The organism is Streptomyces sp. NPDC001270 (genome assembly GCF_042896695.1).
Classification (GTDB): Bacteria; Actinomycetota; Actinomycetes; order Streptomycetales; family Streptomycetaceae; genus Streptomyces.
The window spans coordinates 226,367-280,506 of record NZ_JBIAXM010000001.1 but is presented as its reverse complement, the minus strand read 5'-3'; the positions used below and the strand labels follow the sequence as shown (position 1 = coordinate 280,506).

The 54,140-nt window shown below is 68.6% G+C and carries 64 protein-coding genes and 1 pseudogene (2 of these 65 running past the window's edge); 21 read left to right on the top strand and 44 right to left on the bottom strand.

All coding sequences use genetic code 11. From position 1 onward, the window contains the following. On the top strand, nt 1–623 hold the 3' portion of the coding sequence (locus ACFY2B_RS01385; protein ID WP_390761076.1) for a sugar phosphate nucleotidyltransferase. The gene continues 475 nt to the left of window position 1, outside the view; the window shows 623 of its 1,098 coding nt (coding positions 476–1,098); the start codon falls outside the window, past its left edge; it ends in the stop codon at nt 621–623. A 35-nt stretch (nt 624–658) separates the two neighbouring features. Then, on the top strand, nt 659–2,746 hold the full coding sequence (locus ACFY2B_RS01380; protein ID WP_390761075.1) for an acyltransferase family protein: 2,088 nt from the start codon (nt 659–661) through the stop codon (nt 2,744–2,746). On the opposite strand, the gene truA is transcribed toward ACFY2B_RS01380, so the two are convergent. From truA to ACFY2B_RS01210, 34 genes are all read right to left on the bottom strand, one after another. Then, entirely contained in the window at nt 2,724–3,590 is an 867-nt protein-coding gene (truA, locus tag ACFY2B_RS01375) for a tRNA pseudouridine(38-40) synthase TruA (RefSeq protein ID WP_390761074.1), read from the bottom strand. The two genes, ACFY2B_RS01380 and truA, sit on opposite strands and share 23 nt — an antisense overlap. 126 nt (nt 3,591–3,716) lie before the next feature. Beyond that, a complete protein-coding gene (rplQ, locus tag ACFY2B_RS01370; RefSeq protein ID WP_376533023.1) occupies nt 3,717–4,226 on the bottom strand; it encodes a 50S ribosomal protein L17 in 510 nt (169 codons plus the stop codon). A gap of 204 nt (nt 4,227–4,430) precedes the next feature. Beyond that, the gene (locus tag ACFY2B_RS01365) at nt 4,431–5,453 is read right to left on the bottom strand and encodes a DNA-directed RNA polymerase subunit alpha (RefSeq protein ID WP_003966937.1); all 1,023 of its coding nucleotides are present in this window, start codon (nt 5,451–5,453) and stop codon (nt 4,431–4,433) included. Between the two features lie 146 nt (nt 5,454–5,599). Next, nucleotides 5,600–6,004 (bottom strand): 30S ribosomal protein S11, encoded by a 405-nt coding sequence (gene rpsK / locus ACFY2B_RS01360; RefSeq protein WP_003956432.1) that lies wholly within the window; start codon nt 6,002–6,004, stop codon nt 5,600–5,602. 65 nt (nt 6,005–6,069) lie between these two features. Further along, nucleotides 6,070–6,450: a 30S ribosomal protein S13 gene (gene rpsM / locus ACFY2B_RS01355; RefSeq protein WP_018543922.1), complete on the bottom strand. Its 381-nt coding sequence runs from the start codon at nt 6,448–6,450 to the stop codon at nt 6,070–6,072. Between the two features lie 194 nt (nt 6,451–6,644). Continuing rightward, nucleotides 6,645–6,758, bottom strand: coding sequence for a 50S ribosomal protein L36 (rpmJ, locus tag ACFY2B_RS01350; protein ID WP_003974245.1), 114 nt, complete (start codon nt 6,756–6,758; stop codon nt 6,645–6,647). Nucleotides 6,759–6,819: 61 nt separating this feature from the next. Next, on the bottom strand, nt 6,820–7,041 hold the full coding sequence (gene infA / locus ACFY2B_RS01345) for a translation initiation factor IF-1 (RefSeq protein ID WP_003948620.1): 222 nt from the start codon (nt 7,039–7,041) through the stop codon (nt 6,820–6,822). 152 nt (nt 7,042–7,193) lie between these two features. Beyond that, entirely contained in the window at nt 7,194–8,030 is an 837-nt protein-coding gene (map, locus tag ACFY2B_RS01340; RefSeq protein WP_390761073.1) for a type I methionyl aminopeptidase, read from the bottom strand. A 133-nt stretch (nt 8,031–8,163) separates the two neighbouring features. After that, on the bottom strand, nt 8,164–8,829 hold the full coding sequence (locus ACFY2B_RS01335) for an adenylate kinase (RefSeq protein WP_390761072.1): 666 nt from the start codon (nt 8,827–8,829) through the stop codon (nt 8,164–8,166). Next, nucleotides 8,829–10,142, bottom strand: coding sequence for a preprotein translocase subunit SecY (gene secY / locus ACFY2B_RS01330; RefSeq protein WP_376533026.1), 1,314 nt, complete (start codon nt 10,140–10,142; stop codon nt 8,829–8,831). The genes ACFY2B_RS01335 and secY overlap by 1 nt, the downstream gene beginning before the upstream one ends. A gap of 244 nt (nt 10,143–10,386) precedes the next feature. Continuing rightward, a complete protein-coding gene (gene rplO, locus ACFY2B_RS01325; RefSeq protein WP_376533027.1) occupies nt 10,387–10,842 on the bottom strand; it encodes a 50S ribosomal protein L15 in 456 nt (151 codons plus the stop codon). 2 nt (nt 10,843–10,844) lie between these two features. Beyond that, on the bottom strand, nt 10,845–11,027 hold the full coding sequence (rpmD, locus tag ACFY2B_RS01320) for a 50S ribosomal protein L30 (protein WP_039656212.1): 183 nt from the start codon (nt 11,025–11,027) through the stop codon (nt 10,845–10,847). Further along, the gene (gene rpsE / locus ACFY2B_RS01315) at nt 11,027–11,632 is read right to left on the bottom strand and encodes a 30S ribosomal protein S5 (protein WP_376533028.1); all 606 of its coding nucleotides are present in this window, start codon (nt 11,630–11,632) and stop codon (nt 11,027–11,029) included. Before rpsE ends, rpmD begins: the two co-directional genes overlap by 1 nt. Nucleotides 11,633–11,671: 39 nt before the next feature. Further along, nucleotides 11,672–12,055, bottom strand: coding sequence for a 50S ribosomal protein L18 (gene rplR / locus ACFY2B_RS01310; RefSeq protein ID WP_019980869.1), 384 nt, complete (start codon nt 12,053–12,055; stop codon nt 11,672–11,674). A gap of 3 nt (nt 12,056–12,058) precedes the next feature. Continuing rightward, the gene (gene rplF / locus ACFY2B_RS01305) at nt 12,059–12,598 is read right to left on the bottom strand and encodes a 50S ribosomal protein L6 (RefSeq protein WP_390761071.1); all 540 of its coding nucleotides are present in this window, start codon (nt 12,596–12,598) and stop codon (nt 12,059–12,061) included. A gap of 24 nt (nt 12,599–12,622) precedes the next feature. Next, nucleotides 12,623–13,021 carry a 30S ribosomal protein S8 gene (gene rpsH / locus ACFY2B_RS01300; protein WP_043443042.1) on the bottom strand — a complete coding sequence of 133 codons (399 nt, stop codon included), beginning with the start codon at nt 13,019–13,021 and terminating at the stop codon, nt 12,623–12,625. Between the two features lie 268 nt (nt 13,022–13,289). Then, complete coding sequence (locus ACFY2B_RS01295; protein WP_003956452.1) at nt 13,290–13,475, bottom strand: type Z 30S ribosomal protein S14; 186 nt, start codon at nt 13,473–13,475, stop codon at nt 13,290–13,292. Nucleotides 13,476–13,480: 5 nt separating this feature from the next. Beyond that, entirely contained in the window at nt 13,481–14,038 is a 558-nt protein-coding gene (gene rplE, locus ACFY2B_RS01290; RefSeq protein WP_376533031.1) for a 50S ribosomal protein L5, read from the bottom strand. Then, on the bottom strand, nt 14,038–14,361 hold the full coding sequence (rplX, locus tag ACFY2B_RS01285; protein ID WP_390761070.1) for a 50S ribosomal protein L24: 324 nt from the start codon (nt 14,359–14,361) through the stop codon (nt 14,038–14,040). The genes rplE and rplX overlap by 1 nt, the downstream gene beginning before the upstream one ends. A gap of 2 nt (nt 14,362–14,363) precedes the next feature. Then, nucleotides 14,364–14,732, bottom strand: coding sequence for a 50S ribosomal protein L14 (gene rplN / locus ACFY2B_RS01280; RefSeq protein ID WP_376533033.1), 369 nt, complete (start codon nt 14,730–14,732; stop codon nt 14,364–14,366). A gap of 108 nt (nt 14,733–14,840) precedes the next feature. Next, nucleotides 14,841–15,134 (bottom strand): 30S ribosomal protein S17, encoded by a 294-nt coding sequence (gene rpsQ / locus ACFY2B_RS01275; RefSeq protein ID WP_390761069.1) that lies wholly within the window; start codon nt 15,132–15,134, stop codon nt 14,841–14,843. Then, entirely contained in the window at nt 15,134–15,358 is a 225-nt protein-coding gene (gene rpmC / locus ACFY2B_RS01270; RefSeq protein WP_389012224.1) for a 50S ribosomal protein L29, read from the bottom strand. The genes rpsQ and rpmC overlap by 1 nt, the downstream gene beginning before the upstream one ends. Next, nucleotides 15,358–15,777 carry a 50S ribosomal protein L16 gene (gene rplP, locus ACFY2B_RS01265; protein WP_143627890.1) on the bottom strand — a complete coding sequence of 140 codons (420 nt, stop codon included), beginning with the start codon at nt 15,775–15,777 and terminating at the stop codon, nt 15,358–15,360. The genes rpmC and rplP overlap by 1 nt, the downstream gene beginning before the upstream one ends. Before the next feature lie 5 nt (nt 15,778–15,782). Further along, nucleotides 15,783–16,625 (bottom strand): 30S ribosomal protein S3, encoded by an 843-nt coding sequence (gene rpsC, locus ACFY2B_RS01260; RefSeq protein ID WP_390761068.1) that lies wholly within the window; start codon nt 16,623–16,625, stop codon nt 15,783–15,785. Continuing rightward, nucleotides 16,625–16,972 carry a 50S ribosomal protein L22 gene (gene rplV / locus ACFY2B_RS01255; protein ID WP_390761067.1) on the bottom strand — a complete coding sequence of 116 codons (348 nt, stop codon included), beginning with the start codon at nt 16,970–16,972 and terminating at the stop codon, nt 16,625–16,627. Before rplV ends, rpsC begins: the two co-directional genes overlap by 1 nt. 43 nt (nt 16,973–17,015) lie before the next feature. Further along, nucleotides 17,016–17,297 carry a 30S ribosomal protein S19 gene (gene rpsS / locus ACFY2B_RS01250; protein ID WP_376533036.1) on the bottom strand — a complete coding sequence of 94 codons (282 nt, stop codon included), beginning with the start codon at nt 17,295–17,297 and terminating at the stop codon, nt 17,016–17,018. A 12-nt stretch (nt 17,298–17,309) separates the two neighbouring features. Then, entirely contained in the window at nt 17,310–18,146 is an 837-nt protein-coding gene (gene rplB, locus ACFY2B_RS01245) for a 50S ribosomal protein L2 (RefSeq protein ID WP_390761066.1), read from the bottom strand. Between the two features lie 50 nt (nt 18,147–18,196). Beyond that, entirely contained in the window at nt 18,197–18,616 is a 420-nt protein-coding gene (rplW, locus tag ACFY2B_RS01240) for a 50S ribosomal protein L23 (protein ID WP_376533038.1), read from the bottom strand. Further along, nucleotides 18,616–19,284 (bottom strand): 50S ribosomal protein L4, encoded by a 669-nt coding sequence (gene rplD / locus ACFY2B_RS01235; protein WP_390761065.1) that lies wholly within the window; start codon nt 19,282–19,284, stop codon nt 18,616–18,618. Before rplD ends, rplW begins: the two co-directional genes overlap by 1 nt. Nucleotides 19,285–19,292: 8 nt before the next feature. Then, entirely contained in the window at nt 19,293–19,937 is a 645-nt protein-coding gene (gene rplC, locus ACFY2B_RS01230) for a 50S ribosomal protein L3 (protein WP_031477844.1), read from the bottom strand. A 16-nt stretch (nt 19,938–19,953) separates the two neighbouring features. Next, nucleotides 19,954–20,262: a 30S ribosomal protein S10 gene (rpsJ, locus tag ACFY2B_RS01225; protein ID WP_003948644.1), complete on the bottom strand. Its 309-nt coding sequence runs from the start codon at nt 20,260–20,262 to the stop codon at nt 19,954–19,956. Nucleotides 20,263–20,685: 423 nt separating this feature from the next. Beyond that, nucleotides 20,686–21,198, bottom strand: a complete 513-nt coding sequence (locus ACFY2B_RS01220) for a hypothetical protein (protein ID WP_390761064.1) — start codon at nt 21,196–21,198, stop codon at nt 20,686–20,688. Then, nucleotides 21,186–25,847 (bottom strand): RHS repeat-associated core domain-containing protein, encoded by a 4,662-nt coding sequence (locus ACFY2B_RS01215; protein WP_390761063.1) that lies wholly within the window; start codon nt 25,845–25,847, stop codon nt 21,186–21,188. The genes ACFY2B_RS01220 and ACFY2B_RS01215 overlap by 13 nt, the downstream gene beginning before the upstream one ends. A 174-nt stretch (nt 25,848–26,021) precedes the next feature. After that, nucleotides 26,022–26,501 (bottom strand): hypothetical protein, encoded by a 480-nt coding sequence (locus ACFY2B_RS01210; RefSeq protein ID WP_390761062.1) that lies wholly within the window; start codon nt 26,499–26,501, stop codon nt 26,022–26,024. 609 nt (nt 26,502–27,110) lie between these two features. Between ACFY2B_RS01210 and ACFY2B_RS01205 the strand changes: the two genes are divergently transcribed. Both ACFY2B_RS01205 and ACFY2B_RS01200 read left to right on the top strand, forming a co-directional pair. Further along, nucleotides 27,111–28,034, top strand: coding sequence for a helix-turn-helix domain-containing protein (locus ACFY2B_RS01205; RefSeq protein ID WP_390761061.1), 924 nt, complete (start codon nt 27,111–27,113; stop codon nt 28,032–28,034). Between the two features lie 43 nt (nt 28,035–28,077). Then, nucleotides 28,078–28,974 carry a hypothetical protein gene (locus tag ACFY2B_RS01200; RefSeq protein WP_390761060.1) on the top strand — a complete coding sequence of 299 codons (897 nt, stop codon included), beginning with the start codon at nt 28,078–28,080 and terminating at the stop codon, nt 28,972–28,974. A 134-nt stretch (nt 28,975–29,108) separates the two neighbouring features. Here ACFY2B_RS01200 and ACFY2B_RS01195 read toward each other — a convergent pair whose 3' ends face one another. Together ACFY2B_RS01195 and ACFY2B_RS01190 are read right to left on the bottom strand one after the other, a co-directional pair. Further along, on the bottom strand, nt 29,109–29,993 hold the full coding sequence (locus ACFY2B_RS01195; protein WP_390761059.1) for a carbohydrate-binding protein: 885 nt from the start codon (nt 29,991–29,993) through the stop codon (nt 29,109–29,111). A gap of 38 nt (nt 29,994–30,031) precedes the next feature. Beyond that, nucleotides 30,032–31,159 (bottom strand): AraC family transcriptional regulator, encoded by a 1,128-nt coding sequence (locus tag ACFY2B_RS01190; RefSeq protein ID WP_390761058.1) that lies wholly within the window; start codon nt 31,157–31,159, stop codon nt 30,032–30,034. Between the two features lie 293 nt (nt 31,160–31,452). Here ACFY2B_RS01190 and ACFY2B_RS01185 point away from each other — a divergent pair, with 293 nt between their 5' ends. After that, nucleotides 31,453–32,397: a LysR substrate-binding domain-containing protein gene (locus ACFY2B_RS01185; RefSeq protein WP_390761057.1), complete on the top strand. Its 945-nt coding sequence runs from the start codon at nt 31,453–31,455 to the stop codon at nt 32,395–32,397. Nucleotides 32,398–32,637: 240 nt separating this feature from the next. After that, complete coding sequence (locus tag ACFY2B_RS01180; protein ID WP_390761056.1) at nt 32,638–34,020, top strand: alpha-lytic protease prodomain-containing protein; 1,383 nt, start codon at nt 32,638–32,640, stop codon at nt 34,018–34,020. A gap of 140 nt (nt 34,021–34,160) precedes the next feature. On the opposite strand, the gene ACFY2B_RS01175 is transcribed toward ACFY2B_RS01180, so the two are convergent. Beyond that, entirely contained in the window at nt 34,161–34,808 is a 648-nt protein-coding gene (locus ACFY2B_RS01175) for a hypothetical protein (protein WP_390761511.1), read from the bottom strand. A gap of 111 nt (nt 34,809–34,919) precedes the next feature. On the opposite strand from ACFY2B_RS01175, the gene ACFY2B_RS01170 reads away from it, so the two are divergent. Next, complete coding sequence (locus tag ACFY2B_RS01170) at nt 34,920–35,249, top strand: hypothetical protein (protein ID WP_390761510.1); 330 nt, start codon at nt 34,920–34,922, stop codon at nt 35,247–35,249. A gap of 168 nt (nt 35,250–35,417) precedes the next feature. Here the strand turns inward: ACFY2B_RS01170 and tuf are convergent, their stop codons facing one another. From tuf to ACFY2B_RS01140, 6 genes are all read right to left on the bottom strand, one after another. After that, a complete protein-coding gene (tuf, locus tag ACFY2B_RS01165) occupies nt 35,418–36,611 on the bottom strand; it encodes an elongation factor Tu (protein WP_376533047.1) in 1,194 nt (397 codons plus the stop codon). Nucleotides 36,612–36,767: 156 nt separating this feature from the next. Beyond that, the gene (fusA, locus tag ACFY2B_RS01160; protein ID WP_390761055.1) at nt 36,768–38,894 is read right to left on the bottom strand and encodes an elongation factor G; all 2,127 of its coding nucleotides are present in this window, start codon (nt 38,892–38,894) and stop codon (nt 36,768–36,770) included. A gap of 39 nt (nt 38,895–38,933) precedes the next feature. Then, complete coding sequence (rpsG, locus tag ACFY2B_RS01155) at nt 38,934–39,404, bottom strand: 30S ribosomal protein S7 (RefSeq protein ID WP_010354273.1); 471 nt, start codon at nt 39,402–39,404, stop codon at nt 38,934–38,936. A 2-nt stretch (nt 39,405–39,406) separates the two neighbouring features. Further along, on the bottom strand, nt 39,407–39,778 hold the full coding sequence (gene rpsL / locus ACFY2B_RS01150; protein WP_003948652.1) for a 30S ribosomal protein S12: 372 nt from the start codon (nt 39,776–39,778) through the stop codon (nt 39,407–39,409). Between the two features lie 574 nt (nt 39,779–40,352). After that, complete coding sequence (locus tag ACFY2B_RS01145) at nt 40,353–40,547, bottom strand: hypothetical protein (RefSeq protein WP_390761054.1); 195 nt, start codon at nt 40,545–40,547, stop codon at nt 40,353–40,355. Further along, complete coding sequence (locus ACFY2B_RS01140; protein ID WP_390761053.1) at nt 40,544–41,392, bottom strand: hypothetical protein; 849 nt, start codon at nt 41,390–41,392, stop codon at nt 40,544–40,546. Before ACFY2B_RS01140 ends, ACFY2B_RS01145 begins: the two co-directional genes overlap by 4 nt. Before the next feature lie 265 nt (nt 41,393–41,657). Here ACFY2B_RS01140 and ACFY2B_RS01135 point away from each other — a divergent pair, with 265 nt between their 5' ends. From ACFY2B_RS01135 to ACFY2B_RS01115, 5 genes and pseudogenes are all read left to right on the top strand, one after another. Continuing rightward, on the top strand, nt 41,658–42,149 hold the full coding sequence (locus ACFY2B_RS01135; RefSeq protein WP_376533051.1) for a helix-turn-helix domain-containing protein: 492 nt from the start codon (nt 41,658–41,660) through the stop codon (nt 42,147–42,149). Between the two features lie 330 nt (nt 42,150–42,479). Further along, a complete protein-coding gene (locus ACFY2B_RS01130) occupies nt 42,480–42,893 on the top strand; it encodes a hypothetical protein (RefSeq protein WP_376533052.1) in 414 nt (137 codons plus the stop codon). Nucleotides 42,894–43,129: 236 nt separating this feature from the next. Continuing rightward, nucleotides 43,130–43,735: a phage tail protein gene (locus ACFY2B_RS01125; RefSeq protein ID WP_390761052.1), complete on the top strand. Its 606-nt coding sequence runs from the start codon at nt 43,130–43,132 to the stop codon at nt 43,733–43,735. Between the two features lie 103 nt (nt 43,736–43,838). Further along, nucleotides 43,839–44,129 (top strand): hypothetical protein, encoded by a 291-nt coding sequence (locus ACFY2B_RS01120; protein ID WP_390761051.1) that lies wholly within the window; start codon nt 43,839–43,841, stop codon nt 44,127–44,129. A gap of 65 nt (nt 44,130–44,194) precedes the next feature. Continuing rightward, a pseudogene (locus ACFY2B_RS01115) lies at nt 44,195–44,441 on the top strand (hypothetical protein); the annotation flags it as partial. 296 nt (nt 44,442–44,737) lie between these two features. Here ACFY2B_RS01115 and ACFY2B_RS01110 read toward each other — a convergent pair. Continuing rightward, entirely contained in the window at nt 44,738–45,550 is an 813-nt protein-coding gene (locus ACFY2B_RS01110; protein ID WP_390761050.1) for a hypothetical protein, read from the bottom strand. A gap of 415 nt (nt 45,551–45,965) precedes the next feature. Here ACFY2B_RS01110 and ACFY2B_RS01105 point away from each other — a divergent pair, with 415 nt between their 5' ends. The 9 genes from ACFY2B_RS01105 to ACFY2B_RS01065 form a co-directional block, all read left to right on the top strand. After that, nucleotides 45,966–46,163, top strand: a complete 198-nt coding sequence (locus ACFY2B_RS01105) for a hypothetical protein (protein ID WP_390761049.1) — start codon at nt 45,966–45,968, stop codon at nt 46,161–46,163. A gap of 1,021 nt (nt 46,164–47,184) precedes the next feature. Then, nucleotides 47,185–47,898 carry a hypothetical protein gene (locus ACFY2B_RS01100; RefSeq protein WP_390761048.1) on the top strand — a complete coding sequence of 238 codons (714 nt, stop codon included), beginning with the start codon at nt 47,185–47,187 and terminating at the stop codon, nt 47,896–47,898. A 20-nt stretch (nt 47,899–47,918) separates the two neighbouring features. Beyond that, entirely contained in the window at nt 47,919–49,115 is a 1,197-nt protein-coding gene (locus ACFY2B_RS01095) for a phage tail protein (RefSeq protein ID WP_390761047.1), read from the top strand. Further along, a complete protein-coding gene (locus tag ACFY2B_RS01090; RefSeq protein WP_390761046.1) occupies nt 49,112–50,395 on the top strand; it encodes a tape-measure protein in 1,284 nt (427 codons plus the stop codon). The genes ACFY2B_RS01095 and ACFY2B_RS01090 overlap by 4 nt, the downstream gene beginning before the upstream one ends. Before the next feature lie 103 nt (nt 50,396–50,498). Then, the gene (locus ACFY2B_RS01085; RefSeq protein ID WP_390761045.1) at nt 50,499–51,419 is read left to right on the top strand and encodes a phage distal tail protein; all 921 of its coding nucleotides are present in this window, start codon (nt 50,499–50,501) and stop codon (nt 51,417–51,419) included. 4 nt (nt 51,420–51,423) lie between these two features. Next, the gene (locus ACFY2B_RS01080) at nt 51,424–52,614 is read left to right on the top strand and encodes a hypothetical protein (protein WP_390761044.1); all 1,191 of its coding nucleotides are present in this window, start codon (nt 51,424–51,426) and stop codon (nt 52,612–52,614) included. Continuing rightward, nucleotides 52,599–52,721, top strand: a complete 123-nt coding sequence (locus ACFY2B_RS01075; protein ID WP_390761043.1) for a hypothetical protein — start codon at nt 52,599–52,601, stop codon at nt 52,719–52,721. Before ACFY2B_RS01080 ends, ACFY2B_RS01075 begins: the two co-directional genes overlap by 16 nt. Then, nucleotides 52,718–53,935, top strand: a complete 1,218-nt coding sequence (locus tag ACFY2B_RS01070; protein ID WP_390761042.1) for a hypothetical protein — start codon at nt 52,718–52,720, stop codon at nt 53,933–53,935. The genes ACFY2B_RS01075 and ACFY2B_RS01070 overlap by 4 nt, the downstream gene beginning before the upstream one ends. An 89-nt stretch (nt 53,936–54,024) precedes the next feature. Continuing rightward, nucleotides 54,025–54,140, top strand: partial view of a hypothetical protein gene (locus tag ACFY2B_RS01065; protein ID WP_390761041.1) — the beginning only. 991 nt of this gene lie beyond the right edge of the window; only the first 116 of its 1,107 coding nucleotides appear in the window; its start codon is at nt 54,025–54,027; its stop codon lies off the right edge, out of view.

Genomic DNA, 54,140 nt, shown 5'->3' with positions numbered 1-54,140 from the left:
TGGAGAAGCCGAAGACCGCCGAGGAGTGCGTCACCGACCAGATCAACGCCGGCTGCTACGTCTTCCGCAAGTCCGTCCTGGACACCATTCCCGCGGACCGTGCGGTCTCCGTCGAGCAGGAGACCTTCCCACGGCTCGTCGCCGAAGGGCGCCGCGTGTTCGGCCACACCACCGACGACTACTGGCGGGACCTCGGCACTCCCCTCGCCTTCGTCCACGGCTCCGCCGACCTGGTCACCGGCCGTGCCGCCTCACCCCTCGTGGCCGGGCCCGCCGAGGCGCTGGTCCATCCCACCGCCCGGGTCGACCCGACCGCCCGGGTCACCGGCGGCGCGACGATCGGCCCGCACGCCGTGATCGGCCCGCGCGTGATCGTCGACGGTTCCATCATCGGCGGGAACGTCACCCTCGCCGAGGGCGCCCAGGTCCACCGTTCCGTGGTGGACCACGACTCCTCGATCGGGACCGAATCGATTCTTCGCGAGGCGGTGGTGGGCTGTCACTCGCACGTCGGTGCACAGAACGAACTGCCCGCCCAGCTAAGGCTGTCGTGCGGCATCCGCATTCCCGCCCAGGGCGTACGGGTCAGCGGTACCGCTGCCGCCTGCCCGACGGTCCACTGAAATCGCCGGCCCGACCGAACAGTTACCGGAGCATCGTGACCAGCCATCGTTCCACGGCCGTGCGTACGAGACGCCCGCACCAGCACTCACCGGCCCCGCAGCAGACCGCCACCGACACCGACACCGGACGCCTGCGCAAGTACCGGCCGGACATCCAGGGCCTGCGTGCCGTAGCCATCATGATGGTGGTCAGCATGCACTGCGGCATCCTCGACATCCACGGCGGTGTGGACGTCAGCTTCGTGCTCAGCGGCTTCCTCATCGGCGGCCAGACCCTCGCCGAGATCGACAAGACCGGCAAGGTGTCCCTCAGCAAGTTCTGGGCACGCCGCTTCCGGCGGCTCGCCCCGGGCATGTCCGTCGTCATCCTCGCCACCGCGGTCCTGGCCTGGGTCTACGCCAGCCCGCTCAGATTCCGCGACACCATGAAGGACGGCCTCGCCTCCTCGCTGAGCGTCATGAACTGGCGGCTCGTCGAAACCGGCACCGACTACTTCGCCAACGACGGAACGCAATCCCCGTACCAGCACTTCTGGTCGCTGGGCATCGAGGAGCAGTTCTACGTCGCGGCCCCGATCGCCCTGTTCGTCATCGTCTGGCTCAGCCGCGCGGTCTTCCGCAACCGCGTCCTGGTGGGACTGTTCCTCGCGGCGGTGGTGGGCGGGTCGCTGTACCTGTCCGTGACGCAGACCAGATCGAACCAGCCGCTCGCCTACTTCGGCACCCAGACCCGCATCTGGGAACTCAGCTTCGGCATCCTGCTCGCCCTCGGCGCCCCGCTCCTGTCCCGCATGAACCGCGGGTTCGCGGCGGCCCTGTCCTGGCTGGGACTCGTCACCGCCGTCGGCACCGCACTCCTGATCACGGCGGAGACTCCGCTGCCGGGCTACGCGGTGGGCGGCCCGGTGCTCGGCGCTTCCATGATCATCGCCGGTGGGTGTGCGGCCCCCCGCTTCGGCGCGGAGTGGCTGCTGCACAACCCGGTGCTCAACTCCGTCGCGAACGTCAGCTACGGCTGGTACCTGTGGCACTGGCCGATCCTCATCCTCTGGCCGGACATCACCGGACACGACCTCTCCTACTCGGACCGTTTCCGCGTCGCGTCCCTGTCGCTGATCCTGGCCTACGCCATGTTCTTCGTGTTCGAGTCCCGGTTCAGGAACAACCCCCAGCTGGTGGCCCGCCCCTGGAAGGGCATCTTCGTCGGCACCACCGCCGTCACCACGACGGCCGCGGCCGCCGCCGTCGCCATGACCGTTCTCCCGCTCCACCTCTCGGGCTCCACCGTGACCGCCAGTTCGGACACCCTCGGATACAGCGGTGCGGACTCGGTGCGCACATCCGTGGGCCAGAAACAGCTCTCCGGGGTAGCTCAGGGCGCCCTGGAGAAGTCTCCCGACGACAAGACCCATTTCGGCTGCATCGACGACATCAAGATCAAGGAATTCGTCATGCGCGACAACTGCGTCATCGGAGACCCCGCGGGGAAGCGCACGATCGTCGTCATCGGCGACTCCCACGCCTGGCAGTGGGGCGACGCCTTCAACGAGATCGGCAAGAAGCTCGACGCCAAGGTCGTGACGATGGCCAAGGGCGGCTGCTCCCCCGAGGCGTACGCCATCAAGAACCCCGAGCTGAACCGCGAGTACTCCGAGTGCGACAGCTGGCGTGAATCGGCGTTCAAGCAGCTCAAGCGGCTCAGACCCGCAGTCGTGGTCGTCACCAACCGCATCCGTCAGGAGGCCACCGAAGCCGGTGCCGAGGAGGCGTTCCAGGCCGTCGAGGACTCCGGCGCCAAGATCGTCTACATGACGGACACCCCCCAGCCCGGCAAGAACGTCCCGGACTGCCTCGCCACCCACCTGGACGACATCTCCGCCTGCAACCCGGGCCAGGACGCGGCCATCGAGTTCCCGGACTTCCGGGCCATGGAGCAGAAGGTGGCCGAACGCCACGGTGCCGTGATCATCGACACGCTGCCCGCGTTCTGCGCGGACAAGGTGTGCCCGACCGTGATCGCCGACCAGGTCGTCTACTTCGACTCCAGCCACATCACGGCCGGCTACGCGAAGACGCTGGTGCCGTTCCTCCGGCCGACCCTCAAGAAGGCCCTGACCGGCTGATCCCCACCGGGCCGCGTACCCGCCGCGCCTGCCGCTGCCGCTCCACCAACTGGTCGTCCGCCGGGTAGGCGACCTCCTCCAGGGTCAGCCCGTGCGGTCGTACGACATGCACGGCGCTGTCCCGCACCCCCGCGTCCAGCACCTTCCGCGGCCACTCCACCCCCCGGTGCCCGTCCCCCACGAACAGCAGGGCACCGACCATGGAACGCACCTGGTTGTGGCAGAAGGCATCGGCCCTGACCTCGATCTCGACGATGCCGTCGCCCCGCCGGCGCACCCCGAAGCCGAGGATCTCGCGGATCGTCGTCGCCCCCTCGCGCTTCTTGGCGTACGCCGCGAAGTCGTGCTCCCCGACCAGGGACCGGGCGGCGGCGTCCATCGCGGCGACGTCCAGCTCCCAGTCGTGCCACAGCACGTGGTCGCGCAGCAGCGGGTCCACTCCCCCGGGCCGGTCGCCGACCCGGTAGACGTACCGCCGCCACAGCGCCGCGAACCGCGCGTCGAAGCCGGGGGCCGCCTCCGTGAGCGCCCACACCCGCACGTCCTTGGCCAACCGCCCGGCCAGCCGCTTCAGCAGCTTCTCCCGGTGCTCCGCCCACAGCCCCGCGGGCAGGTCCACGTGCGCCACCTGACCGCGGGCGTGCACGCCCGCGTCCGTGCGCCCGGCCACCGTCAGCTCGTACGTCGTGCCCCCGGACCGCGTGACGGTTCGCAGGGCGTCCTCGATCTCCCCCTGCACGGTCCGTCTGCCGCCGGCCTGCTTCGCCCAGCCGTGGAAGCCCGTGCCGTCGTACGACAGGTCGAGCCGGACCCGGACGAAACCAGGCTCACCTTCGCCACTCACCCCTGGATCCTCTCAAGTACGTGAAAGCGGGCCCGCCCCGGAAAAGGGACGGGCCCGCTCATGCGCCCCGAAAGGGCGCGGGAACTGCGCGAGCAACCACGACGGTGCTCCGGTCGAAGGACGGCCTTACGCCTCCTTCGACTCCTCCGCCTCCGGCTGAGCGTCCTCGACGGCCTCGTCGGACTTGGCCTCGACGGCCTCGTCCTTCTTGAGGGCGTCTTCCTTGACCGCACGCTTGGTGGCGGCCTCGGCCTCACCGGTCGCCTGCTGCGCGACGGTCAGTGCCTCGACCAGCTCGATGACGGCCATGGGCGCGTTGTCGCCACGACGGTTACCGATCTTGGTGATGCGCGTGTAACCGCCGGGACGGTTCTCGTAGCGCGGGCCGATCTCGGTGAACAGCGTGTGGACGATGCCCTTGTCCGTGATGACCTGGAGCACCTGGCGACGGTTGTGCAGGTCGCCCTTCTTCGCCTTGGTGACCAGACGCTCGGCGTACGGCCGCAGCCGACGGGCCTTCGCCTCGGTGGTGGTGATACGGCCGTGCTCGAACAGCTGCTTCGCGAGGTTCGCGAGGAGCAGCTTCTCGTGCGCGGCGCTGCCGCCCAGACGGGCACCCTTGGTGGGCTTCGGCATGGTTCTTCTCCTGTGGTGTCTGCCCCGGCCGTGTCAGGTACCGGGGTCAGTATCCGAGCGGGCGGTTGCCCGTCGGAGATCCGGGGCGTCCCCGAAGGGGCGCCCCGGAAGGGGCGCGGGCGGTGTCACTGTGTGACTCCGTCGCGTGGGCGCGATCAAGCGCAGCGCACCCGCACCCGAGTACGGACCGGAAGGCCCGAACTCTCAGTACTGCTCGGTCTCCACGAAACCGGCGTCGGCGTCGTCGTCCGCGCCGAACGCGTCCGCGGCGGCGGTCGGGTCGAATCCGGGCGGGCTGTCCTTGAGCGCCAGACCCATCCCGGCCAGCTTTGCCTTGACCTCGTCGATCGACTTCGCACCGAAGTTGCGGATGTCGAGGAGGTCCGCCTCGGAGCGCGCGACCAGCTCACCCACGGAGTGGATGCCCTCACGCTTGAGGCAGTTGTACGACCGAACGGTGAGCTCCAGCTCCTCGATCGGCAGGGCGAGGTCCGCGGCCAGGGCGGCGTCCGTCGGGGACGGGCCCATGTCGATGCCCTCGGCGTCGATGTTCAGCTCACGGGCCAGACCGAACAGCTCGACCAGGGTCTTGCCGGCCGACGCCATGGCGTCACGGGGACGCATGGCCTGCTTGGTCTCGACGTCGACGATCAGCTTGTCGAAGTCGGTGCGCTGCTCGACACGGGTGGCCTCGACCTTGTACGTGACCTTGAGCACGGGGCTGTAGATCGAGTCGACCGGGATACGGCCGATCTCCTGGCCCACCTGCTTGTTCTGCACGGCGGAGACATAGCCGCGACCGCGCTCGACGGTCAGCTCCATCTCCAGCTTGCCCTTGCCGTTGAGCGTGGCGAGGACCAGGTCGGGGTTGTGCACCTCGACACCGGCCGGGGGCGCGATGTCGGCGGCGGTGACCAGACCCGGGCCCTGCTTGCGCAGGTACATCACGACCGGCTCGTCGTGCTCCGAGGAGACGACCAGCTGCTTGATGTTGAGGATCAGGTCGGTGACGTCCTCCTTGACGCCCGGCACGGTGGTGAACTCGTGCAGGACGCCGTCGATGCGGATGCTGGTGACAGCGGCACCGGGGATCGACGACAGGAGGGTGCGGCGGAGGGAGTTGCCGAGGGTGTAGCCGAAGCCCGGCTCCAGCGGCTCGATCACGAACCGGGAGCGGAACTCGTCGACGACCTCTTCGGTCAACGAGGGACGCTGAGCGATCAGCATGTGTGGATCAGATCCTTCTTTCGTGGACGCCCGCTATTTGACGCCCGACGGATCCGTGCCGCTCGCGCGGCACGGGGTACTGCAAGGGTACGGGCGGTACGACCCGAAGGGGAGGTACCGCCCGGAACCACAGCCCGCGCGACGCGTCAGACGCGGCGGCGCTTGGGCGGACGGCAGCCGTTGTGCGGGGTCGGGGTGACGTCCTGGATGGAGCCGACCTCAAGACCCGTGGCCTGAAGGGAGCGGATCGCGGTCTCGCGGCCGGAACCCGGGCCCTTCACGAACACGTCGACCTTGCGCATGCCGTGCTCCTGGGCGCGGCGGGCGGCCGACTCGGCGGCCATCTGCGCGGCGAACGGCGTGGACTTCCGGGAGCCCTTGAAGCCGACGTGGCCGGCGGAGGCCCAGGAGATCACGTTGCCGGACGGGTCCGTGATCGAGACGATCGTGTTGTTGAACGTGCTCTTGATGTGCGCGTGGCCGTGAGCGACGTTCTTCTTTTCCTTGCGGCGCACCTTCTTGGCAGCGCCCTGACGACCCTTGGGGGGCATCTACTAACTCCTACGGGAGGTGGTCGGTCCTACAGCGAAGACCGTGGACAGGTGTCCGCTGCGGACTACTTCTTGCCCGGCTTCTTCTTGCCGGCGATGGCGCGACGCGGGCCCTTGCGGGTGCGGGCGTTGGTGCTGGTGCGCTGGCCGCGAACGGGCAGACCGCGACGGTGACGGAGACCCTGGTAGCACCCGATCTCCACCTTGCGGCGGATGTCGGCCTGGATCTCACGACGGAGGTCACCCTCGGTCTTGATGTTGCTGTCGACGTACTCGCGGATCGCGACGAGCTGCTCCTCGGAGAGGTCGCGGACGCGGGTGTTCGGGTCGACGCCGGTCGCAGCCAGCGTCTCCTGCGAGAGAGTCCGGCCGATGCCGAACACGTAGGTCAGGGCGACCTCCACGCGCTTTTCGCGCGGGATGTCAACACCGGAAACGCGTGCCATTCAATGGCTCCAGTTGCTTGTCGGAGGTCTTCCACAGGACCGGATCCCAGCCGCCGTACCAGGTACGAACTGGGTCCCCGGCCTCCGAGCCGGGGGTGTCGGAAACCCGTGCGAGGGGTGTCCGGGTCCTGCGTATGAACATATTCAGCTTGCGTCGCGCGAAGCCCTGCGTGATGCAGAGGTGCGGTCCTGTGTCAGCCCTGGCGCTGCTTGTGGCGCGGGTTGTCGCAGATCACCATGACCCGACCGTGACGGCGGATCACCCTGCACTTGTCGCAGATCTTCTTGACGCTCGGCTTGACCTTCATGGGATGTGAGGTTCTCCGGGTCAGTGCCATCGCCCCGGCATAACCGGGGCGCGGGCAAGATCTACTTGTATCGGTAGACGATCCGGCCACGCGTCAGGTCGTACGGAGACAGCTCCACCACGACCCGGTCGTCAGGGAGGATGCGGATGTAGTGCATGCGCATCTTGCCGCTGATGTGTGCCAGGACCTGGTGGCCGTTCTGGAGCTCGACCTTGAACATGGCGTTCGGAAGAGACTCGACGACAGTGCCCTCGATCTCGATGGCACCCTGCTTCTTGGCCACGCTTCGCCCTTCGAATCGACTACCTTGATCGACTCCCTTGCGTCCCTTCACGGGCGCATGCGGACATGCGGGTGCACGAGAGCCGACGCGTCAGTCTACGCCAGTGCACCCGGAAAGACGAATCGGGAAAGTCTGCCCCGGACCGGAGATCGTTATGCGAGCGGGTCGGGCGCAGCCGTGATGCCGAACTCCGCCAGCTTGGCCCGGCCGCCGTCGGGAGCGGTCAGCACCAGCGGTCCCTGCTCGGTCAGCGCGACGGAGTGCTCCCAGTGGGCGGACCAGGTGCCGTCGGTGGTGATCACCGTCCAGTTGTCCTGGAGCACCTCCGTCTTCGGGGTGCCCAGGGAGACCATCGGCTCGATCGCCAGGCAGAAGCCGGGCACCAGCTTGGGGCCCTTGCCGCGCTTGCGGTCCACGTAGTTCAGCAGGTGCGGGTCCATGTGCATCTCGGTGCCGATGCCGTGGCCGCCGTAGTCCTCGATGATCCCGTACCGGCCGCCGCCGGGCCTCGGCTGGCGGCGGATGTAGGTCTCGATGGCCCGGGAGACGTCGACGAGCCGGCTGCCCGGCTTCATCGCCGCGATCCCGGCCCACATGGACTCCGCGGTCACCCGGGACAGCTCCACCAGCTCCGGAGCGTGACCGGAGCCCACGAAGGCCGTGTACGCGGCGTCGCCGTGCCAGCCGTCCACGATCGCGCCGCAGTCGATGGAGATGATGTCGCCGTCCTTGAGGACGACCTCGTCCGACGGGATGCCGTGGACGACGACCTCGTTCACCGAGGTGCAGATGGTGGCGGGGAAACCGCCGTACCCGAGGAAGTTCGGTGTCGCGTTGTGCTCGGCGAGCACCTTGCGGGCGACCTCGTCCAGGTCCTTGGTGCTGGCGCCGGGGACGGCGGCCTCGCGGGTGGCCGCGTGGATCGCGGCGACGACCAGCCCCGCCGCACGCATCTTGGCGATCTGCTCGGGGGTCTTGATCTGCACCATGGGGGCCTGCGCTCTCCGTCACTCGCTCGGTCGGTCAGTACACGTATCTCAACAACAGTACGGCCGCGGTGCCCTGGGGTCCCCCGGACGGAATCCGGGGGAGGGCAACCGCGGCCGGTTCGACGCCCGAGAACTAGTTCTCGGCGTCCTCGTCACGCTTCAGCGCCTCCAGCGCCCGCTGTGTGATCACGTCCACCGGGCCCAGGGCCGAGATCGTCACGACCAGGCCCTGCGTCTTGTAGTAGTCGATGATCGGCTCGGTCTGCGTGTGGTAGACCTCCAGCCGGGTGCGGACGGTCTCCTCGGAGTCGTCGTCGCGCTGGTACAGCTCGCCGCCGCAGATGTCGCAGACGCCCTCCTGCTTCGGCGGGCTGTAGGTCACGTGGAAGACGTGCTCCGACTTGTTGCGGCAGGTGCGGCGGCCGGCGATGCGCTTGACCACCTCGTCCTCGGGGACTTCGAGGTCGAGCACCGCGTCCAGCTTGACGCCCTCGTTCTCCAGCAGTTCGTCCAGCGCCCCGGCCTGGGAGACGTTCCGCGGGAAGCCGTCCAGCAGGAAGCCGTTCTCGGCGTCCGCCTGCTCCATGCGGTCCTTGGCCATCGCGATGGTCACCTCGTCGGGGACGAGGTTTCCGGCGTCCATGTAGGACTTCGCGAGTTTCCCCAGCTCCGTCTGGCGGCTGATGTTGGCCCGGAACAGGTCGCCCGTGGAGATGTGCGGGACGCCCAGTTTCCCGGCAAGCCGCACGGCCTGCGTTCCCTTACCAGCGCCCGGCGGCCCGACGAGGACGATTCGCATCAGCGGAGGAACCCTTCGTAATTGCGCTGCTGGAGCTGGCTCTCGATCTGCTTCACCGTTTCCAGACCCACACCCACGATGATCAGGATGCTGGTGCCACCGAACGGGAAGTTCTGGCTTGCCCCAAAGCCAACCAACGCCATCGTCGGTACGAGAGCGATCAGACCCAGATACAGCGAACCCGGCCAGGTGATCCGGTTGAGCACGTACGAGAGGTACTCAGCGGTCGGTCGGCCAGCCCGGATGCCCGGGATGAAGCCACCATACTTCTTCATGTTGTCGGCGACTTCCTCGGGGTTGAAGGAGATCGCCACGTAGAAGAACGCGAAGAAAACGATGAGCAAGAAGTAAAGGGTGATGTAGATCGGGTGGTCACCCTTGGTGAGGTTCGTGGTGATCCACTGCTTCCAGCCGGAGTTGCCCCCGGCGAACTGCGCGATCAGGGCCGGGATGTAGAGCAGCGAGGACGCGAAGATGACGGGGATGACACCCGCCTGGTTCACCTTCAACGGGATGTAGGTGGACGTACCGCCGTACGAACGACGGCCGATCATGCGCTTCGCGTACTGCACGGGGATACGGCGCTGGGCCTGCTCGACGAAGACGACGAGCGCGACCATGACCAGGCCGACCAGGATGACGGTCCCGAACTCGATCCAGCCGCCGGCCAGGGTGCCCTGCTTCTTGATCGCCCACAGCGCGGACGGGAAGGTCGCGGCGATCGAGATGAACATCAGGATCGACATGCCGTTGCCGATGCCGCGGTCGGTGATCAGCTCACCGAGCCACATCACGACGGCCGTACCCGCGGTCATGCAGATGACCATGGTGATGGTCGTGAAGATCGCCTGGTCGGGAACGATGCCCGACGCGACGGTGCAGCCGGAGAACAGGGCGCCGCTGCGGGCGGTGGCCACCAGACCGGTGCCCTGGAGGATCGCCAGCGCCACGGTCAGGTACCGGGTGTACTGCGTGATCTTCGCCGTACCGGACTGGCCCTCCTTCTTCAGGGCCTCCAGGCGCGGGATGACCACGGTCAGCAGCTGAAGGATGATGCTCGCCGTGATGTACGGCATGATGCCGAGGGCGAAGACGGTGATCTGCAGCAGCGCGCCGCCGCTGAACATGTTGACGAGACCGAAGAGGCCCTGGTTCCCGGATGCCTCTTTCACGCACTGCTGGACGGCCTGGTAGTTGACGCCGGGGATCGGGATGTGGGTACCGACCCGGTAGACCACGATGATGCCCAGCGTGAAGAGCAGCTTCTTGCGCAGGTCGGGCGTCCTGAACGCCCGGGCGAACGCGGTGAGCACGGTGCCTCCTGCGACCCCCCGCGCGACTGCGTCAAGGGTGACGGTCTTGAAGTTCGACGAATTCGACAAGTACGTAACGGCCAACTGCCGATCAGAGTGCCCCATGAGCAGCACCTGATGTAAGTGGGCAGTGCAGGCCACCTTACCGGCGAGACTGCCCCCCTTGGAACGACCAACCGGGGATACCCCATTTGTGGAGTATCCCCGGTCGGGATCGTTCAGGTCATCGAGACGTCCGAAAGAGTCAGACGAGCTCGGTGACGGTGCCGCCGGCGGCAGTGATCTTCTCCTTGGCGGAGCCGGAGACGGCGTCGACCGTCACCTGCAGCGCCACCGAGATCTCACCCTGGCCCAGCACCTTGACCAGGCTGTTCTTGCGAACGGCGCCCTTGGTCACCAGACCCTCGACCGTGACCTCGCCACCCTCGGGGTAGAGCTCGGCCAGCTTGTCGAGGTTCACGACCTGGTACTCGGTCCTGAACGGGTTCTTGAAGCCCTTCAGCTTCGGGAGGCGCATGTGGAGCGGCATCTGGCCGCCCTCGAAGCGCTCCGGAACCTGGTAGCGGGCCTTCGTGCCCTTCGTACCACGACCGGCCGTCTTGCCCTTCGACGCCTCACCACGACCGACACGGGTCTTGGCGGTCTTGGCGCCCGGGGCCGGACGGAGGTTGTGGATCTTGAGCGGGTTCTGCTCCGCCATGATCAGTCGACCTCCTCGACCGACACGAGGTGGCGGACGGTGTGCACCATGCCGCGGAACTCGGGGCGGTCCTCCTTGACGACCACGGTGTTGATCCCCTTGAGACCAAGCGACCGCAGGGTGTCACGGTGGTTCTGCTTGCTGCCGATGTAGGACTTGACCTGCGTGATCTTCAGCTGAGCCATCACGCACCCGCCCCGGCGCGCGCACGCAGCAGGGCCGCGGGGGCGACGTCCTCCAGGGGCAGACCACGGCGGGCCGCGATCTCCTCGGGACGCTGCAGGCCCTTCAGGGCCTCCACGGTCGCGTGCACGATGTTGATCGCGTTGTCGGAGCCGAGCGACTTCGACAGCACGTCGTGGATGCCGGCGCACTCCAGGACGGCACGCACGGGACCACCGGCGATCACACCGGTACCCGGCGAAGCCGGCTTGAGGAGGACGACACCGGCAGCCTTCTCACCCTGGATCGGGTGCGGGATGGTGCCCTGGATCCGGGGGACCTTGAAGAAGTGCTTCTTGGCCTCCTCCACACCCTTGGCGATGGCGGCCGGCACCTCCTTGGCCTTGCCGTAACCGACACCCACGGTGCCGTCACCGTCGCCCACCACGACCAGCGCGGTGAAGCTGAAGCGACGACCACCCTTCACAACCTTGGCGACGCGGTTGATCGCGACGACGCGCTCGACGTACGCGGTCTTCTCGGCGGCGGCTGCGCCGCCGTCACGGCCCTTGCGCTCCCGCCGCTCGCCGCCACCGGCACCGCCACCGCGGCGCTGGGGTCCAGCCATTGGATTACCTCTCTCTGTTTCCGCTAGCTCGGAAGCGACTCAGAACTTGAGCCCGGCCTCGCGGGCGGCGTCCGCCAGGGCGGCGATGCGCCCGGCGTACTGGTTGCCACCACGGTCGAACACGACAGCCTCGACACCGGCGGCCTTGGCCCGCTCGGCGACCAGGGCGCCGACCTGCTTGGCCTGCGCGGACTTGTCGCCCTCGCCGCCGCGGATCGACGTGTCCAGGGTGGACGCCGAGGCCAGGGTGTGGCCCTTCAGGTCGTCGATCACCTGCGCCACGATGTGACGGTTGGAGCGGGTCACGACCAGACGGGGACGCTCCGCCGTACCCGAGATCCGCTTGCGGATCCGGATGTGACGGCGCTTGATCGCGGCGCGCTTGTAGGCGTCGCCCTTGAGGATCTTCTGCCCGTATGCCATGGCTTACTTACCCGCCTTTCCGACCTTGCGGCGGATGACTTCGCCCTCAAGCTTGATGCCCTTGGCCTTGTACGGGTCCGGCTTGCGCAGCTTGCGGATGTTGGCCGCGACCTCGCCGACCTTCTGCTTGTCGATGCCCTCGACCGAGAAGCGGGTCGGGCTCTCCACCTTGAAGGTGATGCCCTCAGGGGCCTCGACCGTGATCGGGTGGCTGTAACCGAGAGCGAACTCCAGGTTCGAGCCCTTGGCGGTCACGCGGTAACCGACACCGCTGATTTCGAGCTTCTTCACGTAACCCTGGGTCACGCCGGTGATCATGTTCGCCACCAGCGTGCGCGACAGGCCGTGCAGGGCCTTGTTCTGACGCTCGTCGTTGGGGCGGGTCACCCGCAGGGTGCCGTCCTCGCCCTTGACGATGTCGATCGGCGAGGCGACGGTGTGGGTCAGCGAGCCCTTGGGGCCCTTGACCGAAACCATGCGGCCGTCGATGGTGACGTCCACGCCGGCGGGAACCGCGATGGGGAGCTTGCCGATGCGCGACATAGCTGTTTCCTCCGTTCCCTTCTGCTACCAGACGTAGGCGAGGACTTCCCCACCCACGCCCTTCTTGCCGGCCTGCTTGTCGGTGAGGAGCCCGTGCGACGTGGAGATGATCGCCACGCCCAGGCCGCCGAGCACCTTCGGCAGGTTGGTGGACTTCGCGTACACCCGGAGACCGGGCTTGGAGATCCGCTTGATGCCCGCGATGGAGCGCTCACGGTTCGGGCCGAACTTCAGCTCGAGGACGAGGTTCTTGCCGACCTCGGCGTCCTCGACCTTCCAGCCCGTGATGAAGCCCTCCTGCTGGAGGATCTCCGCGATGTGCGACTTGATCTTGGAATGCGGCATCCCCACCGAGTCGTGGTACGCCGAGTTCGCGTTCCGCAGACGCGTCAACATGTCTGCGATCGGATCAGTCATGGTCATGAATTGGCCTTCGGCCTCTCTCGCCGGGGTTTCCTGGTGCGCCGTCCCTCTCCCCGATCCGAGACGGGGCAGGTGCGGTGCGGTGGACCTACGGCGTAGTAAGTCGTCTGGGCGGAAGTCAGGCGCCCAACCCTCCAAGCCTAAGCCATGGAGCGGAGGGCACCTGACACGCCCACTGCTTACCGAGAGCCTGGCGAATTCCGATCCAGCCCGTCGGCCCGGCGAACCGCCCCTGAAGGACGGTGGTCGGGCGACGGGTGAGCCGGAACTACCAGGAGCTCTTGGTCACGCCCGGCAGCTCACCACGGTGGGCCATCTCACGAAGGCACACGCGGCAGAGGCCGAACTTGCGGTACACGGAGTGCGGACGGCCGCAGCGCTGGCAGCGGGTGTACGCACGCACACCGAACTTGGGCTTGCGAGCAGCCTTGGCAATCAGAGCCTTCTTCGCCATCTCGCTCACGCCTCCTTGAACGGGAAGCCGAGGTGACGAAGGAGCGCGCGGCCCTCAGCGTCGTTGGTCGCCGTGGTGACCACGGTGATGTCCATACCCCGGGTGCGGTCGATCTTGTCCTGGTCGATCTCGTGGAACATGACCTGCTCGGTGAGACCGAAGGTGTAGTTGCCACGGCCGTCGAACTGCTTGGGAGACAGACCACGGAAGTCGCGGATGCGCGGCAGCGCGAGCGACAGGGTGCGGTCCAGGAACTCCCACATGCGGTCGCCACGGAGCGTGACGTGGGCACCGATCGGCTGGCCCTCACGCAGCTTGAACTGCGCGATGGACTTACGGGCCTTGGTGACGGCCGGCTTCTGACCGGTGATCGTGGTGAGGTCGCGGATGGCGCCCTCGATCAGCTTGGAGTCGCGGGCGGCGTCGCCCACACCCATGTTGACCACGATCTTGACGAGGCCCGGGATCTGCATGACGTTCTCGTACTTGAACTCGTCACGCAGCTTGCCGGAGATCTCGTCGCGGTACTTCGTCTTCAGACGCGGAGCGGTGGTGGTAGCCATCAGATGTCCTCACCCGTCCGCTTGGCAACGCGGATCTTGTTGCCCTCTTCGTCGAAGCGGTAGCCGACACGCGTGACGACCTTCTTGCCGTCCTTCTCCACGACCAGCTGGACGTTGGAGACGTGGACCGGCGCTTCGGTGGTCACGATGCCGCCGGCCTGCGAGCCGCCGGCCGTCGGACCGGCCTTGGTGTGCTTCTTGACCCGGTTGACACCCTCGACCAGGACGCGGTCCTCGCGCGGGAAAGCGGCAATGACCTTGCCCTGCTTGCCCTTGTCCTTGCCGGTGATGACCTGAACCAGGTCGCCCTTCTTGATCTTCATGCTCACAGCACCTCCGGCGCGAGGGAGATGATCTTCATGAACCTCTTCTCGCGCAGCTCACGGCCCACGGGGCCGAAGATGCGGGTGCCACGAGGGTCGCCGTCGTTCTTCAGAATGACGGCGGCGTTCTCGTCGAAGCGGATGTACGAGCCGTCCGGACGGCGGCGCTCCTTGACGGTGCGAACGATGACCGCCTTGACGACGTCACCCTTCTTCACGTTGCCGCCGGGGATCGCGTCCTTGACGGTGGCGACGATGACGTCACCGATGCCCGCGTAGCGACGGCCGGAGCCACCGAGTACACGGATGCAAAGGATCTCCTTCGCACCCGTGTTGTCGGCGACACGCAGCCGCGACTCCTGCTGGATCACGTCTATCTCCTGTGTGTCTGCCGGTTCCCGGCGAGAGGCGCGAATGCGTCACGCCTCTCGCCGAGCCTGGCGGAACTGTCCTGCGAGGCAGCTGCCCCGCAGGAATAACTACTTGGCCTTTTCGAGGATCTCGACGATGCGCCAGTGCTTGGTGGCGGACAGCTTCCGGGTCTCCATGAGGAGGACGCGGTCGCCGATGCCGGCAGCGTTCTGCTCGTCGTGCGCCTTGAGCTTGTTGGTACGGCGGATGACCTTGCCGTACAGCGCGTGCTTCACGCGGTCCTCGACGGCGACGACGACGGTCTTGTCCATCTTGTCGCTGACGACCAGACCCTCACGGGTCTTGCGGGCGTTGCGCTCGCCGCTGTTGGTTGCAGTCTCAGTCACGTTGCTCTCGCTCATCAGGCGCTCTCCACCGTTTCGATGCCCAGCTCACGCTCGCGCATCAGGGTGTAGATCCGCGCGATGTCCTTGCGGACCGCCTTCAGACGGCCGTGGTTCTCAAGCTGACCGGTCGCCGCCTGGAAACGGAGGTTGAACAGCTCTTCCTTGGCCTCGCGGAGCTTGCCCAGCAGCTCCTCGTTGCCCAGCTCGCGCAGCTCGGACGCCTTGGTGCCGACCGACATCACGCTTCACCTGCCTCGCGCTTGACGATCCGGCACTTCATCGGCAGCTTGTGGGCCGCGCGCAGCAGCGCCTCACGGGCGATCTTCTCGTTGGGGTACGACAGCTCGAACATCACGCGTCCGGGCTTGACGTTGGCGATCCACCACTCCGGAGAACCCTTACCGGAACCCATGCGGGTCTCGGCCGGCTTCTTCGTCAGCGGACGGTCCGGGTAGATGTTGATCCAGACCTTGCCGCCACGCTTGATGTGGCGGGTCATGGCGATACGAGCCGCCTCGATCTGGCGGTTCGTGACGTATGCCGGGGTCAGCGCCTGGATGCCGTACTCGCCGAACGCAACCTGGGTACCGCCCTTGGCAGCGCCGGAGCGCTTCGGGTGGTGCTGCTTGCGGTGCTTGACCCTACGGGGGATCAGCATGTCGGTCAGGCCTCCGTTCCGCCAGAAGAAGAGGACGCAGCCTCAGCCGGAGCAGCCGCCGGGGTCGCCTCAGCCTTGGGAGCCTCGGCACCGCCGGCCTGCTGCGGCTTGCGACCGCGCCGCTCGCCGCCGCGGCCACCACGGGCCGGACGGTCGCCTGCGCCACCGCGGGCCGGGCGGTTGCCCGCACGGGCGGCGGCGTTCTCGGCGCGGACCTCGGCGATGTTCTTGACGTCGCCCTTGTAGATCCAGACCTTCACACCGATGCGGCCGAAGGTCGTCTTGGCCTCGAAGAAGCCGTAGTCCACGTTGGCGCGGAGCGTGTGCAGGGGCACCCGGCCCTCGCGGTAGAACTCCGAGCGGGACATCTCGGCGCCGCCGAGACGGCCACCGCACTGGATCTTGATGCCCTTGGCGCCCGCCTTCATCGCCGACTGCATGCTCTTGCGCATGGCGCGGCGGAAGGAGACGCGGGAGGACAGCTGCTCGGCGACGGCCTGGGCCACCAGCTGAGCGTCCGTCTCCGGGTTCTTGACCTCAAGGATGTTCAGCTGGACCTGCTTGCCGGTCAGCTTCTCCAGGTCACCGCGGATGCGGTCGGCCTCGGCGCCACGGCGGCCGATGACGATGCCCGGACGCGCGGTGTGGATGTCCACGCGGACGCGGTCACGGGTGCGCTCGATCTCGACCTTGGAGATGCCGGCGCGCTCCATGCCGGACGTCATCATCCGACGGATGGCGACGTCTTCCTTGACGTAGTCCTTGTACAGCTTGTCGGCGTACCAGCGCGACTTGAAGTCAGTGGTGACACCGAGTCGGAACCCATGCGGGTTTACCTTCTGACCCATTACCGGGTTCCTTCCTTGCTGCTGACGACCACGGTGATGTGGCTGGTCCGCTTGCGGATCCGGTAGGCACGGCCCTGGGCGCGCGGCCGGAACCGCTTCAGGGTCGGGCCCTCGTCGACGTACGCCTCGGAGATGAACAGCGAGTCGGCGTCGGGGTGGTCGTAGTTGTGCGCGGCGTTGGCGATGGCGCTGTCGAGCACCTTGCCGACCGGCACGGAGGCTGCCTGCGGAGCGAATCGCAGAACAGCCTGGGCCTCCGTGGCGTCCATGCCACGGATGAGGTCCACCACACGGCGGGCCTTCATGGGCGTGACGCGGATGTACCGCGCCTGGGCCCTGGCTTCCATGGTTGTCCCTTCAGTTTCTTACGTGTCTGTTGCGATCCGCGCCCTAGCGGCGCTTCGACTTCCGGTCGTCCTTGACGTGACCCCGGAAGGTGCGGGTCGGCGAGAACTCGCCGAGCTTGTGGCCGACCATCGACTCGGTGACGAACACCGGGATGTGGGTCTTGCCGTTGTGCACCGCGATCGTGTGGCCCAGCATGTCCGGGACGATCATCGAGCGACGGGACCAGGTCTTGATGACGTTCTTGGTGCCGGCTTCGTTCTGGGCATCCACCTTCTTGATCAGGTGGAGGTCGACGAAGGGCCCCTTCTTCAGGCTACGAGGCATCTCAACCCGTCCTTAGCGCTTCTTGTTCGTCTTGCGGCGGCGGACGATGTACTTGTTGCTCGCCTTCTTGGGAGAACGAGTACGGCCTTCCTTCTTGCCCCACGGGGACACAGGGTGGCGACCACCGGAGGTCCGGCCCTCACCACCACCGTGCGGGTGGTCGACCGGGTTCATGACCACACCACGGACGGTCGGACGGACGCCCAGCCACCGCTTGCGGCCGGCCTTGCCCCAGTTGATGTTCGACTGCTCGGCGTTGCCGACCTCGCCGACAGTGGCGCGGCAGCGGGCGTCGACCAGGCGGATCTCACCGGACGGCATGCGCAGGTGGGCCATGGTGCCCTCCTTCGCGAGCAGCTGCACGGAGGCGCCGGCGGAGCGGGCGAACTTCGCGCCGCCGCCCGGACGCAGCTCGATGGCGTGCAGGGTGGTACCGACCGGGATGTTACGCAGGGCGAGGTTGTTGCCCGGCTTGATGTCGGCCCCGGGGCCGTTCTCGACACGGTCGCCCTGGACCAGGCCGCGCGGCGCGAGGATGTAGCGCTTCTCGCCGTCGGCGTAGTGCAGCAGCGCGATGCGCGCGGTGCGGTTGGGGTCGTACTCGATGTGCGCGACCTTCGCCGGCACGCCGTCCTTGTCGTGCCGACGGAAGTCGATCACGCGGTAGGCGCGCTTGTGGCCACCGCCCTGGTGGCGGACGGTCACACGACCGGAGTTGTTACGGCCACCCTTGCTGTGCAGGGGGCGAACCAGCGACTTCTCCGGCGTGGACCGCGTGACCTCGACGAAGTCGGCGACGCTGGCGCCACGACGGCCAGGAGTCGTCGGCTTGTACTTGCGGATTCCCATTGTCTCTCAGTCCTCGGAAGTATTTCCGAAATCTGGACGATCCCGACCGCTTACGCGGTCGGACCGCCGAAGATGTCGATACGGTCGCCCTCGGCAAGGGTCACGATCGCGCGCTTGGTGGCCGCGCGCTGGCCGAAGCCGGTGCGGGTCCGCTTGCGCTTGCCCTGACGGTTGATCGTGTTGACCCCGGTGACCTTGACGTCGAAGACCGCCTGGACGGCCTGCTTGATCTGGGTCTTGTTGGCCCGCGGATCGACGACGAACGTGTACTTGTTCTCGTCGAGCAGCGCGTAGCTCTTCTCCGACACGACCGGCTTCAGCAGCACGTCACGGGGGTCCGTGTACGCCTTGCTGGCCGGGGTGACGACGGTGTTCTTGCCCTCGGCGGCGTGGCGGCGCGCCTTGGCGACGCGCGCGGCCTTGGCGGCCTTGGCCGCCTTCGAGGCGATAGAGGGGTGACGGGTGGCCATCAGACCTCGCTCCCTTCGGTGTCGGTGGCCTTGTTCGGACCGGCGACGAAGGACTCGAAAGCGGCCTGGGTGAAGACCACGTCGTCCGAGACGAGAACGTCGTACGTGTTCAGCTGGCCCGGCTCCAGGATGTGGACCTGGGGCAGGTTGCGGGCGGAGAGCCAGGCGGCCTCGTCGGAGCGGTCGATGACCAGGAGCAGGTTCTTGCGCTCGCTGATCTTGCCGAACAGGCTCTTGGCGGACTTGGTGCTGGGGGTCTCGCCCTCGGTCACGCCGGAGACGACGTGGATGCGGTTGTGGCGGGCCCGGTCGGTGAGGGCGTGGCGCAGGGCCGCGGCCTTCATCTTCTTCGGGGTCCGCTGCGAGTAGTCACGCGGCACGGGACCGTGCACGACGCCACCACCGGCGAACTGCGGCGCGCGGGTCGAACCCTGGCGGGCGCGGCCGGTGCCCTTCTGGCGGTACGGCTTCTTGCCACCACCACGGACCTCGCCACGCGTCTTCGTCTTGTGCGTGCCCTGGCGGGCGGCGGCCAGCTGCGCGACGACGACCTGGTGGATCAGCGGGATGCTGATCTTCTCGACGTCGAAGATCTCCGCGGGGAGCTCGACGGAACCGGCCTTCTCGCCCGCGGGCGAAAGGATGTCAATGTTCATCGGGGTGCTCATGGTTAACCTCAGGCCCCCTTGGCCGCGGTGCGGACCAGGACGAGGCCGCCGTTCGGACCGGGAACCGCGCCCTTGATGAGCAGCAGACCCTTCTCCGCGTCAACGGCGTGGACGGTCAGGTTCTGGGTGGTGACCCGCTCGTTGCCCATGCGACCCGCCATGCGCAGGCCCTTGAACACACGGCCGGGGGTGGCGCAGCCACCGATGGAACCGGGCGAGCGGTGCTTGCGCTGGGTACCGTGCCCGGCGCCGAGGCCACGGAAGTTGTGGCGCTTCATGACGCCGGCGAAGCCCTTGCCCTTGCTCTTGCCGGTGACGTCGACCTTGACGCCGGCCTCGAACACCTCGGCGGTGACTTCCTGGCCCAGCGTGTACTCGGAGGCGTCCGCCGTGCGGATCTCGACGAGGTGACGACGCGGGGTGACATCGGCCTTGGCGAAGTGACCCTTGAGGGGCTTGTTCACCTTGCGCGGGTCGATCTCGCCGAAGGCGAGCTGGACGGACTCGTAGCCGTCGGCGTCATTGGTACGGACCTGGGTCACGACATTGGGCCCGGCCTTGACGACGGTGACCGGGACGACACGGTTGTTCTCGTCCCACACCTGCGTCATGCCGAGCTTCTCGCCCAGGATGCCCTTGATCTGCTTAGCCATTCTCAGATCACCGGCCTCAGAGCTTGATCTCGATGTCGACACCGGCCGGGAGGTCGAGTCGCATCAGAGAGTCAACGGTCTTGGGGGTCGGGTCGAGGATGTCGATCAGGCGCTTGTGCGTGCGCATCTCGAAGTGCTCGCGCGAGTCCTTGTACTTGTGCGGCGACTTGATGACGCAGTACACGTTCTTCTCAGTGGGCAGCGGCACCGGGCCCGCGACCGACGCACCAGTACGGGTCACCGTCTCGACGATCTTCTTCGCCGAGGAGTCGATGACCTCGTGGTCGTAGGCCTTGAGCCGGATGCGGATCTTCTGTCCCGCCATGGCTACTCAGTAGTCCTGTCTCTTCTCACGCTCTGGAACCCGGCGTCCCCTTGCCCCTCTCCGACCCACGCGGTCGGGCGTGTCGCAGCCCCGCTGACACAGATGCCCCTTGTTCGAACATCCCTGCGGGGAATGCACACGGCCCTACCGGAACCGCAGACCGGGGACGGAAGGCCCACCGGGCGCCTGGTCGGTGCCGCGCCGACACTTCCCGGAAGATTCCCGTACGTCCAACCCACATGGGGTTGACGAGTACTGTGGGACTCGCTTCCGGTCCCCCCGGCGGGAGGCGCGCAGCATCAACACTCGACCGAGCAACTCGGACAGTCTGCCATAGGGGGCGGGGGGCTGGCCAATCGGGCGGTAGAGGGTACCCCGGGGGTGGTGGGGGTCAAACAGAGGGCGGGCCACCCGGAGGATGCCTCAGAGCCACTCGTTCTCCTCGCCGTCCTCGTCCTTGGCGTGTTCACGCAGCACGACGACGAGTTGCACCGGTGCGTCGGTGTCGCTCTGCCTGACGCCGGCCAGCAGCACCTTGCCCGAGATCGTCCACGCCGTGTGTTCGATGTAGTCCTCGCCGTCCGTCAGGTCCTCGCCGGATTCCTGGAGGCGTGCTCCCAACCCGCTGGATTCCAGCCGTGCGACCACCGACGGGAGTTCGGCGACGGCAGCGTCGTACAGGTTCTCGATGTACGTCTCGGGGTCCGGCCGCTCGTCCTCGACCTCGCGGTACCAGAGGGTGAACTGCACCTCGACCGGCCCGGCGCCCTGCACCCAGGCGCTGGCGCCCGCGCGTCGCCAAGTGGTGGCCCACGCCTTGGCCGGGTTCCTGCGCTCGCCGTCCCACCCCGCCTCGGTCAGGACCGCTGCCACGGCCGGGCCGGTGAGTTCGTCGAGATCGGACAGCTGACCCAGTTCAGCGGTTACGTCAACCATTTACTCATTCCGCTCATCCCATTGCCCGGCACGTGAAAGACCGCGAGTGTACCATTCGCAATCGCGTCCGGGAAATGCTTTCCGAGCACCTCGCGGAAGTGAGCGGCGCCCGATTCGTTTGAAATGGCGTAGCGAACTCCCTTACCTCCGAGTCCGTCATTGAGATCCAGGAGCTTGCCCGCCTGGCTGGTTATCTTTTCCTCGCTGTAGAATTCACTCTCAGGATTGTAGGCAGACTTGGCCCACTCCTTCTCCTTCCCTCCGGTGAATTTTGCTTCCATGATCCAGCCATGGGCCGGTCCGCCGTCCACGTGCACTTCACGACCGTCGGCGAGCTTCCATATCTGCTCGTAGTCCGTGCCGGAGACGAGGCGCTGGTACCTGAACGAAGGACGCTTCAGCAGTTTGTCGGTCAGCCAGGCGAGCCCCTTGAAGGTCGGGCAGGACTGAAGGCCCAGCGGGTCGGACCAGTCGAGCGGGTTGACGACGTACGCGTAGTGATCGGCTCCGGCCAGCAGCCCGAGCGGGTCGGGCGAGAGATAGCGGGACGTCTGCGGGTCGTAATAGCGGAAGTAGTTGTAGTGGAGGCCGCTCTCGTCATCGAAATACTGCCCTGGGAAACGCAGCCGGCATTCTTCGGAACGACTTTCTGGATCCAGCTGCTCGCCCCACAGCAGGGATCTGCTCTTCCAGGTCAGCTCCCCTTGGGGGGAAACCAGTTCGGTCGGACTTCCGGCCAGATCACCGACGATGAGCCGGAACCGTCGGTCCACCTCTTCCTGGGGAGCATCTCGAAGCCATTCGCGTCGGCTCTGGGCCACTGGCCGATGACTGTCGGGTGAATACTCCCAGGTGATGCTCACCCGCTCAGCACCGGTGTGCCGTATTTCCTCCGCCAGGCGATTTCCGTCCCACACGAAGAAGACCGTCTCTTCGACTGCGCCCGACGCGTCCAGCCGCTCCTTGCTGATCCGGCGCCCGAGCGGGTCGTAGGAGTAGCGCCAGATCGCGCCGTCGGGCGTCTCCAGACGGGTCATCCGGTCGTCCGCGTCCCACGTGTACGTCCAGGTCCTGCGCCGGCCGGAGAGGGTGGCCGCGCTCCTCTTGACCACTCTGCCCTGGGCATCGTAGGAGTAGGTGATCCGGCCGGTCCTGGTGAGCCGGTTGCCGTCATAGGTGAACCGCTGCGGCGGTTCGTCGGCGAGCCCGGTTCGTGAGCCGTGCGCGGAGGCCAGGTTTCCGGAGGAATCGTACGCGTAGCTCTCGCTCCAGGAATCCGCACGGACCGCAGTCACCCGACCCGCCACGTTCAGTGTGTAGCTGCTCCTTCGGCCCCCCGCCTCCACCGTCTCCACCAGACCCGCGGGCGCGTGGAGGTACTCACGGTCGAGTGCCGTCTCCCCGGCCCCGTCCCGTTGCGCGCCGCCGTGTGCCGGAACCACCGTCTGGCGGCGTAGACGGTGCAGCGCGTCCCATGTCTGGAGCAACGACAGTGCACCGTCGAGCCGGATCTCCGTCTGCCTGCCGGCTCTGTCGTGTGCGAAGTGCAGAGCGTGGCCGAAGGCGTGCAGTTCCAGTGGGAGGCCGTCCGCGCCGTACGAGAAGACGCTCCGCGCCCCCGACGGAGTGATCCGGCTGAGACGACGGCCCATGAGGTCGTATGTGAATCTGCTGGTACGCCCGTTGACTGTCTCGGACGTGACCCGCCCGTACGCGTCATGCTCGAACGAGAGGTCCGCGTCGGGCGACCGCACGTCCTTGAGCAGCCCGGCGTCGTCGTAGCGGAACACCGTGATCGAGTGGCCGGTCTGTTTCCGCACGACGTTCCCGTTGAGGTCGCGTACGTATGCGATCTCTTCACCGGCTCCGTTGGCCTGTTTCACGAGCCGTCCCACCTCGTCGTGGACATAGCGCACCCGTCGGCCGTCGAAGTCCTCCTCGGCCATCAGGCGGCCGACCTCGTCATAGGTGTACCGCCAGGTGAGTTCCCGCTCATTGGTGACAGCGATGAGCCGCAACTCCGTGTCGTAATCGAACCGAAGGCTGTCTCCTCCGGGGTGGGTCCGGCTCACGAGGAGATCGAAGTGCGCATACTGCGAGACCGTGGTCGTACCTGCCGCATCCGTGTGGGAGAGAAGGTTTCCCTCCGCATCCCAACTCCAGGTGGCGAGGCTCCCGTCGGCCGCGGTCCGTTCCCTGGGCCTGCCCTCGACGGTCCATGCCATGCGGGTCACACCGCCCAGCGGGTCCACCACGGAGCTGACCCGTCCGAACGCGTCCCGCGTGTACTCCACGACCGCACCATTCGGGCCGGTCACCCGCACGGGCAGCCCCGCCGCGTTCGTCGCGAAGACGACAGCCGAGCCCATGGCGTCGGTCACGCCGGTGAGGTCGCCTGTGGGGCCGTAGGTGAACCGCGTCACCGCTTCCCCTGGTTCGTTCACGGACGTTCGGTTGCCGCGCTCGTCATAGGTGTACGTGCGCACCGCGCCGTCCACTCCCACCGTCACGACGGGCAGGTGGAACGCGTTGTACTCGGCGGTCGCCCGGCGGCCGTCCGGCCCGATGACGGCCGTGACATTGCCTGCCTGGTCGTAGGTGTACGAGGTCTCCCTTCCGACCGGGTCGATCTGCGTGAGCAGGCGCCCGTAGCGGTCCCACTCCAGCGATTCGCTGCGGCCGGCCGCATCGGTCACCCGGACCAGGTGCAGGAGTTCGTCGTAGTGGTATCGCGTGCTGTGCCCGAAGGAGTTCGTGTAGGTCGTTGTGCGGTGCGCCGGGTCGTAGGAGATGACGCAGTCGAGGAAGCCCCCGGCGCCCCGCCCTTCGATGCAACGGTCCTCCTCGTCGTAGGTGAACCGGTACCAGTTGCCGTTGCGATCGGTCCAGGAGGTGATGCGGGCCTGGTCGTCGTAGCTGAGCCGGAAGGGGATGCCGGAGGAGTTCTGGATATCCGTGAGGTCACGGTCGGACGAATAGCCGTAACGCAGGAGCGGCTGCGAACTCCCGTCATCCCTACCGCCGCGCAGAAGCAGACCGGTCACCAGACCGTCCGTCGTCTCGACCACCACGTGATATCCGCCGGAGTGGCGCACAGCGGTCGGGGTTCCGTCAGGCAGCCGGTCGAAATCGACGCGATTGTCATTGCGGTCGGTCATCGCGGAGAGCACCAGCATGTAGGGCATGCCCGGAAGCTGATCGTCCACCACCGAGAAATGGCGGGTGACGCCGAGAGCCGGATCGTATATGCGCAGGGTGCCGCTCTCCGGGCCGTCCCACTCAAGAGGCCATCGCGGCCCTTCGATGGACAGCGTCGGCTGTCCCGGGCGGGGGACCGGATAGGCCAGGATCATCCCGTCTTCCGCGGCGAACAGGACGCCCTGGTCGTCCAGTTCGACCCGCTCGTCGAGCGTGGACGCCCACGACCTTCCGAACCAGCGCCCTTCCCGGTACGTGGAGATGTGCGTACGTCTGAGAGCCAGTGACAGCACACCGGGCAGCTCGATGTCCGTGTCGTACATGAGCATCTCTCCGGTGACCATGTCGATGGGGTCACCGCCCGGGCATCGCCCCGCAAGCGCCTTGGCCCGCTTCGCCAGGTCCCCCGCGCCGCCCCTGAGGGAGGCGAGACCTGCTTTGCCCAGACCGCGCAGCCCTGCCGCCATGCCCTTCAGGCTCTTGAGACCTTTCAGCCCCTTGGCCAGTCCGCCGAGCGTGGTCATGCCCTTCATACCGGGTATGCAGTCCAGCGCCGCGAAGGCCACGTCCCACAGGGACGCCCGGCCTTTCGAGTACTTGTAGAGCGTGTCGGCGAGCACGACGAGTGCCGCCACCAGCACGATCGCGCCCAGGATCGGCCCGCCGATGATCATCGCGACGATCCCGACGACCGTCACGACCACCTTGCAGACCGCGACGATCGAGTCCCAGTTGTTCTCGAACCAGTGGCCGATGTCCTGCCACCACTTACGGTTCTGGATCCCTGCGTCCGACGCCTCGTCGATCTTCGACTTCGCCTCACGGGCCGCCTCGTCACGCATCTTCCGCGCGTCCTCGGCCATCTTCTTCGCCGCGTCCAACGCACTCTGCGCGGCCGTCACGTCCGACTGCGCGTTGTCATGCGCCGACTTCGCGTTCTGGGCGTCCCGGGTCGCCGCGCGGACCTTCGCCTCGTCCGGCTTGCCGGCGTCCGACTTGCTGCCGGTCGGGTCATCCTTGTACTTGTCGGCTTCCTTGTTGGCGCGCGTCACCCACGAATCCGCCGAGGACAGACGCGACTTGGCCGAGGAGAGGTCGTCCTGCGCCTCCTTCGCCTTCGCCAGCGCCCGGTCCGCCAGCGCCTGCGCACGCTCCAGCTTCGGCCAGTAGTCCGCAAGGGCATCGCCGCACATCTCGTACGACGTCTTCAGCTTCTTCAGGTCCTTCGGAACCCCGCCGAACTGCTCCTTGAACGCCTCCGCCGACTTGCCCGCCCATTCCAGGAGCGTGTCCTCGCCCGCCATCCCCTTGACCAGACGCAACGCGTCGGAGACATCGTCCGCGAAGTCGTGCAGCTGCTTCGCCAGCGAACGCACCCGCTGCGGATCACCCGGAGTCGGATCCTTGTCCAGGTCGAGCGGATGCCAGTCCGCAGGCCGATGCCCCACCATCCCGCAACCCCCGTCACGCCCGCATCCTCAACAGCCCGTGCACGCGCGAACCTACAAGGAACAGGCGTACGACAGGAAGCCGGCAATGGCGGCGGACCTCGGCGCGGCAGTGACGTCCGCGCGCCGTAGCTCGGACGCCCGGTTGCCGGCCTCTGTACGGCCTCCGTGATGCCTTCATGCAACACCGTCGAAGGACTCGGCGAAGTCCTTCACCACCTCTGCGGAGAAGGGATCGCTCGCGGGGTCCTCCGGCGTCAACAGGCTGACGGAGTAATACGCGGCCATCAGGAGCCGCGTTCCCTCGGCCGCCGCACCGATGTCCGCGGCTTCGGCACTCACACCGGAGATCGTGGTTGCGTGCAGGGGACCAGGGTGGCGTCGGTAGAAGACGGCGTACGGTCCCTGCCCCGAGACGTCGAGCGCGTAACCGTTCTCATCCCAGAAGTCCTCCATCTCCGACCCGGAGGAGAAGGTGACGATCCCTGAGCAGTCGTCGTCCGGTTCGGGCAGCCACCAGTCCGCTGCCTGGACCGACGGCTCGCCGGACAACAGAAGGTGGGGCCACCGACGCTGGGCGCGCGCCACGAAGCGGCGCATGGCCTCGGGGAAGGACATGTCAGCGGTGAAGTCGGTCGAATGACCGGTGAGGTCCATGGCGGTTCCTCGCAGTGGTACGGATCAGGATCACCTGCCGCGTGCTCAGGTTTCCCAGGCTTCGCGATCTGCATGGTCATGAGGCCGGGGCGGGACTTGGAATCTCGCAGAAGAGGCGACGGATCGCGTCACGGCTGCGTGCCCAGGCGCCCGGTGAGTTTCCGCAGGGCCTCGTCGGATGTATGCGCCAAGAGGTCATCAACTGCCATCAGCTGCCGCGCGTCCAACACGATGTTCCCGACAGCGAATCGGGCCGTGGTCTGGTGCTCGTGGACGTGCTCGCTGACCGCTGGGGAGCGACCGGAGGCCCCGGCCGGCGCAAACCGTATGGGCCGAACCGTGCTTCCCGTGACCAGGCCCGTCTCTGCGCGCTCCGGTGCCGCAGCGGCCTTCTTCAAAGGAACCCGGGAAAAGAACCCCACCGAGCCCCACCCCTTCCGCCCGAACCCACACTCACTCGAGCGAGTGAACATTCCCGGCTCAGCTGGATCTCGCGGCCCCCAACTCCCCTACTCTCAGCGCAAACAACCGCAAACATGTGTCGGCCCCCGGCCGGGACTAGCGATCCCGATCGAGGGCCTGACCACCGAGGAAGGCACAAACTTCCTGATGGATACCGAGAACCCTAGCGTGCTCACGCACGCCCAGTCAGCCGTTACCGGCGACCAGCCCCCCTCCCGGGTGACCACCCCACGTCCCCGTGTTCACCCCGCGGGCGTGACCCACGAGAACACCCGCCACACCTCCCGCTTCACGGTGATCGGCAACCATCTCGCCCAGCACCCGGACCTCTTCCTCCTCGCGATCGGCCTGGCCTGCCACATCCAGTCCCTCCCGACCGGCGCCCGTATCGACATCAAGACGCTCACCGGTCGCTTCCCCGAGGGAGCGACCCGCATCTCCGCCGCCCTGCGCGAGTTGGAGAACCACGGCTACCTGCGCCGTGAACGCCGCCGCACCTCCGCCGGGCGGATCGTTACCCGCACGGTCTCCTGCAATCGGCCTAGGGCACACGAGGCGGCCCGTCGGCACGAACCCGCTCCTGCTCACACTCCCCCGCGTACGGACGGCAAAGACCCGGACACGCGCGGGCTCCGCGAACCCCGCAAGAAGCACCCCCTCCCGCCAGTCCCCCAACCGGCGTATCCCTCCCCCGTACTCCTCGAGACAGCCACAGACCTCCTCGCCGCCCTGCACCGCCAGGACGCGCGCCTACTGCTCAACGCCTGCGACACCGCGCATCTGGCCCCCGACGTCGCCGCCTGGCTCGAACGCGACGTCACGCCCGCCACCGTGGGCCAGGCCCTCATCACCGACCTCCCGCCCGAAGGCCCGCGCCGCCCCGCCGCCCTTCTCGCCCACGGTCTCACCGCCCAACTACCACCCCTGCCCCCGTTCCGCACACCGGCCGACCCACTGGCCATCCAGCATCCCCTCCGCAACTGCGACGGCTGCGATCGCGCCTTCCGCGCGCCCGAGCCGGATGCACGCTGCGGGAACTGCCGTACAGGCCGTACCCCACAGGCTGCCTGAGGGACAACCCGGTCGTGCCAGCAAAAGGACCCGAAAAACGCCCATGGTCAGCTCGTCCCACGAGGCGATGCACCGCATCTTCCAGGACCACCCGGGACTGTTCTCCCAGGTGTCCGAGGTGCTGGGCATCGACTTCGCCCCACCCACCTCGATCACCATCCTGCCCACCGACCTCACTGAGGCCCGACCGCTGGAACGCCGCGTCGACACCCTGCTGCGGTTGGAGACGGAGGACGACGAGCCGTTGCTCCTCGCGGTCGAGGCCCAAGGCAAGAAAGACCCGGACAAGCCCGCGAGCTGGGCGTACTACGCGTCGTACCTGCTCACCAAGTATCGGCTCCAGCCGATACTGCTGGTCGTCTGCCAGGACCGCGCCACCGCAGAATGGGCCGCACGGCCGGTCCGCTTCGGTCCTCCCCAGTGGCCCCTGCTCACCCTGCGCCCGCTCGTCGCGGGGCCACACAACATGCCGGTGATCACCAACCCGGCCAAGGTCCGCAAAGACCTCGCGCTCGCTACTCTGTCTGCCATCACCCATGCCACGCATCCGGACATCGGGGTCATACTCAAAACAATGACATCCGTGCTGCGGGACACACCGCACACGATCGCCGACCCAATCATCGAACTCATCGCACAAGGCATGGGCAAACACCCGGCCGCGGAACTCTGGAGGCAACTGGTGGCCGTGGACCTCTCCTTCTACAAGTCGTACATCTCTGAGGAAATCCGAGACGAAGGCCGAGACGAAGGCCGGGTCGAAGGCGAGACGCGGCGTGGCGCCGAGGATGTTCTCGCCGTTCTGGCGGAGCGCGGCATCGACGTCCCCGGAGAGGTCCACGAACGCATCACCGGCTGTGGTGACCCCGAGATCCTGCGCCGTTGGCTCCGGCGTGCCGTCACCGCCGGCTCCGCGGGCGAGATCTTCGCGGACGAGTAGCCCGCCTACGCCACCATCTCCCTCCAGACCGTTCGGCGGTGCGGCGCCGCGGACGTCCGACGGGGCGTTCGGCGGTGCGGCGCCGCGGACGTCCGACGGGGCGTTCCGCGGCGCCGCCGCTGTCCTGCGGTGCCTCAGGCCGGCAGCCAGAGGGCGGGCACGTTCGGGGGCTCCCAGCCGGGCTGGGCCGTGTGCGGCTGTTGGCACAGGTAGGTGCGGCCCGCGTACGTCACCTGGTCGCCGGCCCGGTACGCGGTACCCACCGCCCAGGTGCCGGACGGAGGCGGGGTGGTGGGCGGCTGCCCCGGGTCCTGGGGTACGTCCAGGACGAAGTCGAACGACGCCTCCCGGCCGCCGCCCGCGTCCCGCACCGTCATCAGCAGGCGCGGGTCGAAGATCGTGTCGGTGGCGTTGCGCGGCTCGTTCGGGAAGTACAGCTGGGTCGTCAGGATCGGGCGGCCCGGCGCCTGCACCTTGACGTGGAGGTGCCGGGTGCGGCCGGGGTAGAGGCCGGGGACGATCGTGGTCAGGGTGAACGCGCCCTGGGCGTTCGTGAACTGGTGGCCGCGCAGGCGGAACCCGGTGTTGTCGTAGGCGCCGTTGGTGTCGGCCTGCCAGAAGTCCAGCAGGACGCCGCTGATCGGGAGGCACGCGCGGCCGAAGACATAGCCCGTGACGGTCAGCGGGGTGCCGGGCATGCCCGGTTCCAGGAGGCTGCTGCGCTGCGGCGAATTGGGCTTGAAGTACGGGCCCTCGATCTGCTCCGGCGTGGGATCGTCGCCGTCGTCGCACGACGGGGTGAGTTCGGGTGCCTTGCCGGAGGCGGCGAAGGTGCGGGCGAGCGCCGGGGCACCGGCGAGGACCAAGGGGACGGCGGCGGTGGCCGCGAGCGCCGCGCGCAGGACCGTCTTGCGGCGGATGAGGCGAGGGGATCCGGGCTCCGCGGACTGCGGAGACTGCGCGGAGCCCGGGTGGTTCGCGGAGTCCGGGTGGTTCGGGGAGTTCTTCTCGCTGTCCATGCCTGCTCCTTGTGGGGGGCGTCGGATCGGAAAAGAACCTAGGCGTGGCTCCCCGGGGCTTCGATGGACTGGTGATGGCGGCTGTGGTGTTTTCGGAAGGTGCCGGGGCTGGTGCCGGTCTCCCGCCGGAAGAAGCGGCAGAAGTAGGCGGGATCGGCGAATCCGGTGCGCGCGGCGATCTGCCGTACGGACAACTGTGTGTGGGCCAGTAGTTGTTGGGCCTGGTAGGTGCGCGCCTCGATCAGCAGCCGGCCGGGGCTGCGGCCGGTGGCGGCGCGTACCGCCTGGGTGAGGTAGCCGGGCGTGACGCCGAGCCGGGCCGCGCACTCCCCGACCGTCCAGCCGACCGCCTCCCGCCCCGCGACGAGCGACGCGAACGCCTCGGCCACCGCCACCACCCGGTCCCCGACGGGCGCCCGGTCCCCGACGGGCGCCCGGTCCGCGACAGGTGCCCGGTCCCCAGCAGTCGTACGATCCCCGACGGGTGCCCGGCCCCCAGCCGTCGTACGGTCCCCGCTGGACGACCGCCCGCCGCCGCGGCCGCCAGACGGCCGGCAGCCGTCCCCCGCGGGCGCCGCGGGCACCGCGTCGCAGATCTCCGCCGCCGCGCCGGGCCGTCCGGGCACCGGCAGCCGGGCCGCCCGGACGACCAGGACGTGCAGCAGGGAGCGCAGGACGCCCTCGTGCCCGGCGGCCCGCTGCCGGTACTCCGCGATCAGTTCGGCCATCAGCCGCCCGGTCCACGCGTCGGCCTCCGCGTCCAGCGCGAACCAGCACCGCTCCCCCAGCCGCCGCAACGTCTCACGGTCGCCGGGATGGTCCAGCAGGAAGTCCTCGGTGAACAGGGCGAGCGTGCCGTCGGGGCCGTGGCCGCCCGGCTCCCAGTGGTGCACCTGGCCGGGCCGGATCACGGCGAGGTGCGGCGGTCGCAGCGGCCAGCGGGCGAAGTCGACGACATGGGCGCCCGTGCCCGCGGTCACGTGGACGATCTCATAGAAGGTGTGCCGGTGCGGCCGGCTCGCCCGCGCCAGCGGCCCCACCGCCTCGAAGGTGCCGACGGCGAACGGCACGGCCCCCGGCCCGGAGACCTCCAGCCGGTGCAGGGGCACGTCCCCGGCGGCGGGCGGGAGACAAGGCGTACCCGGTAAGACGGTGGTGCTGCGCATCGGCTCACCTTTCGCGAGAGGTACGGACCACAGGAGGTCATTGCACAGGTGCGGACCACAGGAGGTCATGCACACGAGCGGGACGCAGGAGGTCATGCACAGGAGCGGGGCACAGGTGCAGACCAATGGGGCGAGGGGTCACCATGCCACGTCCGTACGCTCCCTGGGAACGGCACCTCACCGCGCCTGGCCGTTACCGGCCCCTCGGTCCCGCACCGTTCGGCCCGCGGCACCGTGCCATTGGTCCCCACCAACCCCTTGCCCCCGTCCTGCCCGCGCCGCAAGCTCCCTTCATGGACCTGGAGTTGCGGCATCTGCGGACCATTCGGACGATCGCCGACGCGGGCAGCCTCACCCGGGCGGCGACGCTGCTCGGGCTCGCGCAACCGGCGCTGAGCGCCCAGCTCAGACGGATCGAACGGGCCCTGGGCGGCGCCCTGTTCGAACGCGGCCGGCACGGCGTACGGGCGACCGCACTGGGCGAACTGGTACTGGAACGCACCCGGGTCGTGCTGCCCGCGGTGAGCGAGCTCCAGCGGGAGGCGGCCCGGTTCGCCCGTACCCGGCGCACCTCGCAGCGGTTACGGCTCGGTGGCACCCACGGCCCCCTGCTGGGCGCGCTGGTGGACCGGCTGGCGGACGTGGCACCCGACGCGGCGGTGACCACCTGCGCCTCCTGGTCCGAGCGGGAGCTGGCCGAACAACTGGCGGAGGGCCGGCTGGACTTCGCCCTCGCCGGCACCTGCGGCTCGGCCGCGCCGCCCGGCGCCGCCCACCTGGTGTGGCAGGAGATCGCCGTCGATCCGGTGTTCGTCATGCTCGCCGACGGCCATCCGCTGGCCCGCGGCCCGGAGATCGACCTGGCCGCGCTGGCGGGCGAGGAGTGGGCCTGCGTACCCGGCGACGGCTGCTTCACCGCGGCCTGCGCGCGGGCCGGGTTCAGCCCGCGCCGCATGTACGAGACGGACACCGCGTCCTGCGTCCATCTGGTGCAGGTGGGGCGGGCGGTCGGGCTGTGCCGGGCCACGTTCCCGTCCACGCCCGGCCTCACCACCCGGCCGCTCACCGGCACGCCCCTCGTCTGGCGGCACCTGCTGGGCTGGCATCCGACGGCCCAGCAGCCGGACACGGCCGCCACCGTCCTGGCGCAGGCCCGCAGCGCCCACGCGGGCACGGCGGCGCGCAGCGACAGTTACGCCCACTGGCTGGCGGCGCACGGGGAGACACCCGCCGACTGACCGGGGCACGCCGCCGTTCGGCCGATCCCGCACTCCAGCCCCTGATCCTGGCCCGCGGCACCCGGCACCCTCCACCCGGCAACCGGGCCCTCGGCCCCGACGCCCGGCCCCCGCCCGTTCCCCCGGCAGACCCCCCGCGTTCCATAACACCCGGGCAGGGGGTCAACTGATGTCTTATGAAGACCAGTTGACACTCCTACGGTTTCGGCAGCTCCCCACCGAATCCGAGGAGACCTCCCCATGCTCCAACGACACGCCAGAGCCGCGTGCGCCGCCGCCGTGGCCACGGGTGCCCTGCTCGTGGCCGGGCTCAGCGGCTCCGCGAGCGCGCACCCGGGCCAGGCGGGCGCCCGCTCCAAAGCCGCCGCGACCACCGCCGCCGCGGCCCTCCGAACCGCCGAGGCCCCGCCTGCACTCATCCACGCCATGCAGCGGGACCTCGGCCTTGACCACGACCAGGCCGAGCGCCGCCTGGTCAACGAGGCCGAGGCGGGCGCCACCGCCGGACGACTGCGGGCCGCGCTGGGCGCGGGCTTCGCGGGCGCCTGGGTGCGCGGCCCGGAGTCGGCCGCGCTGACCGTGGCGACGACGGACGCCGCGGACGTACCGGCGATCGAGGCGCGGGGCGCCGACGCGGTCGTCGTGGGCCACTCCCTCACCGCGCTGGACGCCGCGAAGGCGCGGCTCGACCGCACGGCGGCCCACCGCGCCACCACCGACACCCCGGTCTGGTACGTCGACGTCCGCACCAACTCCCTCGTGGTGCAGGCCGTACGCCCCGAGGCCGGACGCGCGCTGCTGACGGCCGCCGGAGTGGACGCGTCCCTGGCCCGGGTCGTGAAGTCGGCCGAGCGACCCCGTCCGCTGTACGACCTGCGGGGCGGTGACGCGTACTACATCAACGGCAGCACCCGCTGTTCCATCGGCTTCCCGGTCACCCGCGGCACCCAGCAGGGCTTCGCCTCCGCGGGCCACTGCGGCCGGGCGGGCAGCAGCACCACCGGTGCCAACCAGGTGGCGCAGGGCACCTTCCAGGCGTCGGTCTTCCCCGGCAACGACATGTCGTGGGTGGCCACGAACTCCAACTGGACGGCGACCCCGAACGTCAACGGCTCCAGCGCCCAGGTCGCCGGGTCCACCGTGGCGACGGTCGGCGCGTCCGTGTGCCGCTCCGGCTCCACGACGGGCTGGCACTGCGGCACCGTCCAGCAGCTGAACACCAGCGTGACCTACCAGGAGGGCACCGTCTCCGGGGTCACCCGCACCTCGGTGTGCGCCGAGCCGGGCGACTCGGGCGGCTCCTTCATCTCCGGCAGCCAGGCGCAGGGCGTCACCTCGGGCGGTTCGGGCGACTGCACCAGCGGCGGGACGACGTTCTTCCAGCCGGTCAACCCGATCCTCCAGTCGTACGGCCTCACCCTGAAGACGACCACGAGCGGCCCCGGGGATCCGGGCGACCCGGGCGACCCCGGAGACCCGGGCGGCACCTGGGCGGTGGGCACCGTCTACCAGCCGGGAGACACGGTGACGTACGGCAGTGCCACCTACCGCTGCCTCCAGGGCCACCAGGCCCAGCCGGGCTGGGAGCCCCCGAACGTACCGGCGCTGTGGGAGCAGGTCTGAACAGGACGCTGTCCCGCTGTGCCATCCCCTCCCAGGGGAACGGGCCCGGACGCACTCTCCGATGCGTCCGGGCCCGTTCCGCGTCCCGATCCCACGTCCCGATCCACGTCTTGTCCCGCGCTCCGTCGGAAAAATCCCCGTCAGTCCGTGAAGCGGAACGTCGACGTGATCGCGTCGAAGATGTCGAAGAAGGAGTCGGCCAGGTCGAGGACCTGGCTGCTGCCGGCGACCAGGGCGACCTTGCCCTCCTGTCCGGGGACCGGGATGTACGTCTGCATCAGCACGGCCCGGACGGTGCGGCCCAGGCTGTCGTCCGGGACCGGGATGTCCTCGACGCCGTGGGTACGGGCGGCCGGGCCGACCCCGGGTATCTCGACGGTGGTCACCTTCCGCCAGGAGTCGCCCGCCTTCCTGGCCTCCTTGACGGCGAGCTGGGAGGCGATGGCCGCGGGGTCGGTGGGCAGCGGCTCGCCCTCGCTCGTGCGTCCGCCGACGAGGGAGACGGTGACCGAGCCGGTGACGGGGGTGTCGCCGCCGAAGCTCTCGGCCATGCAACCGCAGTACAGCGCACCGGACTTCCAGGCGTCGGCCGCGGCCCTCCGCAGGAAGCCGGTGTACGTGTCGCGGTACGGGGCCAGTTCCGGGTGGAGCGCCACCCGCTCGTTCACCATGCGCCGGATCGAGTCGTCACGGGACTCCGGGCGGACGTCGAACTCCCACCACGACTCCGGCACCTTGATGCGGAAGCCGCCGCGCTCGACGGTGAGCGCCTCCATGTAGCGGGCCACGGCTGTCGTATCCCCCGTTTCGTCGGTCACTTGTCCAGGCAGCGTGCTGTTGTACGGTGCGGCTCAGGTGGCCAGACTACGGGCCAGGCCATGAGAACGGGGGACGAGCCCATGGGCAACGGCAAGAGCGACCTCTCGCTCCCGCTGACCGAGCTGGAGGACTACGGTCGGCGGCTGCGCTCGATCAAGACCCGTCTCGACCACACCAAGAAGCTTTTCGAGTCCTACCGGGACGACATCGGCGACGGCAGGGTCAACGACGCCCTCGACGACTTCGAGTCGAACTGGGAGGACGGCCGCGAGGACATCACCCAGCAGCTGGACGCGCTCGCCGACATGTCCGACACGGTGGTGCGCGAGTTCACGAAGCTCGACGACGACCTGGCGAAGAAGGTCAACGACGCGGTGAAGACGGAGGACACCCGCGGCACCCGCAAGTGACACCGCCCGGCGGGCAGCACCGCCCGGGTGACGCCCGCCGGCGGGCAGCACGGCCGGGCGGCGGGGACGGCGGACGCCGAGAGGCCCGCACGACCGAGGTCGTGCGGGCCTCTCAGAGACCTACCGGTGCCAAGACCTACCGGGTCGGGGACCCGGATCGGCCCGAGATCACTTGTTGATCTTGGTGACCTGGCCGGCGCCCACCGTGCGACCACCCTCACGGATGGCGAACTTCAGGCCCTCTTCCATGGCGATGGGCTGGATGAGTTCCACCTTCATCTCGGTGTTGTCACCCGGCATGACCATCTCGGTGCCCTCGGGGAGGGTCACGACGCCGGTCACGTCCGTCGTACGGAAGTAGAACTGCGGACGGTAGTTGTTGAAGAACGGCGTGTGACGGCCACCCTCGTCCTTGGACAGGATGTACGCCTGCGCCTCGAACTCGGTGTGCGGGGTGACCGAGCCCGGCTTGATGATGACCTGGCCGCGCTCGACGTCCTCGCGCTTGATGCCGCGGAGCAGCAGACCGACGTTCTCACCGGCCTGGCCCTCGTCGAGCAGCTTGCGGAACATCTCGATGCCGGTGACCGTGGTGGTGGTCTTCTCGGTCTTGATGCCGATGATGTCGACGGTCTCGTTGACCTTGAGGATGCCACGCTCGATACGGCCGGTGACGACCGTACCGCGGCCCGTGATGGTGAAGACGTCCTCGATCGGCATGAGGAACGGCTTGTCGACGTCGCGCTCCGGCTCCGGGATCGCGCTGTCGACGGCGTCCATCAGGTCCAGGACCGACTGGCCCCACTCCTTGTCGCCTTCGAGGGCCTTCAGAGCCGAGACCTTGACGACCGGAACGTCGTCGCCCGGGAACTCGTACTCGGAGAGCAGCTCGCGAACCTCGAGCTCGACGAGCTCCAGGATCTCCTCGTCGTCCACCATGTCGGCCTTGTTCAGGGCGACGACGATGTACGGAACGCCGACCTGGCGGGCCAGGAGCACGTGCTCCTTGGTCTGCGGCATCGGGCCGTCGGTGGCGGCGACCACCAGGATCGCGCCGTCCATCTGCGCGGCACCGGTGATCATGTTCTTGATGTAGTCCGCGTGACCCGGGCAGTCGACGTGGGCGTAGTGACGCGCCTCCGTCTGGTACTCGACGTGCGCGATGGAGATGGTGATACCGCGCTGACGCTCCTCAGGAGCCTTGTCGATCTGGTCAAAGGCCGAGGCCTCGTTCAGGTCCGGGTACTTGTCGTGCAGCACCTTGGTAATGGCGGCCGTGAGGGTCGTCTTACCGTGGTCGATGTGACCGATGGTGCCGATGTTGACGTGCGGCTTAGTCCGCTCGAACTTCGCCTTCGCCACTGGGGTCCTCCTGTGGAGTGGTTCTGTACGCCTTACTTCATCGGCGCCAGGTGATCTTTGCTGTAAAGGCCCGGAACCCGGGGCATTCCGTCCGCGTTTGCGGAGGAATGCCCTGGAGGCTCCGGAGTCAAGCCTACGGCGTGTGAACGGGGTGTGTTACTCGCCCTTGGCCTTCGCGATGATCTCCTCGGCGACGTTCCGCGGAACCTCGGCGTAGGAGTCGAACTGCATCGAGTAGCTCGCGCGACCCGATGTCTTGCTGCGGAGATCGCCGACGTAGCCGAACATCTCCGACAGGGGCACGAGGCCCTTCACGACGCGGGCACCGGCCCGCTCGTCCATGGCCTGGATCTGGCCACGGCGGGAGTTGATGTCGCCGATGACCTCACCCATGTAGTCCTCGGGCGTGGTGACCTCGACGGCCATCATCGGCTCCAGCAGGACGGGCTTGGCCTGGCGAGCGGCCTCCTTGAACGCCTGCGAACCGGCGATCTTGAACGCCAGCTCGGAGGAGTCGACCTCGTGGTAGGCACCGTCGAGCAGGGTGACGCGCACGCCGGTCATCTCGTAACCGGCGAGGATGCCGAACTGCATGGCCTCCTGCGCACCGGCGTCCACCGAAGGGATGTACTCCTTCGGCACACGGCCACCAGTCACCTTGTTCACGAACTCGTACGACGCGTCGCCGCTCTCGATCGGCTCGATCGCGATGATGACGCGGGCGAACTGGCCGGTACCACCCGTCTGCTTCTTGTGGGTGTACTCGACCTTCTCGACCGCCCGGCGGATCGTCTCGCGGTACGCGACCTGCGGCTTGCCGACGTTGGCCTCGACCTTGAACTCACGCTTCATGCGGTCGACCAGGACCTCGAGGTGAAGCTCGCCCATACCGCCGATGACGGTCTGGCCGGTCTCCTCGTTGGTGTGGACCTGGAAGGACGGGTCCTCCTCGGCCAGGCGCTGGATGGCGACACCCAGCTTCTCCTGGTCGCCCTTGGACTTGGGCTCGATCGCGACCTCGATGACCGGCGCCGGGAAGTCCATGGACTCCAGGATCACCGGCTGCTTGTCGTCGCACAGCGTCTCACCGGTGGTGGTCTGCTTCAGGCCCATGACGGCGACGATGTCGCCGGCGCCCACCGACTCGATCTCCTCACGCTTGTTGGCGTGCATGCGGTAGATCTTGCCGATGCGCTCCTTGCGGCCCTTGACGGAGTTCAGCACGGCGGTGCCGGACTCCAGACGGCCGGAGTACACGCGGACGAAGGTGAGCTTGCCGAGGTGCGGGTCGCTCATGATCTTGAACGCCAGCGCGGACAGCGGCTCCTCGTCGGACGGCTTGCGCCGGACGACCTCCTCCGGGTTCTTCACGTCGTGGCCCTCGATGGCCTCGACGTCGAGCGGGGAGGGGAGGTAGCGCACGACCGCGTCGAGCAGGGGCTGGACGCCCTTGTTCTTGAACGCGGTACCGCAGAACACCGGGGTGACGGTGGTGTCCTCGCTCTTGCCGGACGCGATGGTGATACGACGGACCGCGGCGTACAGCTGCTCCACGGAGGGCTCCTCGCCCTCCAGGTACAGCTCCATGATCTCTTCGTCGTTCTCGGCGACAGCCTCGATCAGCTTGCCGCGCCACTCCTCGGCGGCCTCGGTGTGCGTGGCCGGGATGTCGACGGTGTCGTACATCTCGCCCTTGGTGGCCTCGGCGGACCACACCAGGGCCTTCATCGTCACGAGGTCGACGACGCCCTTGAAGTCGGCCTCGGCGCCGATCGGCAGCTGCATGACCAGCGGCTGCGCGCCCAGACGGTCGGAGATCATGTCGACGCAGCGGTGGAACTCGGCACCGGTGCGGTCGAGCTTGTTCACGAAGCAGATGCGCGGAACGCCGTAGCGGTCCGCCTGACGCCACACGGTCTCGGACTGCGGCTCAACACCGGCGACGCCGTCGAACACCGTCACCGCACCGTCGAGCACGCGCAGGGAGCGCTCCACCTCGACCGTGAAGTCGACGTGACCCGGGGTGTCGATGATGTTGATGGTGTGGTCGACGTCTTCCAGCGGCCAGTGACAGGTGGTGGCAGCAGAGGTGATCGTGATGCCACGCTCCTGCTCCTGCTCCATCCAGTCCATGGTGGCAGCACCGTCGTGGACCTCACCGATCTTGTACGAGACACCGGTGTAGAACAGGATCCGCTCGGTGGTCGTCGTCTTGCCCGCGTCGATGTGGGCCATGATGCCGATGTTGCGCACCCTGGCCAGGTCAAGCGAAGTGGTAGCCATGAGGCTTCAGTCTTCTCTCGGTTCTCGATGGGGTAGCGACTACCAGCGGTAGTGCGCGAAGGCCTTGTTGGACTCGGCCATCTTGTGCGTGTCCTCGCGCTTCTTCACCGCGGCACCGAGGCCGTTGGAGGCGTCGAGGAGCTCGTTCAGCAGGCGCTCGGTCATGGTCTTCTCGCGCCGGGCGCGGGAGTAACCGACCAGCCAGCGCAGCGCCAGGGTGTTGGCACGGCCGGGCTTGACCTCGATCGGGACCTGGTAGGTGGCGCCACCGACACGGCGGGACTTGACCTCAAGGGTCGGCTTGATGTTCTCAAGGGCGCGCTTCAGCGTGATGATCGGGTCGTTGCCCGTCTTCTCGCGCAGGCCCTCCATGGCGCCGTAGACGATGCGCTCGGCGGTGGAGCGCTTGCCGTTCATCAGCACCTTGTTGATCAAGGAGGTCACCAGAGGGGAGGCGTAAACCGGGTCGATGATGACCGGGCGCTTCGGGGCGGGGCCCTTACGAGGCATTCTTACTTCTCCTTCTTGGCGCCGTAACGGCTGCGGGCCTGCTTGCGGTTCTTGACACCCTGGGTGTCGAGGGAGCCTCGGATGATCTTGTACCGAACACCCGGCAGGTCCTTCACACGGCCGCCGCGCACGAGCACGATGGAGTGCTCCTGCAGGTTGTGTCCCTCACCCGGAATGTAAGCGGTGACCTCGATCCCGCTGGTCAGGCGCACACGTGCGACCTTACGCAGGGCCGAGTTCGGCTTCTTCGGGGTGGTCGTGAACACACGCGTGCAGACGCCACGGCGCTGAGGAGAACCCTCAAGTGCGGGCGTCTTGTTCTTCTCGACCTTGTCCTGCCGGCCCTTGCGGACCAGCTGCTGGATCGTAGGCACTACTTCTCCGGTTTCTGTGTGCCGATAGGTACTACTAACCTGGAACATCTCCGACCCACGCGGTCGGGTGTGTCGAATCCCGCAGCTCCCCGCCGCGAGGCGAAAAGGACGCAGATTACGGTGGCCGATGTCGGCTCGCCACGCGGTTGTAGGCACGCAGGAGAGCCAGGGCACACCCCAGGCACAAGGTCTGAGCGTACCCAGCGCTTTCGCTGCGGTCAAAACAAATGCGCGTCACGCGCACCGCGGCGCCGGGCGTGTCAAGCCTCCACCCCGTAGATGATCTACGAATCGGTGATCCGCGCACGTCGCAGACCGTTCCGCAATCGTCGCCCGGCGTTTCACCGTACGACGGGGAACGACCATCGTCGAATGCTCCGGCTGCCGCCGAATACGAGGACGACCCCTATACAGCAGGGCCTCCGTGCAGTAAAGGGCCGAATCCGGAGGGGCGGGGCGGGGAGGAGAGCCGGCGGGGAAGAGAGTCGGCGAGGCCGTAGAGACGAGGCCGTAGGGATGGGGGCGAACGGCCCCGGCCCCTACGACTCCGACGACCCCTACCACCCCTCGAAGATCACCGCGGGGCGCGGCGGGCCGCGGCGCGCTCCGCCGCGAAGACGTCCTCCAGGCGGAACAGCGCCGCACGGCCCGCCTTGCCCGCGGCCTTGAGGTGGCCCAGCTGGACCCATTTGCGGATGGTGGCCGGTGCGACACCGGCCTCCCGGGCGGCGAGGGCTCCGGGAATCAGCGTCGGCTGCTCGGCCCTCACCGGCGGCTCCACTCCCCCTCGCTCCAGGTGTGCCGGTAGGCCGGGTCGTCGTGGCAGCCGCAGTCGGGCACCGGGCAGCGGCAACCGGGGTTGACGCAGAGGACGGCGGCGCGGTCCGGGAAGGCCCGCAGCGAGACGGAGTCGCACCAGGGGCAGCGGCCGGAGACCCGTACGACGGTCTCGGTGTCACCGAGCGCACGGGCGCACCGCCGGGCCATCCGGCGGGTCTCGTCCCGTACGTGCGCGGCGAGTACGGCGTCGGCGCCCACGTCGCCGAGCAGGGCCGCGATCCGGCGCAGCCGTTCGGGCACGGAAGCGCGGCGCGCACGCGGCAGCCCGAGCCGGTCCCGCACGGCTTCCTCCAACTCGACCACGCCGTCGGTGATGTCCCGGATGGTGTCGGAGACGTGCAGGCGCAAGGGGGCCGCGCTGTGGCCGGGGGCGACGAGTCCGTGCCGTTGCTGGAGGAGCAGCGCCTCCGCGCGTTCCTCGCGGAGCCGGTCGGCCGGGGCGGCCGGGGGCGGGGCGGCCGGGCGGTGGGCCGGGGTGGCGCGGCCCGGGGCGAGTTCGGCGGACAGCTCGGGGAACTGCCGGACGAGCAGGGCGATCCAGAGGGCGGCGCGCTCGGTGGCGTCCGGGGAGTCCGAAACGCCCGGCGAATCAGGGAAGTCCGGGGAGTTGAGCGAACGTGAGGGGGCCGCGGGGTCGGGGGAATGGAGCGAGTGCGAGAGGGCCGGGGGGTCCGGGCACGGCCGGCCCTGCGGCTCGTTGCGGGGACGGGTGACCTGGCCCGGCTGGACCGTCGTTCTCGGATGGGGTGGTGGGCACGGGCCGGTGACGGACACGGGACCTCCCTCTCGGTCGTGTGGGGTGAGACGTGCGGCGCGCACGGTGGGACAGGTGTGACGCAGGTGCTTCACTTTTTCAGATTGCGCGCGCGCTCGCAACAAAACGTCACGCAGGAAGCCCCCAACACCCCTCAACCACCGCCCCCTTACACCGAATCACCCTTCAATGCGACGATTTTTTGCACAGCTTCCACGGGACATGCATAATTCCGTGCGCGCAAGCAAGCTAAACTGCCCTCCTCCAAAGGAAGCGAGCACTCAGATGACCAGCCGGGATCTGGACGCGTTCGCCGCTTGGGTCGAGGACCTGGTGCGCGACCGCGGCTACGACATCGACAGCCCGCGCGGCGGCGGCAAGTCGCGCCTCGCGGACGAGGCGGGGGTGCATCGCGCCGCCGTCACCCGCCTGCTCCAGCGGCAGAGCATGCCGGACCTGGAAACCACGCGCCGGCTCGCCCGGGTGCTCGGGGTACCGGTCCGCGAGATGCTCATCCGCTCCGGCCGGCTCACGGCCGAGGAACTGGCCGAGCCGCACGATTACTTGACCTCCCCCGCGTCCGGCGCGGACCTGGGCCGCCGCCCCACCCTGGAGGAGGTCGCCGACCTGCTGGGGGTGCCGGACGACCGGCGGGAGATGTTCGTCCGCGTGGTCGAGCAGTTCCTGCCGAACGGCGAACCGGCCGGCGACCACGCCGCCGAGGACGCGCGGGTACCGGAGGAAGCGGTCACCGGGTCGTCCCACACCGCCGACTGACCGCCGGCCGCCCCGTGCCCGGCTCCACCCCCGCGCCCCTGGGGGCAGCGCCTCCCTGAATCCCCGATTCCCCGGATCCCCGGATCCCCGAAGCGACCTCCCCGCCCCCTCCCGTTCCCTCTCCCCGCTCTCACCTCGCGCCTCCGCCCGTTCGGGCCTCCTGACGCGCCTCTCGGCAGAACTCCGCAGAACTCCTCCGCGATTTTAGTTGCGTGCGCGCACGATCCTCTGTCACAGTTGGTGCAGCGGCGGAGCTGTGCCCGCAGGCCGGCCGCACACTGGCTCGTCGCGTCCTGCACGCCCTCCCGAAGCTGCCACGAGGTGACCGGCATGACCACACCCACCCCACCGAGCACGTTCCCGGACGTCGAGGCCATGGTCGTCGACATCCTGGACGACGATCCGAGGCTTTCCGGCGCGCTCGTCACCGTCCAGGCGCCGCCGGGCTTCGACGGCACGGCCCCCGCCGTGTTCGTCAACCGGCGCGGCGGCGCCTGGGTCGGCGAACGCCACGTCGACCAGCCGCTGATCGAGCTGGAGGTGTACGGCCCGACCAAGCACGCCGCACACGTCCTGGCCAACGACGCCCGCCAGATCCTGCTCTCCGCGGCGGGCAACCGGTACGGCACGAACCTCATCACGGAGGTCGAGGAACAGGACGGCCCGCGCTGGCTGCCCGACTACCTCTACTCCGCGGCCAACCGCTACGTCACCGTGATCAAGGTGTTCGTGGACGTCTACTGACGGCCGTACGCACGTCGTACCCGCCGGCCGCACGGAGCGTCGTACCCGCCCCGCCCGAGCGGCGCGTCCCACGCCCCACGCGCCGCTCCCACAGACCGAAGGCCCCGCCACCCCGGCGGGGCCTTCGCCGTACCCGGGCCACCGCGTACGGCAGCACCACCGCACCACACACAGGCACCACGCACGCACCACCCACACCACACACACCACGAACGACCACAAGGAGAACCACCACCATGGCAGGAACCAACTCGTCCGAGATCCGGATCGCCGGCGTAGGCCGCCTCTACGTGGCCAAGGCCGACACCGACATCCCGACGACCTTCGGCCCCGACACCGCCACCGACTGGGCGCAGTGGACGGACCTGGGCTTCACCTCCGGCGACGGCGTCACCTTCAGCAAGAAGGACAAGCTGGAGCCGGTCGACGTGTGGCAGGCCGTCAGCCCGGTGCACTTCGTGTACTCGGACCGCGACCTGACCCTGAAGTTCTCGCTGATGCAGTTCAACAAGGACACGCTGCCGTTCTTCATGGGCGGCGGTTCGGCGGAGGCGCTGACCACTCCGACGGGTGTCTACAAGTACGACATCGCCGACCGGCCGTACGCCGACGCGCGCGCCCTCGGCCTGGAGTTCACGGACCGGACGGCCGACGGCGCCGACGTCACCTACCGCTTCGGCATCAAGCGCGGCCAGGTCACGGCGGCGGACGACATCAAGCTGGCCCGCAAGGCCGCGGCCCAGCTCGGCGTCACCTTCACCGCGATGGCCAATGCCGACGGCTCGGCGCTGGCCAGCTTCGTGATGAAGGACGCCGCGTACGCCGGTTCCGCCGCGTCCTGACCCGCCGGGGTGGGACGGGCACCCCGCCTGTCCCACCCCTGGCCCCGCACCACCCGACTTCTTCCGTTCCGCACGTCCTTCTTCATGAGGAGTACGCATCACCATGGCCCGTTTCGACGTCAACGCAGCCCGCGCCCAGCGCCTCGAAGCCCTCGGCCGCACCTGGTCGTTCGAGCTGGACGACGAGAGCTTCACCCTGCCCACGGAGCTGAGCCGCGCCACCGCGAAGGCGCTGCGCAGGCTCGACGACAACGACGTGGACGGGCTGCTCGCGCTGCTCCTGGGCGAGAAGCAGTTCACGCGCTTCGAACAGCACGACATCACCATGCAGGACATCGCCGCCATCCTGGAGGCCTACGGCAAGGAGACCGGGCTCGGCCTGGGGGAAGGCTGAGCCTCGTCGGGTTCGTCGACGAACACGCCGAGGCCCTCGAAGCGGACCTGCTCCGCTACTACGGCATCGACCTGCTCGACTGGCACCGCGAGACGCTGTCCGCACGGCGGCTCGCGGTGCTGGTCAAGCATCTTCCGCGGGACAGCGCCCTGAACCGGGAGCTGCACGGGGAGGCCGCCGAGTGGTCGGTGTCCGATCATCTGCTGGCCGCCGCCGTGGACCATCTGGCGGCGGCGAACTGGATGTTCGCGTGCGTCAACTCGGAGGAGGGCGACCAGCCGGAGCCGCCGGCTCCGGTGCCGCGTCCGTCGTACGACGGTCCGTCGGACGACGCCGGGACCGACGAGGCGGACAGGGCGGACGCGGCCGGCACGTCCGGCGTGGCCGAGGTTTCCGGCAGGGCCGGGGCTCGCGGCATGGCCGGGGCGACTCGACCTCCGGTGGCCGAGCCGGGTCCCGGCTCGGACTCGGACTCGCCGGGGTTCGGATCCGCGCCGTCCGCGGCACAGCTGGCCCGGTTCTTCAGCTGAGCACACCGGCCCGTCGCCTCCTTATACGCGAAGCGCGCCGCCCGGCGGACACCGCACGCCCCCATCGGCCCGGCCGGTCTACTCGTCCCGGCGCCGATCGGGGGCCCGGCCCTCCAGTTCGTCCGCGAGCGCACGGGCCTTGTCCGAGAGCCGGGTCCGTTCCTCACTCCGACGACCGGCCGGACCGGTCGGCTCCTGCTCCGGCCGGTCCGGCGGTTCCGCCCTGCGCCCCTTGTCCCGTCCGTTGGCAACGTTGCCGACGTTCCCGACATTGCCGACGCTGCCGGCCGCGTCCTGCGGCCTGGTCAGCGGAGGCACACTGGGCCGCCCGTTGCGCCGTACGACCGTGCGCCGTCCGGCGGCGGGCACCGCACGCTTCTCGCGCACCTCACGGGCGGACAGCAGGAAGTCGGACCCGGGCCCAACGTCCACGGCGGCCACGGCGTCCCCGTCGACCAAGGCGTCCTCGGACGCGGAACCGACTCCGAGAGCGGGCGCGGGCAACGGCGCCCCGTCCGCCACCGACCGCTCCCGCTCCCCGCGCCGCTCTACTCGCGTCACTTCAGGCGGCGGCCGCAGAAGTTGGACATAGGGCAGGGGAATGACCTCGCCGCCGCCATCGGACAGCCGCTCGCTCTCGGGCCCGCGCGACAAGCGCGGTCGGCGACCGCTACGACCGTCCTCCTGCCCCTGCACATAGGCGGCGGTGATCCGCTGCTCGTACGCCCGCCGGACGGCCGGAAGCTGCTCGTCGACCACATCGGCCCAGCCCGCGCTGTAGGCGGCCATCTCCCGCCGGTCGAGTTCACCGCGCGGCATGATGACGAGATCGTCGGGCTCGTAACCGAGACGAAGCACCAGCTCGGAGACACGGGCGATGAGATGCGGCAAGTCAGGGGCTTGTTCAAGCCAGTCGATCACGTGCCTCTGCCGCGCGTTGCTCGCGTCCCCGTCCACCCCATCGGCCTTGCTCTCGTCCCTGCCCCGTCGCGCCCCCACGCGAGGACGGCTGCCCTGCCGCCGCCCACCGTCGTATGACAGGCCCTCAGACTCCCTACCAGGCCGTGTCATTCACCTTTCTACTGACCAACGGCAGAACGGCCGGATCTTACTCCACGGATCTGACACAACCTTCACTGGATCCCGCATCACCGCAGGTCGGGAACGCGAGGCCGAGGAGCGTGCTCGACAAACACGGACCGGCACCACAGGATTACTCGTACACTAGTTCGAACCGACGCTTCGAACGCTCCAGGAGCGCCACCTGCACCACCAGACCAGCGGACAGACCGGAAAGCAGGCCGACATGGCGACAGGCACGAGCAACTCCCCGCACCAGCCGATCGACGCGTACACCCGCCTCGCCCACCTCCTGCGCTCCCCCGCACCCAACCGCGAGGCCCTGCTGGACCGGCTGTACGAGGAAGTGCTCACCCGGGAGTCGCGGGCCTACGCGGCGGGCTGGGCGGACGCCCTGACGGAGGCCCGCCGGAGCCGGCCGTAGCCCGGACCGCTCACACCACGAACGTGCACCACCCCTACCTCTCACCACCCCCGTCCGGTGCCACCCCCCACCGCCGCGACACCGCCTCGACGAGCCGCAGCCCCCGCCCCCCGCCCCCGCCCTCATCAGGTCATCTCCCGCAGGCAGTTCGGGCACCCGCTCGGGCGCGCGGTCGAACACCACCACCCGGAGCAGCGCCGGCACGTATCGCTGCCGCGCCCGCATCGCCAACTCCAGCCCGGCGAGCCCGTCCCCCGTGCCGCACGGCGTTGGCACACAACACTCACCCACGGCAAGTTCGACGGAGTCCGCCGCAACTCAAACTCCGACAGTGCAGAATCCGGCGCCGCGTCCGATCAGGCCGACGATGAAGGGCAACCTCTTCGGCCTGCTCATCGCCTTTGCACCTGACGTGTCACGGAGCCTTTCCGTCGTTGTTCGCACATCGAGCCAGTCTTTTGCCCAGGCGTCGAGAACCTCCGCCCCCGGACTGGTGATCCGGACCGGCAGACGTGTACTCATAAAATTCTGCCCGCACCGCCCCGTCCGGCAGACGCACATCGAAGTACATTCGGTCATTCGGCCCGCTCGCATATTCCGCACGCCCGAAGACCGCTTCTCCTTCGGCACCGCGATTCTTCAGCGCGCTACAGACGCCGGGAAGTCCTCCGCCTCTAGAGCGCAAGAAGGTATACGCAGAGCCCCAAACCCAGCACGCCCAGCCCCGAACATAGCGCGACAAGCTTGGGCCGCGGCGGGTATGTCGAGTCATTCCGACCACGTTCCCACATCGCGAAGGATGCGAAGAAAGAAAGGCCGGAAATCAAAAAGACCCCCACCGAAATAAAGAAGTACCAGACCCTCATGCCTCCCCCTTCCGTTCACATGAGCCGACGCAACCTTACGGGAGGAGCACGATCCAAACAAGAGCGAAATTACCCCATAACGCCACCTAATATCGCTCGCTTTAGGGACATTAGGCGCACTTCAAAGGCACTTGCCCCCGAGAAGGAGACAGCCCATGGGGAAGCACACCACGGATGAGGTGTACGACAAGCTGACAGATGTCGAGCAGCGGCTCGACAACAGCTCCAAGTCCGCCCTCACAACCTCACATTTCGATCAAACGATCAGCGACCTCAAGGTAACGATTCAGAACGGGGTGAAGAAAAAAGAAGAAGATGAAAAGCAGAAATGGGAGGACATCGTCAAAGAAATGTCCCCCGTAAAGGAGTTCCTCGCCGTCGTCAAAGGCGATGACCTTTTCACCAAGATTATCCTCATGGTCACCGCCGGCACAGTAGCTATCGGGGTCATCACCGGCCTCGTGTCGAAGGTCAAGGAACTGACCCTCGCGTTCACGGGACGCACACGAACGTTGGGCATCATCGGGAGCGTGCGACCGGAATCCGCACAGCAACGAAGGTTCTTCGGCCAGGACCCACAAGGGCGTTGGGGAATGCGATCGGAGGAGGAGCAGCCCCAACAACCCAATCTCCCCTCGGTCGAGGAGATCAACGGCGTCAAGGAGGCGATCAGTCACCTCAACGCCGAAGTCGGCACCTATCGCACCAAGGTACGCGGACTCGCCACGCCACGCGCCATGCGCCAGATGGCCTCCGCGGCCAAGAAGTTGGAGAGCGCGGCGAAGAAGCACCAGTCCATCGACACACTCGCCGGCTCGATCCGTGACCTCAACACGGAAATGCGCACTCTGGCCCAGACCGCCGGCTGACCAACGCCGAGGAGACAAGCATGAGCCTCGTCAGTTCACTGAAGAAGGCGTCCGGTTCCCTCCAGGACTTCAAGTCCAAGGCCACCGGGGCCGGCACCGCCGCGAAGCAGCTCGGCACCTCCGGTCAGAAGGGCGCCGGGCAGCTCAAGAGCCTCAAGTCGGCCGCTCAGGACTCCGAGAAGGGGCTGAAGGACCTCAAGTCCGCCTCCGACAAGGCGGAGAAGTCCATCGGGAAGGCCGGCAAGACCGGCTCCAGCGCGGGGAAGAACCTCGGCACGTACGAGTCCGGGGCGAGCAAGGCGGCCAAGGGCCAGGACAAGATGAACAAGTCGATGAAGGGCAACTTCTTCGGCCTGCTCATGCAGCTCCTGGCGCCGCTCATCCAGAAGGTCGTCGACATGGCGACCCAGTCGAAGACCATGCAGAAGGTCCTGAAGCAGGCATTCGACGTCATCAAGACCGTGATCAGCACCGTCATGAAGGCCGTCGGGCCGATCATGCAGAACGCCGCCAAGCTGATCAAGTCGGTCTGGAACGGCATCAAGACGGCGATCTCCAACGTCGTCAAGGCGGTCGCCACGGTCATCAAGACCTACGTCAACACCTGGAAGAAGGTCATCAGCACCGCGTTGAACGCGATCAAGACGGTCGTCTCCAGCGTGTGGAAGGGCGTCAAGGCCGTCATCTCGCCGGTCGTCAATTGGGTGAAGTCCTCGATCCCCAACGCCTTCCAGGCCGTCAAGAACAAGCTGTCCAGCATCTGGGGCGGCCTCAAGGGCATCGCGAGCAACGCCTTCAACGGCATCAAGAACGCCGTCCGGAGCCCGATCAACGGCGTCATCGGCATCATCAACTCCGCGATCGCCGCCCTCAACCGGATCCACGTCTCCATTCCGGGCTGGGTCCCGATGGTCGGCGGCAAGTCCTTCGGCGTCAGCCTGCCGAGGATCCCCGCGCTGGCCACCGGCGGTGTCATCATGCCCCGCTCCGGCGGTGTCCCGGCGATCCTCGCCGAGGCCGGTGAGGCCGAGGCCGTACTGCCGCTCAGCAAGCTCGACCGGCTGCTCAGGGCGGCGGCCTCGCGCGGTCGGGCGTATGCCGGGGTCTCCGGTGGCGACGGCAACGCGCTGCACATCGAGCACTACTACGCCGCCGAGACCAGCAGCCCGCAGCGCACCGCCGACGCGCTGATGTTCCTGGCGAAGGCCCGCGGATGAGTACCGCGCCCGGTGCTGTTCCGGCCGATCCGATCGGTGCCCTCCTTCCCGCCGTACGCTCCCTGGGTTCGCGGGCCGCACAGAACGTCACCGCCCTGCGCTCGGTCACCGGCCGCTTCAAGGACGCTGTCACCGGCATCAACCGACTCGCCTCGGCCGCCGCCCAGGCTGCCGAAGCCGTACGGCAGACCAAGGCGCATGCCGAGACGGCCGCCCGTTCCGTCGCTCGGACGGCGCGGACCGCCACCACGGCGGCGGGCGGGGTGAAGTCCTTCAAGACCGGTGCCAAGGGAGCCGGCTCGAAGCTCGGCATCCTGCTGACCGGCCTCGGCGGCCTCATGTCCCTGATCCTCAGCCAGGGAGATCCGGCCGGTCCACTGGGCACCCTCCTCGCCGCCTTCGGCACCGCCATGACCATCGGCTCCGGCGTGCTGCTCGTCATCAACGCACTGACCCGCGCGAGCCCCGTCGGCTTCGTCACCGGGCTGCTCCTGCCGGTGGCCGGCTGGCTGATCGATCTCGCGGTGAACTCGGAGACCGGGCAGCGGATCATCGACCAGCTCGCCACGCTGATCCTCCAGTACGTCCAGGGCTACCTGGCCGTCCTCGCCCCGATCCTCCAGGCCATCGCGGGCGCGGTGAACACCTACGTCACCGGCTACCTCACGGTGATCACCGCGGCGCTCACCACCATCAGCGCCCTCATCGGCACCGCCTTCGCCGTCGCCAAAGCCCTGGCCACCGGTGACACCCACGCCCTCAGCGGCAAGGTGTCGGCCGTCTGGCGCGGGCTCAAGGACGCCGTACGGCCGGTGGTGGACTGGATCACCCAGGACATCCCCCGCGGGTTCACCCGGATCAAGGAAGCCACCTCCGGCACCCTGCGCGCGATGGGGCAGTTCGTCACCACCGGCGCGCAGTCCGTCGCCGGAGTGATCAAGGGCCCGTTCCAGGGGCTCGTCGCCTTCGCGAACTGGGTGATCGACGGGCTGAACAAGCTCAGCTTCAGCTTCCTCGGCAAGAAGTTCGGCGTGCACCTCAGCAAGATCCCGATGCTCGCGCAGGGCGGGATCGCCGTTCCCGGCGCCGCCCCCAGGACCGGGAAGGTTCTGTCCCTCGACGACCTGGAGCGCCGGCGGGCGGTGGCCCGCAGGCAGCGCAGCGCCAACGCCTCCCCACACCGGTACCAGGTCAAGGAGTTCCACGAGAGCCACGGTGCCGGCGCCCACGCCACCGCGACGGACCTGCTGTTCCTGGCCTCCGCGCACGCCGGCGCATGACCGGCACCCGGCGACGCCGACGCACGCCCGGCACCCGCCCACCTCGGCCGGCACCAGCCACCGACACCCGCCCCCGCACCCCACGAAGTGAGGTGAAGGCCCCATGGCCGACCTGACCCCAACCGCATACACCGACGACGTTCCCCCCGGCTCACTCATCACCCGCGACGGGCAGATGCAGTGGGCCGGACTGCTGATGGGCCCCGGCACCGCGTACGAGATCGGCAGTGACGGGCTCACCGGCTGGGAGGACCTGCCCGACTACGACACCACCGACGCCGACCACCCCACCGCGCACGGCGCCTGGCCGGGTGCCCGCTACGCCAAGCCCCGCAAGGTCGGCGGCACGGTGTGGAGCGTACCGGCGGCCGACGACACCGCCTCCTCCCTCACCGTGACGCGCGTCCTGCGCCAGGCCCTGCTGCTCGGCGACGCCGAGCGCTGGCTGGCGGTGCGGCTGCACGGCGAGACCCTGGCCGTCCGGGCACGGGTCAGCCAGCGGGTGCTGGCGGCCGACCGGACGTACACCACGCAGGGCGTCGCCAAGGCGTCCGTGCAGTGGTACGCCACCGACCCGCGCCGCTACGCCGTCGGCGAGCAGAGCGCGGTCACCGGCGGCCCGCAGCCGGAGAGCGGCCTGACCTGGCCGCTGATCTGGCCGCTGTACTGGGGCGAGACCGCTTCCACCGGTGACGTCGACGCCGACAACAACGGTTCGGCGCCGACGCACCCGGTGCTGACCTTCACCGGCCCGTGCGCCAACCCCACGGTGACCGACCGCACGTCGGGCCGCAGGCTGCGCTACGAGATCGGGCTCGCCACCGGTGACGAGCTGGTCGTGGACACCGCCGCCGGGACCGTCACGCTCAACGGCACCGCCTCCCGCCGCCACACCGCCGCGGGCGACAGCAGCCCCGAGGAGCTGTTCGCCTTCGAACCCGGCCGGGCCCGGCTCGCGTACCGCCCGGACAGCTACGGCTCCGGCGCGCGGCTCCAGGTCCGCTGGCGCTCGGCGGAGTGGTGACGCCATGACCGTACGAGCGTCCTGGCTCACCGACACCGGGCAGACCAGGGAGGACACCCGGCTCGGTCTGTCGGGTCTGCTGACCGTCAACGCGGGCGCGGCGGAGAACATCCCGCTCAAGGGGCGCGGCGGCATCGTCCCGGGCGGGTTCGAACTCAGCGGCGGCCCCGGGACGATGACGTTCACGATCGGGGTGGGCCGTGCCTTCGTGCAGGGCGGCCGGCTGCTCCAGGGCGTCTACCCGGTGGTGGTGACCGACACCGAGACCTTCACCGTGCCGGACGGCGACGCCCTGTACAGCCGGATCGATCTCGTCGAACTGGCCGTCAAGGACGACCCGTACGACAGCACCCACGCCACGGAGGCGGTGATCCGCCTGGTCGTGGGCGCCCCCGCGGCCACGCCGACCGTGCCGAACAGCCCCGACGGCACCGCCCTGCCGCTCTACCGGATCCTGGTACCGGCCGGCGCCTCGGCCGGGACCAAGCCGCTCGACTGGACGACGGCGGTCACCAACCTGCGCTACGCGACCGCCGCGCTCGGCGGGATCGTCCCGGCCAGCGGCTTCAACGGCGCCTACGCCGGCCAGTACCGGGACACCCCGGGCACCTTCCAGCGCTGGGACGGCACCACCTGGGTGTCGTACCCGAAGGCAGTGGGCGGTATCGCCCCGGCCGGCGCGCTGACCAGCGGGAGTTACGTCGGCCAGTACCAGGAGAACGCCGCCGGGCTGCTCCAGCGCTGGGACGGCGCGGCCTGGCAGTACGCGGACGGACGCTCGAAGATCCTGCTGAGCGTCGAGCAGAGCACGACGCAGTCCGTGGCCAACAACACCTGGACCCAGATCACCCTGTCCACCGTCGACGTGGACGACGTCGGCGGCTGGTCCGGGCCGAACGCGTACACCGTGTCCCGGACCGGCTGGTGGCGGGTCACCGGCAGCGTCACCTGGACCGGGGAACCCACCGGCTCGCGCGGCGCCCGGATCGCCCAGAACGGCTCCGGTGTGCCCCGCGCCACCTGGCTGGTCGGCGCCGGACCGGGCGCGACCAGCGTCGGCGGCAGCGTCCTCCTCAAGTGCGCGGCCGGCGACAGGCTCGCGCTGTACGGGATGCAGAACTCGGGCGCCGCCCTCACCACGCTCGGCGGTTCCGGCTACGCCACCAGTCTCACGGCCGAATGGCTCCGCTCCTGAACCGGCCCGCGACCCTCGTCGTACCCCCGCCCGCCTCCCGCCGCAAGTCCGCCCGCACCACCGCCCACGACTCCACCCGCACCACGACGAAGGAGACCCGCACATGAACCTGCGCAGCGCATGGGTGGCGCAGACCGGCCAGACCCGCGAGGACACCCGGCTCACCCAGACCGGCGCGACCACCCCAGCCAATCCGCTGGAGGTCCGCTCCGGCATCCTGCCCGGGTCCTACGACGGCCTGTCCCGCCTGTCCGGCTTCTGGATGGAGGGCGCTCCGGGCGCCATGACGGCAGTCGTCCACGAGGGGCGGGCCGTCGTCCAGGCGGGCCCCGGCCAGGGCGCCTACCCGGTCACCCTGCCCGAACCGACACCCCTCACCTTCGCCGACGGCGAGGCGAACCCCCGGATCGACCTCGTCGTCCTGAAGATCAGCGACTCGCAGTACGACAACTCCGAGGAGACCGGGGCCGGAGCCACGCTGGAGATCGTCAAGGGCGCGTCGGACGCCACTCCGGTCCCGCCCGTCGCCCCGGCCATCGGCCTGCCGATCTACCAGGTCCGGGTCGGCGCGGGGATCAGCGCCGGCAAGGGCGGGATCAACTGGAGCACCGACGTCACCGATCTGCGCACGCCGACGGTCGCCGTCGGCGGCATCCTGCCGGTCTACGGCGAGACCGGCAACGGCTCCTACCCGGGGCAGTACCGCGACTCCGGCGGCGCGCTCCAGCGCTGGGACGGCTCGGCGTGGGTGTCGTACCCGAGCGCCCTGGGCGGCATCGCACCGGCCGGCACGGTCGCCACGGCCAGCTACACCGGCCAGTACCGGGACTCGTCCGCCGGGCTGCTGCAACGCTGGAACGGCACGGCGTGGGTGTCGTACCAGCCGGTACCCACCTGGACCGACTACACGCCGAAGTGGGGCGTCGAGGCGGGCACCGCGCCCACGATCGGCAACGGCACGATCGCCGGGTCGTACGTGAAGACGGGCACGGTCGTCCACGTCCGGATCTATCTGAAGATCGGTTCGACGACCAACCTGTCCGCCCAGGGCACCGACTGGACGTTCTCGCTGCCCGTCGCCCCGGTCTCCACCGCGTGGAAGCTGGACGGGCGGGTGCTGAGCGTCCAGGCGTACGACTCCTCGGAACCGACGATGTTCTACCAGGGCACCGCGCTGCTCTCGACGACGGGCGGCGGCATCGTCCGCTCGCTGCGCGACACCCTGAAGATCAGCAACGGCATCTGGGACAAGGTGCTGCCCTTCACCTGGGCCACGGGGGACGTGCTGTCCATCCACGGAACCTACGAGTCCGCTTCCTGAGCGCAACGGTGCGCGTTCCGCGCCACCGTCCGCAGGCCGACCGATCGCCCGAAAATCACCAACCCGCCTGATTCACAAAGGAGTCGACCATGCCGCTGCGCTCCGGATGGCTGTCCCCGGACAGCCAGTCCCGCGAGGACACCCGGCTCGTCTCACTCGGCGCCCTCACCCCGACCTCGCCCGTGGCCACCCGCTCCGGCATCCT

Excerpts from the sequence above, each read along its gene's own strand:
- map (WP_390761073.1), bottom strand. The coding sequence starts at position 8,030 with ATGGTGCAGATCAAGACCCCCGAGCAGATCGCCAAGATGCGTGCGGCG.
- rpsC (WP_390761068.1), bottom strand. The coding sequence starts at position 16,625 with ATGGGTCAGAAGGTAAACCCGCATGGGTTCCGACTCGGTGTCACCACT.
- rpsM (WP_018543922.1), bottom strand. The coding sequence starts at position 6,450 with ATGGCACGCGTTTCCGGTGTTGACATCCCGCGCGAAAAGCGCGTGGAG.
- ACFY2B_RS01185 (WP_390761057.1), top strand. The coding sequence starts at position 31,453 with ATGGACCTGGAGTTGCGGCATCTGCGGACCATTCGGACGATCGCCGAC.
- ACFY2B_RS01190 (WP_390761058.1), bottom strand. The coding sequence starts at position 31,159 with ATGCGCAGCACCACCGTCTTACCGGGTACGCCTTGTCTCCCGCCCGCC.
- ACFY2B_RS01220 (WP_390761064.1), bottom strand. The coding sequence starts at position 21,198 with ATGGTTGACGTAACCGCTGAACTGGGTCAGCTGTCCGATCTCGACGAA.
- ACFY2B_RS01170 (WP_390761510.1), top strand. The coding sequence starts at position 34,920 with ATGGGCAACGGCAAGAGCGACCTCTCGCTCCCGCTGACCGAGCTGGAG.
- ACFY2B_RS01090 (WP_390761046.1), top strand. The coding sequence starts at position 49,112 with ATGAGTACCGCGCCCGGTGCTGTTCCGGCCGATCCGATCGGTGCCCTC.
- ACFY2B_RS01205 (WP_390761061.1), top strand. The coding sequence starts at position 27,111 with ATGGATACCGAGAACCCTAGCGTGCTCACGCACGCCCAGTCAGCCGTT.
- rpsG (WP_010354273.1), bottom strand. The coding sequence starts at position 39,404 with ATGCCTCGTAAGGGCCCCGCCCCGAAGCGCCCGGTCATCATCGACCCG.
- ACFY2B_RS01080 (WP_390761044.1), top strand. The coding sequence starts at position 51,424 with ATGACCGTACGAGCGTCCTGGCTCACCGACACCGGGCAGACCAGGGAG.
- ACFY2B_RS01105 (WP_390761049.1), top strand. The coding sequence starts at position 45,966 with ATGGCGACAGGCACGAGCAACTCCCCGCACCAGCCGATCGACGCGTAC.
- ACFY2B_RS01085 (WP_390761045.1), top strand. The coding sequence starts at position 50,499 with ATGGCCGACCTGACCCCAACCGCATACACCGACGACGTTCCCCCCGGC.
- rplV (WP_390761067.1), bottom strand. The coding sequence starts at position 16,972 with ATGGAAGCCAGGGCCCAGGCGCGGTACATCCGCGTCACGCCCATGAAG.
- rpmJ (WP_003974245.1), bottom strand. The coding sequence starts at position 6,758 with ATGAAGGTCAAGCCGAGCGTCAAGAAGATCTGCGACAAGTGCAGGGTG.
- ACFY2B_RS01335 (WP_390761072.1), bottom strand. The coding sequence starts at position 8,829 with ATGCGAATCGTCCTCGTCGGGCCGCCGGGCGCTGGTAAGGGAACGCAG.
- rplQ (WP_376533023.1), bottom strand. The coding sequence starts at position 4,226 with ATGCCGAAGCCCACCAAGGGTGCCCGTCTGGGCGGCAGCGCCGCGCAC.
- rplR (WP_019980869.1), bottom strand. The coding sequence starts at position 12,055 with ATGGCATACGGGCAGAAGATCCTCAAGGGCGACGCCTACAAGCGCGCC.
- rpsS (WP_376533036.1), bottom strand. The coding sequence starts at position 17,297 with ATGCCTCGTAGCCTGAAGAAGGGGCCCTTCGTCGACCTCCACCTGATC.
- fusA (WP_390761055.1), bottom strand. The coding sequence starts at position 38,894 with ATGGCTACCACTTCGCTTGACCTGGCCAGGGTGCGCAACATCGGCATC.
- rplF (WP_390761071.1), bottom strand. The coding sequence starts at position 12,598 with ATGTCGCGCATCGGCAAGCTCCCCATCGCGGTTCCCGCCGGCGTGGAC.
- ACFY2B_RS01295 (WP_003956452.1), bottom strand. The coding sequence starts at position 13,475 with ATGGCGAAGAAGGCTCTGATTGCCAAGGCTGCTCGCAAGCCCAAGTTC.
- ACFY2B_RS01130 (WP_376533052.1), top strand. The coding sequence starts at position 42,480 with ATGACCACACCCACCCCACCGAGCACGTTCCCGGACGTCGAGGCCATG.
- rplO (WP_376533027.1), bottom strand. The coding sequence starts at position 10,842 with ATGGCGGAGCAGAACCCGCTCAAGATCCACAACCTCCGTCCGGCCCCG.
- ACFY2B_RS01365 (WP_003966937.1), bottom strand. The coding sequence starts at position 5,453 with ATGCTGATCGCTCAGCGTCCCTCGTTGACCGAAGAGGTCGTCGACGAG.
- rplX (WP_390761070.1), bottom strand. The coding sequence starts at position 14,361 with ATGAAGATCAAGAAGGGCGACCTGGTTCAGGTCATCACCGGCAAGGAC.
- ACFY2B_RS01095 (WP_390761047.1), top strand. The coding sequence starts at position 47,919 with ATGAGCCTCGTCAGTTCACTGAAGAAGGCGTCCGGTTCCCTCCAGGAC.
- rpsH (WP_043443042.1), bottom strand. The coding sequence starts at position 13,021 with ATGACCATGACTGATCCGATCGCAGACATGTTGACGCGTCTGCGGAAC.
- ACFY2B_RS01125 (WP_390761052.1), top strand. The coding sequence starts at position 43,130 with ATGGCAGGAACCAACTCGTCCGAGATCCGGATCGCCGGCGTAGGCCGC.
- rplD (WP_390761065.1), bottom strand. The coding sequence starts at position 19,284 with ATGAGCACCCCGATGAACATTGACATCCTTTCGCCCGCGGGCGAGAAG.
- rplE (WP_376533031.1), bottom strand. The coding sequence starts at position 14,038 with ATGGCTACCACCACCGCTCCGCGTCTGAAGACGAAGTACCGCGACGAG.
- rplP (WP_143627890.1), bottom strand. The coding sequence starts at position 15,777 with ATGCTGATCCCCCGTAGGGTCAAGCACCGCAAGCAGCACCACCCGAAG.
- rplW (WP_376533038.1), bottom strand. The coding sequence starts at position 18,616 with ATGGCCACCCGTCACCCCTCTATCGCCTCGAAGGCGGCCAAGGCCGCC.
- ACFY2B_RS01100 (WP_390761048.1), top strand. The coding sequence starts at position 47,185 with ATGGGGAAGCACACCACGGATGAGGTGTACGACAAGCTGACAGATGTC.
- rpsE (WP_376533028.1), bottom strand. The coding sequence starts at position 11,632 with ATGGCTGGACCCCAGCGCCGCGGTGGCGGTGCCGGTGGCGGCGAGCGG.
- ACFY2B_RS01120 (WP_390761051.1), top strand. The coding sequence starts at position 43,839 with ATGGCCCGTTTCGACGTCAACGCAGCCCGCGCCCAGCGCCTCGAAGCC.
- ACFY2B_RS01070 (WP_390761042.1), top strand. The coding sequence starts at position 52,718 with ATGAACCTGCGCAGCGCATGGGTGGCGCAGACCGGCCAGACCCGCGAG.
- ACFY2B_RS01210 (WP_390761062.1), bottom strand. The coding sequence starts at position 26,501 with ATGGACCTCACCGGTCATTCGACCGACTTCACCGCTGACATGTCCTTC.
- rplB (WP_390761066.1), bottom strand. The coding sequence starts at position 18,146 with ATGGGAATCCGCAAGTACAAGCCGACGACTCCTGGCCGTCGTGGCGCC.
- rpsQ (WP_390761069.1), bottom strand. The coding sequence starts at position 15,134 with ATGAGCGAGAGCAACGTGACTGAGACTGCAACCAACAGCGGCGAGCGC.
- ACFY2B_RS01180 (WP_390761056.1), top strand. The coding sequence starts at position 32,638 with ATGCTCCAACGACACGCCAGAGCCGCGTGCGCCGCCGCCGTGGCCACG.
- ACFY2B_RS01215 (WP_390761063.1), bottom strand. The coding sequence starts at position 25,847 with ATGGTGGGGCATCGGCCTGCGGACTGGCATCCGCTCGACCTGGACAAG.
- rpmD (WP_039656212.1), bottom strand. The coding sequence starts at position 11,027 with ATGGCTCAGCTGAAGATCACGCAGGTCAAGTCCTACATCGGCAGCAAG.
- rpsK (WP_003956432.1), bottom strand. The coding sequence starts at position 6,004 with ATGCCCCCCAAGGGTCGTCAGGGCGCTGCCAAGAAGGTGCGCCGCAAG.
- rpsJ (WP_003948644.1), bottom strand. The coding sequence starts at position 20,262 with ATGGCGGGACAGAAGATCCGCATCCGGCTCAAGGCCTACGACCACGAG.
- ACFY2B_RS01200 (WP_390761060.1), top strand. The coding sequence starts at position 28,078 with ATGGTCAGCTCGTCCCACGAGGCGATGCACCGCATCTTCCAGGACCAC.
- ACFY2B_RS01075 (WP_390761043.1), top strand. The coding sequence starts at position 52,599 with ATGGCTCCGCTCCTGAACCGGCCCGCGACCCTCGTCGTACCCCCGCCC.
- ACFY2B_RS01195 (WP_390761059.1), bottom strand. The coding sequence starts at position 29,993 with ATGGACAGCGAGAAGAACTCCCCGAACCACCCGGACTCCGCGAACCAC.
- rplC (WP_031477844.1), bottom strand. The coding sequence starts at position 19,937 with ATGGCTAAGCAGATCAAGGGCATCCTGGGCGAGAAGCTCGGCATGACG.
- ACFY2B_RS01135 (WP_376533051.1), top strand. The coding sequence starts at position 41,658 with ATGACCAGCCGGGATCTGGACGCGTTCGCCGCTTGGGTCGAGGACCTG.
- rpmC (WP_389012224.1), bottom strand. The coding sequence starts at position 15,358 with ATGTCGGTCGGCACCAAGGCGTCCGAGCTGCGCGAGCTGGGCAACGAG.